Source organism: Streptomyces afghaniensis, assembly GCF_044327915.1.
Taxonomy (GTDB): domain Bacteria; phylum Actinomycetota; class Actinomycetes; order Streptomycetales; family Streptomycetaceae; genus Streptomyces; species Streptomyces afghaniensis.
In genome coordinates this window covers 1,031,060-1,088,472 of record NZ_JBIRGJ010000001.1, presented here as the reverse complement: position 1 = coordinate 1,088,472, position 57,413 = coordinate 1,031,060, and the positions used below count along the sequence as shown (strand labels likewise).

Genomic DNA, 57,413 nt, shown 5'->3' with positions numbered 1-57,413 from the left:
CTGTCGACGACGGCCCAGCCGATGGAGGCGGTGTCGACCGAGAAGACCTGCTCCGCCGCGTCGGCTTTGATCGTACGGCGGGATCGTACGACCGCTCCGGTCGCGGGCCGGTTCGTCGTCACGGAGACGACCGGGTACTTCTGTCTCCGGTCGACCACCCGTCCGACGGGTGCGTGCGGCCGGCGCACGGGGCCGGTGTCCACGACGACGGCGTCCAGCATGTCCACGAGTACGCCAGTCACGGCCCGTTCCCGCGTCTCGTCCCGGGCCAGGTCCGGCCGCGCGTTGCACACGATGCGGTGCAGCAGCCTCAACAGCCAGGTGACGTGGCGGCCGCGCTCCTGGCGGCGTTCCATGCTGTCGTGGATCTCGCTGGTGGCCGGGGTCCTGACGTGTCCGGCGAGGGCCGCTTCGATGCCTTCGGTCCCGCCGCTGCGGGCGAGTTCGTGGGCGACACGCACCGCACCCGCCAGACTGGTCAGGGGCAGGATGTCGCTGACGAGTTCCTTCAGGGTCAGCTGCGCCGCCACGAAGCTGCCGGCGGCGATCGGACGGCACTTCTCCATCAGCCCGCGGCTCCGGAATCGCTCCAGCACCTGCTCGACGCCGTACTCCTCGCGGATCGCGAGAATCAGGTCCTGCCGTCCCCGCTCTTCCGTCCGGGCCACCGCTGCCGGTCCGGCGCCGGCCCCCGGGCCGCCGGCGTCCCCCCGCGAGGACGGCGGCTGGGCGAACGCCAGCCACACGTCGAAGTGCACGGGGCAGTACGTGGCCCACAGGACAGGTACGGGACCCTCCCCGTAGAACACCGCTGAGAGGTCGGCTCGGTCCATGTGGACTCCCGGTGCGCGTGCGTGCGGCCCTGCGCAGGGCGGTGGGGGACGGCGGCAGCGGCCGAGGACCTGATTCCATCCTCAGCCCTGGTCATGGGCGCTGCAACCGCACGGGCCGCCACGCCGGCACCGTCGTTCGGACCTCGGCCACGACGCTCGCGAAGCCCGCCGGAACCGGCCGGGCAAGCCCAGCCGGCTCCGGACCTGCGGGATCCGTGGGCGTGCGGCGGTCCGCCGACACGGCAGGGCGCTGACGCCGTATCAGGCACGGCGCGGTGATGTCGCCCCTAAGCCGTCGCGGGCGGCCCGCCCTCGTACGCCGCCCGCAGCACCGACCGGATCCCCTCCGCCGTCACCTCGCGCGGGTTGGCGTACGGCTCGCCCGCGACCCGGTCGGCCGCGGGTGCCACATCGCTTGCGCGGAGGCCGAGTTCGGCGAGGGAGCGCGGTGCGCCGAGGCGCCCGGCCAGCTCCCACAGGGTGCGGGGCACGTCGTCCGCGCCGAGGGCCCGGCGCAGTACGGCCAGCGCCTGCGGGACGGCCGGGGCGTTGTAGGCGAGGGCGTGGGGCAGCACCACGGTGTGCGTCTCGGCGTGCGGCAGTCCGAAGGTGCCGCCCAGCACGTGGCACACCTTGTGGTGCAGCCCCATCGTGGTCGAACCGAGGCACGAGCCGCACAGCCATGCCGCGTACAGCGCCCGGCTGCGCGCGTCCAGGTCCTTCGGGTCGGCGGCCAGCCGCGGCAGTGCCTCCGCCATGGCGCGGACGCCCTCCTCGGCCATGACCGTGACCAGTGGCGAGGTGTCCGGGGCGTACAGCGCCTCGACGGCGTGCGCGAGGGCGTTGACGCCGCTGGTCACGGTCAGCGGTACGGGCAGGGAGAGGGTGAGCCGGGGGTCGTAGACGACGCTGCGGGGCTGGACGACCGGGTCGCGGCCGGTGCGCTTGGTGCCGTGCTCGGTCAGGCCCCACACGGGGGTCATCTCGGAGCCCGAGTAGGTCGAGGGCACGGCGATCAGCGGCAGTCCGGTGCGCAGGGCGATCGCCTTGCCGAGCCCGATCGCCGAGCCGCCGCCGACCGCGACGCAGCCGTCCGCCCCGGCCGCCCGTACCGCCGCCACGGCCCGGTCGGCGTCCTCGACGGGGACGTGCATCCGGGCCTCGGCGTGCACGCCCGCGCAGGTGTCGCCGAGCGCGTCCGCGACCGCCCGGGCGACGGCTTCGCCCCGGCTGCCGCAGACCACGAGCAGCCGCCGCAGGCCCAGGCGGGCGGCCTCGCCCGGGGTCGCGGTGACGGCCGCGCCGGGCCGGAAGACGACCCGCACGGGCCGGGTCTCGTACGAGAAGTCGTTTCGGAAGCTCTGCAACGTCATGCGGCACGCTCCAGGACGAGGTCGAAGCGGGCGTGCCGGAAGGGGTTCGGCACGCCGAACTCCCGGGCCAGGGACGGGTCGTCGGTCTCCGCGAAGTCCTCGACCAGGCTCTCCTTCACGGCGAACACCGCGTCGGAGTCGAGGTAGTCGCCGCCGGCCACGAAGATGTGCGTGGTGACGGGCGTGTGTCCCTCGGCCGTGGCGATGAAGTGGATGTGCGCGGGACGGTACGGGTGCCGCCCGGTCGCGCGCAGCAGCCCGCCGACCGGGCCGTCGGTGGGGATCGGGTACGGCGCCGGGACGCAGGTGCGGAACCAGAAGCGGCCCTCGGTGCCGGCGGTGAACAGTCCGCGCCCGTTGCCGGCGGGCTGGACGCCGGGCTGCTGGACGTCGTAGAAGCCCTTGTCGTCGGCCTGCCAGACGTCGACGACGGCGCCGGGCAGCGGGGTGCCGTCCTCGGACAGCACCCGGCCGCTGACGACGCACGGTTCGCCGCCGCCCACGAGGTCGATGTCGTCGCCGAGGGCGCGGACCGGCGACTCCGTCATGTGGAAGGGGCCGAGCACGGTCGACTCGGTGGCGCCGGGCGCGCGGTGGCCGTTGACGGTCTCCACGAGCATGGACAGTCCGAGCACGTCCGACAGCAGGATGAACTCCTGCCGGGTGTCGGTGCAGGCCTGCCCGGTCGCCGTCAGGAAGGCGATCGCCCGCTCCCACTCCTCCTGGGTCAGCCGGGTCTCGCGCGCGAAGTCGTGCAGATGGCGGACGAGGCCGGTGAGCAGCTCGCGCAGCCGCGGGTCGGCGGTCCCACGGAGGCTGGCGATGGCCTGCTCGGTGACGCCGGCCCCGGTCGCTTCGGTGGTCATCCCGGCTCCTCGTCGTCGACGTCCGTTGGCTCCGTTGCTTCCATGATTGCGCGCTCAGGCGTGTCCGAGGACAGTCCGCAGCGCGCCCGTGAGCAGTTCGCCGGCGTCCGGTGCCGCGGACGCGTGCCGGAAGGCGACGAAACCGTCGGGGCGCACGAGCAGGGCGCCCGCGTCGGAGATCTCGCTCAGCCGCGCCCAGTCCCCGTACGGATCCTCGTACTCCTGCCCGGGCCCGATCACCACGGTGGCGATCTCCACGTCCTGGGCCGCGGCCGCCCGCACCCAGCCCTCTCCCCCGATGCCGGTCAGCAGGGTGAAGCGGCCGCGGCCGACCGTGTCGAGGGTGGAGAGCGTGCGGGAGCCGGAGGTGATCCAGGCGTGCGGGAGCCGGGCGCCCGGGCGCGAGGACGGCTGGTGGTGCAGCTCGGGGTCGCGGGCGAAGCCGGGGTCGGGCGTGCCGTCCGGGACGATCGCGCCGGAGCGGTAGCGCTGGTTGAGGTCGACGCCGTGCGCGTTGAACTCGTACGCCTTGAAGGCGATCGCCTCACGCAGCTCGGCGCGCTGTTTCCCGGCGGCCTCGGTGCTGTCCTTGCGGGCGGCGATGTTGGCCCAGAGCTGCTCGGGGGTCTGCGGGGAGAGCCCGTCGAGGGCTTCGAAGACCGGGGCGGTCTCGCGGATGGACTGGTTGGCGCGGGTGACGATCTGCCGGCCGATGGGCGCGCGTTCGGCGGTGTAGCTGTCGAGCAGCCTCGGGTGGGCCGTGCCGTCGAGGACGAGCTTGAGCTTCCAGGCCAGGTTGTAGGCGTCCTGGATGGAGGTGTTGGAGCCGAGGCCGTTGGACGGGGGGTGCCGGTGCACGGCGTCGCCGGCGCAGAAGACGCGGCCGTTCGCGTAGCTCTCCGCGTACATCTCGTTGACGGTCCAGGCGGAGGACGATTTGACGGTCACGGGGATGTCGTCGTCGCCGACGAGCCCCCGCACGACGGATTCGGCGTACTCGGTGGTCAGGTCCGGGGCGCCCGCGGTGACGTCGTAGCCCCACACGATCAGCCACTCGGTCCAGGGGCGGACGCAGCGCACCAGGCCGGCCCCGATGCCGCCGACCGTCGCGCCGGGCGCGAGGACCCAGTACAGCGTGGACGGGCGGTGGGCGGTGTACCGGGTGAGGTCGGCCTCGAAGACGATGTTGATGCTGCCGGCGACACCCATCTGGCCGCCCATCGGCAGCCCCGCGTCCGCGGCGACCCGGGACCGTCCGCCGTCGGCGCCGATCAGGTACTTGGCACGGATCTCGTAGGTGTCCCCGCGCAGCCGGTCGCGGACGGTGGCCGTGACGCCGTCTGCGTCCTGGGTGTGGGAGAGGTACTCGGTCTCGAAGCGCAGCCGGGTGCCGCGGGCGACGGCCGCGTTCACGAGGACCGGCTCCATGAGGTGCTGCGGCATGTCGCACATGCGGGTGGGGCTGGCGAGTTCGTGTTCCGCCTGCACGAGCGGGTCGTTGCCCCAGGAGCGCACCCGCCCCAGTTCCTCGCCCGCCAGGCTGGTGCAGAACGTCGTGTTGCCCATCAGGTGCTGCGGGGTGGCCTGGGCGACGACGTCCTGTTCCACGCCGAGGTCACGCAGCACCTCCATGGTGCGCTGGTTGGTGATGTGCGCGCGGGGCGTGTCGGCGAGGCTCGCGTAGCGGGTCACCACGATGTTGGGCACGCCGTAGGTGCTCAGGGCGAGCGCGGCCGAGGCACCGGCGGGGCCGCTGCCCACGATCAGGACGTCGGTCTCGACGACGGTGGACACGGGGCGCTCCTGCGGGAATGACGGGGCGGACATCGAGCGTCCATGATCATGGAGGGGTCCGGCCGGTCGCGGGTGTCTCATTACGAGACACCCGGTGGGTCGGGGTGGGTGAGGGTCCGTGAGGGCGGGGGCTCACGGGACGGCAGTTGTTGCCCGTTCAACCGAACCCGCTACGGTGTTGCATGCCGTGACCACGACCGAGCCTTCTCCCGCAGCCACCGCCCGGCCCTCGCTGCGTCTCGCCCGCGAGCGGTTCCTGTCGGGGTGCCCGCTGCCCGGCGGCGTTCCGGAGGAGGTCGTCGCCGCGTGGCGGCGGGCCCGGTTCTTCGGTGTGCCGCACGACTTGAAGGAACCGGCCGTCGCTCCCTCCCGGCCGGTGGAGTCAGCACTGCTCGGTGCCGCCCGGCCGGTGCTCGACCGGATCGTCCCGGCCCTGGACACGGACCGGTCCCTCCTCGTCCTGACCGACGAGCGGCTGCGCGTGCTGTGGAGCGCGGGGAGGGTACCCGGGCTCGACCCGTGCCCCGTCCTGTCGGAGCAGGAGGTCGGCAACAACAGCGCGGCTCTCGCCCTGCGCACCCGGCGCCGGGCGGAGGTGCACGGACCCGAGCACTTCCTCGACCGGTGGCAGGACGTGTCCGCGGTGAGCGTCCCGGTGCTCGGCCCGGAGGGCGGCCGGGTCGTCGGCACGCTGACCGTCGCGTCGCTCATGCCGGGGCCGGGTGTCGCGCGCTCGCCCCATCCACAGGCGGCACTCGCCGAGGCCGCCGCCTCGGCAGTGGAGACGGAACTGCGTGCGCGGGCGGGGCGGGCTGAGCGGGTGCTGCTGGACGCCTATGTGCGGGCGGCGGGCGGACCGGACCGTGCCGTGGCCGCGCTTGACGGTCGTAACCGCCTGATCAGCGACTCCGCACAGCAGTTGCTGACGCCCGAGGTGCTCGGGGCGCTGGAGCGTACGGCGCTGAGCGCACGGCACGCGGATGCCGTGGGTGAGGTCGGACGGTCCGGGGACACGGGCCCGGCCGAGCCGGCCGAAGTGCGCGACCTGCCAGAACGGGCGGAGCCGGCCGAGCTGCCGGAGGGCGCCGGATGCGTCGCGTGGATCGACCGCGTACGGCTGGACGGCGTGGTCATCGGGATCGTCGCCGTCCTGGAGCCCCTCGCCGGTCCCGCGCCCTCGATGCCGGTGCCGGTGCCGGCTGTGCCGCGCCCGCCCTGCTCGCTCACCGGCTCGTCGGTCCCGTGGCGGCACGCCGCCGGGCGTGCCGTCGAACTGGCCCGCTCGCCGGAGCCGTTGCTGCTGACCGGTGAGCGCGGAACCGGCAAGTCCGCGCTGGCTCTGGACCTGCTCGGCACGGAGGCACGGGCTGCCGTCGAGATCGCCGACGCGGCGCTGGACGCCGGGCTCGACAGGGCCCTGGCCACCTGGCCGGCCGGTCGCCCGCTGCTGCTCCGGCACGCCGAGCGCCTCGCACAGCCCGGCGTGGCCGCGCTCAACTCCCTGCTCGACACCCACCCGGACACCCGGCTGCTGGTCACCTACACGCCCGGCGCGCCGGCCGGCCCCTGCCTCCAGCGCCTGCTGGACAAACTGTCCGCCCGCTCGGTGACCCTGCCCCCGCTGCGGGAACGCACCGAGGACATACGAGAGCTGCTGCCGGCCCTGGCACCACGGCCGGCACCCGGGCAACCGCCGCTGACCTGGACACTGGACGCCCTGCGCGCGCTCGAACGGTACCCGTGGCCCGGGAACGTCACCGAGCTGGCCCATGTCGTCCGGGCCCTCGCGGAGGACCGCCGGATGTCGGGGCCGGTCCGCCGGGCGGAGCTGCCGGACGCCGTGCGGGAAGGCCCGGCCGCGCGGCCCCTCAGCCCGATGGAACACGCCGAGCGCGCCGCGATCCTCGAGGCGCTGCGCCGCCACGGCGGCAACAAGGCCCGCACGGCGGCCGCACTGGGGATCGGCCGGGCGACGCTGTACCGCAAACTGCGGGGCTACCGGGTCTGAGGGGCCGCGCCACGCAGCGCCCGCGGAGAGTCGCGGCACCCCTGGAACACAGAAAAGGTGCCGACCAGAACTGGCCGGCACCTCTCGTGTACCGAAGTCGTGCACGACGTCGTGCACCGAAGCAAGTGTCCGAGGGGGGACTTGAACCCCCACGCCCGATAAAGGGCACTAGCACCTCAAGCTAGCGCGTCTGCCATTCCGCCACCCGGACCAGGTGTCTGCCGCCTTGCCAGGGCTCTGCCCCGCGGCGACATGGACAACCATACCAAGGTTTCGCAGTGCCTTTCACCTGCGTTTCCTTCCTCAGGGCGGGGGTCCGGGACCTCGCGCCCCGATGCACCTAGGGTCACACCATGAGTGACTGGATGGTTACGCAGAGCTCTACCACGGGGCGTCGCCCCCGTGCGCTGTCGCCGCTCAGGGAGCATCTGCGGGACACGTTCTGGTTCGCCCCCACCGCGGCGATGGTGAGCGTCTTCGTGGTCTGGGCGGGGGCCCAGGCACTGGACACGGCCATCGTCGAAGCGCTCCAGGACGAGCGCGACTACGACACGCTCGACGAGCTGCTGCGGTTCGCGGACGACGCCAAGGCCGTGGTGAGCGCGGTCGGGTCGGCGATGATGACCTTCATCGGCGTGGTCTTCAGCATCTCGCTGGTGGCCGTGCAGATGGCGAGCGGGCAGTTCACGCCGCGCGTGGTGCGACTCTTCGTCCGGAGCCGGATCACCAAGGCGACGTTCGCGGTCTTCCTGGCGACCTTCGTGCTGACCCTGCTGGTTCTGACCTCCTTCGACAGTGTCGACGACCCGCGCGCCGTCACCACGGTGCCGCTCGTGCAGTCGGTCCTCACCCTCTGCATGGTCGCGCTGAGCCTGTTGCTCTTCGTGCTGTACGTGAACACCACCCTGCGGCTGATGCGGATCAGCCATGTGATCGCGCGGATCGCCACGGAGTCGTTCCGGGTGGCCGCTTCGATGCCCGTGCCGACGGGCGGACCGGACGCCGCCCGCCTCGGTTCCGCGACGGCGTGGGTCCCGCACGAGGGCCGGGCGGGGGTGCTGCGGGACGTGCACATCGCGCGGCTGGTGCGGGTGGCGCGCAAACACGGGGTCGTGCTGCGGCTGATCCCGCGGATCGGCGACTTCGTGGTCCCTGGCACCCCTGTGCTGGCGGTGCACGGCGGGCCGGCCCCGGCGCGCCGGGCCCTGCGCTACACGATCTCGGTGGGTGTGGAGCGGACTTACCACCAGGATCTCGGCTTCGGACTGCGCCAGTTGTCCGACATCGCGCTGCGTGCCCTGTCGCCCGCGATCAACGATCCGACGACCGCCGTCCAGGCCCTGGACCGTATCGTCCAGTTCCTGGCCGCGCTCAGCCGGCGACCGCTCGACGCCGCCCTGCACCGGGACCGGGGCGGTGCGGTGCGGCTGGTGCAGCCCGTGCCGGGGTGGACCGAGCTGGTGGATCTCGGGTTCACCGAGGTACGGGGGTGCGCCATCGGGAGCCCGCAGGTTTCGCGGCGCATGCTGGCCGGGCTGGATGATCTGCTCCTGCTCGTGCCGCCGGAACGGCGGGAGCCGCTGCTCCGCCATCGCGAGCTGCTCCGGCAGGCGGTCGACCGGTCCGGGCCGGCCCCTGCGGACCGCGCGTTCGCCCTGCGCCCGGACCGGCAGGGCATCGGCTGACCGGTGCCGATACGGATTCCAGGACGCGCCGGTTTTACAACGCGCCGGCGACCGACGCCGGAGACCCCCGCGCGGGAACCGCGTGGTGGACAACCGGCGTCGGTCGCGGCGGCCTGCCCTTACGGCAGCAACCGGTACTCCGGGAAGTTGCCCGGCAGCCGCTCCCCCGCCGGTCCCTGTGTCACCGCGCGCACCAGCAGCTCGCCGCCGACGAACGCGCCGTGCCAGGACGCGCCGAGCCCGCCGAACAGCTCGTCACGGTCGCCGCGGGACCGGGGCCGGCCGTGGCCGGTCTTGAACGCGCGGATCTGCGGTGCGAGTCGCTCGTAGGTCGCCCGGTCGTCCGTGGACAGGGTGGCCACCAGCGCTCCGTTCGAGGCGTTCATCGCGGCCAGCAGCTCCGCCTCCGTGTCGACCAGGACGATCGTGTCGACCGGGCCGAACGGCTCCGCGTGGTGCAGCGGAGAGGACGGGGGCGGGTTGAGGAGCGTGACCGGCTGGACGTAGGCCGAGGTGTCCTGGCCGGGCAGGAAACGGGCGTCGGACGGACTGCCGCGGTGCAGCGGTACCGCGCCGCGCTCGATCGCCTCGGCGACCTGGTCCTGGAGCTCCTTCGCCTTGGCCGCGTTGATGACCGGCCCGATGTCCAGCTCGGGGTACGGGTCGTCCGGCTGCTCCACGGCGAGCGGGTGTCCGACCCCGAGCGTGCGGACCGCCGGGAGGTAGGCCGCCAGGAAGGCGTCGAACAGGTGCCGCTGGACGACGAAGCGCGGGTACGCCGTGCAACGCTGCTTTCCGTAGTCGAAGAGCCTCGGGATCACCGCGGTGAGCGCGTCCCAGTCCGAGTAGTTCCAGATGCCCCAGGTGTTGAGCCCCTCCTGTTCGAGTACGTGTCGTTTGCCGAGGTCGGCGACGGCCGTGGCCACCGCGGCGCCGGTGTCGCGGCCGCCGACGAAGGAGACGCAGCCGATCTCGGGCGCCCGCACCAGCGCCTGGGACAGCTCACCTCCGCTGCCGCTGACGAGGGTCACGGGGATCCCCTCACGAGCGGCGAGGGCGCAGGCCAGGGTCAGGCAGGCGACACCGCCGTCGGTCGGGGTCTTGGCGATGACCGCGTTGCCTGCCAGTGCCTGCACCAGCACTGCGTGAACGAGCACGCTCATCGGGTAGTTCCAGCTGGCGATGTTGGACACCGGGCCGTCCAGCGGGGCCCGGCCGGAGACCATCTCCTCGATGCCGTCGACGTACCAGCGGACCCCGTCGATGGCCCGGTCGACGTCCGCCAGGGCGAGCCGCCAGGGCTTGCCGATCTCCCAGACCAGCAGGAGGGCGAGCAGCCGGCGGTGTTCGGCGAGGGCGTCGAGGGTGGCCGCGACGCGGGCCCGGCGCTCCGGCAGGGGGACGTGACGCCAGGCGCGGTGCTGGTCGAGGGCGGCGCGCACGGCCTGGCGGGCGGTGGCCCCGTCCAGGCGCGGCGGGCCGGTGATCGGGCTGCCGTCGACGGGGCTGACGGCGGGCAGGACCCGGCCGTCCGCCTGCCAGGCGGCGTTCCAGAGGTTGAGGACCCGCTCGTCGCGGAAGGCCTCGGGCGCGGCGGCGAGGCAGCGCTGCCACGCTTCGGGCCAGCTCGTGCCGGATTTGAGGGTGAGGGTGGGTGCCATCGGGTTGCTCCGCTCTCGCTGCACGGTCGGGGGCGGGACCTGGCTCACCGGCGTTGTTCTCCGAGACGCGCGAGCACGAGATCGGCGGTCTCGGTCGGGGTGCCGCCCACGCTCACCCCGGCCGCCTCCAGCGCGTCCTTCTTCGCCTGAGCGGTGCCGGAGGAGCCGGAGACGATGGCGCCCGCGTGCCCCATGGTCTTGCCCTCGGGTGCGGTGAACCCGGCGATGTAGCCGACGACCGGCTTCGTGACGTGCTCGCGGACGTACGCCGCGGCCCGTTCCTCGGCGTCACCGCCGATCTCGCCGATGAGGACGATCAGGTCGGTGTCGGGGTCGTCCTGGAAGGCCGCGAGGCAGTCGATGTGCGTGGTGCCGACGACCGGGTCGCCGCCGATGCCGACACATGTCGAGAAGCCGATGTCGCGGAGCTCGTACATGAGCTGGTACGTCAGCGTGCCCGACTTGGAGACCAGACCGATGCGGCCCGGTTTGGTGATGTCGGCCGGGATGATGCCCGCGTTGGACTGGCCGGGGGTGATGAGGCCCGGGCAGTTGGGGCCGACGACCCGTGTGCCCTTCCGGCCGGCGTAGGTGGTGAAGGCGACGGAGTCGTGGACGGGGATGCCCTCGGTGATGACGACCGCGAGGCCGATGCCGGCGTCGGCGGCTTCGAGGACGGCCGCCTTGGCGAAGGCGGGCGGTACGAAGACGACGGTGACGTCCGCCCCGGTCGCGCGCATCCCGTCGGCGACGGTGCCGAAGACGGGGACGGCCATGGGGGCACCTCCCAGGCCCTGAAGGCACTGGGGGACATCGAAGTCGACGGTGCGGCCCGCCTTGCGCGGGTTGACGCCGCCGACGACGTTCGTGCCGGCCGCCAGCATGCGCCGGGTGTGCTTCATGCCCTCGCTGCCGGTCATGCCCTGGACGAGGACCTTGCTCTCCTTGGTGAGATAGATGGCCATGACGTCCCCTCAGGCTGTGACGGCGAGTTCGGCGGCACGGCGGGCGGCGCCGTCCATGGTGGTGACCTGCTGGACCAGCGGATGCGCGTGCTCGTCGAGGATGGCGCGGCCCCGGGGCGCGTTGTTGCCGTCGAGGCGCACCACGAGGGGCTTGGTGAGGCGGACGGTGTTCAGGGCCTGCACGATGCCGTCGGCGACCGCGTCGCACGCGGTGATCCCGCCGAAGACGTTGACGAAGACGGACTTCACGGCCGGGTCGGAGAGGATGACCGACAATCCGTCCGCCATGATCCGGGCGCTCGCTCCGCCGCCGATGTCGAGGAAGTTGGCGGGACGCGCGCCGCAGCCCGCGACCACGTCCAGGGTCGACATGACGAGTCCTGCTCCGTTGCCGATGATGCCGACCTCGCCGTCGAGCTTGACGTAGTTGAGGCCCTTGGCGGCGGCCGCCGCCTCCAGCGCGTCGTCGTGTTCGGTGTCGTCCGCGCCCCAGCGCGCCTGCCGGAAGCGGGCGTTGTCGTCGAGGGTGACCTTGCCGTCGAGGGCGAGGATCTGTCCCTGCCGGGTGCGGACGAGCGGATTCACCTCGACGAGGAGGGCGTCCTCGCGGACCAGGACCTCCCAGAGCCGTACGAGGACGTCGACGGTCTGCGGCGGCAGTCCGGCCGCCTCGGCGATCTCGCCCGCCTTCGCGGAGGTGACTCCCTCGGCGGGGTCGACTGGGACGCGGGCCACGGCGCCGGGACGGGTGGCGGCGACCTCCTCGATCTCCATTCCGCCTTCGGCCGAGGCGATGGCGAGGAAGCGGCCCGCCGCGCGGTCGAGTACATAGGACACGTAGAACTCGGTATCGATGTCCACGGGCTGGGCCAGCATCACCTTGCCGACGCGGTGCCCCTTGATGTCCATACCGATGATCTGACGGGCGGTGAGCTCGGCGGCGGCCGGGTCGGCGGCGAGCTTCACCCCGCCTGCCTTGCCTCGCCCACCGGTCTTCACCTGAGCCTTGACCACCACACGGCCACCGAGCCGGCGTGCGATCTCACGGGCCTCCTTGGGTGAGTCCGTCACCTCGGCCCGCGGCACCAAGATGCCGTGTTCTTCGAAGAGTTCCCTTGCCTGGTGTTCGTACAGGTCCATTTTCGGCTCCTGACTGAAAGTGCCGCACGCCCCCTGGACACCACCCCATCGGATGCGGGATAACAAGCTTCATACAGTATTCGTCGACTGTATGCAATGTACCGCGAGCCGTTCCAACCCCCTACGAAGGGACAGGACTTCGCCATGCCCGACGACACCCAGGACGTGATCTCCGGTGGTCATCTCGTAGCCAAGGCGCTGAAGGCCGAGGGGGTCGAGCGCATCTACACACTGTGCGGCGGCCACATCATCGACATCTACGACGGCTGCGTCGACGAGGGCATCGAAGTCGTCGACGTACGCCACGAACAGGTCGCCGCCCATGCCGCCGACGGTTACGCACGCATCACCGGCAAGCCCGGCTGTGCCGTGGTCACCGCCGGTCCGGGGACGACCGACGCCGTCACCGGCGTCGCCAACGCCTTCCGTGCGGAATCCCCGATGCTGCTGATCGGCGGTCAGGGCGCCCTCACCCAGCACAAGATGGGGTCCCTGCAGGACCTGCCGCACGTCGACATGATGACGCCGATCACCAAGTTCGCGGCGGCCGTGCCGGACACGGCCCGGGCGGCGGACATGGTGTCCATGGCGTTCCGCGAGTGCTTCCACGGCGCGCCCGGCCCCTCCTTCCTGGAGATCCCGCGCGACGTGCTGGACGCCAAGGTGCCCGCGTCCAAGGCCCGTGTACCGCAGCCCGGCGCCTACCGGGCCTCGACCCGCTCGGCCGGCGACCCGGAGGCGATCGAGCGGCTCGCCGACCTGCTGGTGCACGCCGAGAAACCGGCCATCCTGCTCGGCAGCCAGGTGTGGACCACCCGGGGCACCGCATCGGCCATCGAGCTGGTGCGCACGCTGAACATCCCGGCGTACATGAACGGCGCCGGCCGTGGCACCCTCCCGCCCGGCGACCCGCACCACTTCCAGCTCTCCCGCCGGTACGCATTCTCCAACGCCGACGTCATCGTCATCGTCGGCACGCCCTTCGACTTCCGCATGGGCTACGGCAAGCGGCTGTCACCGGACGCGACCGTCGTGCAGATCGACCTCGACTACCGCACGGTCGGCAAGAACCGCGACATCGACCTCGGCATCGTGGGCGACGCGGGACTGGTGCTGAAGTCGGTCACCGAGGCCGCCTCCGGACGCGTCAACGGCGGGGCGTCGAAGCGCAAGGAGTGGCTGGACGAGCTGCGGGCGGCCGAGCAGACCGCGCTGGAGAAGCGGCTGCCCAGCCTGCGGTCGGACGCCTCACCCATCCACCCGTACCGGCTGGTCAGCGAGATCAACGACTTCCTCACCGAGGACTCCATCTACATCGGCGACGGCGGCGACATCGTCACCTTCTCCGGGCAGGTCGTGCAGCCCAAATCACCCGGGCACTGGATGGACCCAGGTCCCCTCGGCACGCTCGGCGTCGGCGTCCCCTTCGTGCTCGCGGCCAAGCAGGCGCGGCCCGACAAGGAGGTCGTCGCGCTCTTCGGCGACGGCGCGTTCTCCCTCACCGGCTGGGACTTCGAGACTCTCGTCCGCTACGACCTCCCCTTCGTCGGCATCGTCGGCAACAACTCCTCCATGAACCAGATCCGCTACGGCCAGGCCGCCAAGTACGGCAAGGACCGCGAGCGGGTCGGCAACACCCTCGGCGACGTCCACTACGACAAGTTCGCCCAGATGCTCGGCGGTTACGGCGAGGAGGTCCGCGACCCCGCCGACATCGGCCCCGCCCTCCGGCGCGCCCGCGAGTCCGGCAAGCCCTCCCTGATCAACGTCTGGGTCGACCCCGACGCGTACGCCCCCGGAACCATGAACCAGACCATGTACAAGTGAGGTGCCCCCGATGACCGCTACGTCCACCAAGGCGCTCGAAGGCATCCGCGTCCTGGACATGACCCACGTCCAGTCCGGGCCCTCCGCGACCCAGCTGCTCGCCTGGCTCGGCGCGGACGTCGTCAAACTGGAGGCGCCGACCGGCGACATCACGCGCAAGCAGCTGCGTGATCTGCCGGACGTCGACTCCCTCTACTTCACGATGCTCAACTGCAACAAGCGGAGCATCACCCTCAACACCAAGACCGAGCGCGGCAAGGAGATCCTCACCGAGCTGATCCGGCGCTCCGACGTCATGGTCGAGAACTTCGGACCGGGCGCGGTCGACCGGATGGGCTTCACCTGGGACCGCATCCAGGAGATCAATCCACGGATCGTCTTTGCCTCCATCAAGGGGTTCGGCGAGGGCCCGTACACCAACTTCAAGGCGTACGAGGTCGTCGCGCAGGCCATGGGCGGGTCGATGTCGACCACCGGTTTCGAGGACGGGCCGCCGCTGGCGACGGGGGCCCAGATCGGGGACTCGGGGACGGGTGTGCACGCCGTGGCGGGCATACTCGCCGCGCTCTACCAACGGGAGCGCACCGGGCGCGGGCAGCGGGTCAACGTGGCCATGCAGCACGCCGTACTGAACCTGTGCCGGGTGAAGCTGCGGGACCAGCAACGCCTGGCACACGGGCCGCTCGCTGAATATCCCAACGAGGACTTCGGCGACGAGGTTCCCAGGTCCGGGAACGCGTCCGGCGGCGGTCAGCCCGGCTGGGCGGTCAAGTGCGCGCCGGGCGGCCCGAACGACTACGTGTACGTCATCGTGCAGCCCGTGGGCTGGCAGCCGATCAGCGAACTCATCGGCCGGCCCGAGCTGGCCGACGACCCGGAGTGGTCGACGCCCGAGGCGCGGCTGCCCAAGCTCAACAAGATGTTCCAGCTGATCGAGGAGTGGTCCTCGACGCTGCCCAAGTGGGAGGTGCTGGAGCGGCTCAACGCGCACAACATCCCGTGCGGGCCGATCCTGTCCACCAGGGAGATCATCGAGGACCGGTCGCTGGCCGCCAACGAGATGGTCGTCACCGTCCCGCACCCCGAGCGGGGCGAGTTCGTCACCGTCGGCAGCCCGCTGAAGCTGTCGGACTCCCCCGTCGAGGTGACCAGCTCACCTCTCCTCGGCGAGCACAACGAAGAGGTCTACGTCGGCGAACTCGGCCTCGGTGACGAGGAAGTGCGCCTGCTCAAGTCGAACGGAGTGATCTGACGTGATGGCCGAAGACCGGGTCCGGCGGGTGCGCGGCCTCCTCGACTCCGTGCGGGCCGAGGGGCGGACCGCGCTGACCGCGCCGGAGGGCAAGGTGATCGCCGACGCGTACGGGATCGCCGTGCCGGGCGAGGAACTGGCGACCGACGTCGACGAGGCCGTGGCGTACGCGGCGCGCTTCGGCGGGCCCGTCGTGATGAAGATCGTCTCGCCGGACATCCTGCACAAGACCGACGCCGGCGGGGTGATCGTCGGGGTCGAGGGCGCGGCGGACGTACGGGCCGCGTTCCACACCATCATCGACAACGCCCGTGCGTACGACCCGAAGGCCCGCATCTCGGGCGTGCAGGTGCAGGAGCTGCTGCCCAAGGGGCAGGAGGTCATCGTCGGCGCGGTCACGGACCCGACGTTCGGGAAGGTGGTGGCGTTCGGGCTCGGCGGGGTGCTCGTCGAGGTCCTGAAGGACGTGACGTTCCGGCTCGCGCCGGTGGACGCCGACGAGGCGCTGTCGATGCTGGACTCGATCCGGTCGGCGGAGATCCTGCGGGGGGTGCGCGGCCAGGCGGGCGTGGACCGCTGGGCCGTCGCCGAGCAGATCCGCAGGGTGTCGGAACTCGTGGCGGACTTCCCGGAGATCGCGGAGGTCGACCTCAACCCGGTGATCGCCACCGCGGAGGGGGCGGTGGCGGCCGACATCCGGGTGATCCTCGCCGAGTCGCAGCCCGCGCCGCGCCGCAAGTACTCGAGGGACGAGATCCTCACGTCGATGCGCCGGCTGATGCAGCCGCGCGCGGTCGCCGTCATCGGCGCCTCCAACGAGCAGGGCAAGATCGGCAACTCCGTGATGCGCAACCTCGTCGACGGAGGGTTCGCGGGCGACATCCATCCGGTGAATCCCAAGGCCGATGACATTCTGGGCCGCAAGGCGTACAAGAGTGTCACCGACGTTCCCGGTGAGGTGGATGTGGCGGTCTTCGCGATCCCCGCCAAGTTCGTGGCCTCGGCCTTGGAGGAGGTGGGACGCAAGGGCATCCCGAACGCCGTACTGATTCCCTCCGGGTTCGCGGAGACCGGTGAACACGAACTCCAGGCGGAGATCGTGGCGATCGCCGAGCGGCACGGAGTGCGGCTGCTGGGGCCGAATATCTACGGCTACTACTCGACCTGGCACGATCTGTGCGCCACGTTCTGCACGCCGTACGACGTCAAGGGCGGGGTGGCGCTGACCTCGCAGTCGGGCGGCATCGGGATGGCCATCCTGGGCTTCGCCCGCACCACCAGGACGGGGGTGTCGGCGATCGTCGGGCTCGGCAACAAGTCGGACCTGGACGAGGACGACCTGCTGACCTGGTTCGGGGAGGACCCGCACACCGAGTGCATCGCGATGCACCTGGAGGACTTGAAGGACGGGCGCGCCTTCGTGGAGGCCGCGCGGGCGACCGTGCCGAAGAAGCCCGTGGTCGTGCTGAAGGCGGGGCGTACGGCGGCGGGCGCGAAGGCGGCCGGCTCGCACACCGGCGCCCTGGCGGGCGACGACGCCGTGTACGACGACATCCTGCGGCAGGCCGGGGTGATCAGGGCGCCGGGGCTGCACGACATGCTGGAGTACGCGCGCGCGTTGCCCGTGCTGCCCGCCCCCGAGGGGGACAATGTCGTGATCATCACGGGGGCCGGCGGCAGCGGTGTGCTGCTCTCGGACGCGGTGACCGACAACGGCCTGTCGCTGATGGAGATCCCGCCCGACCTGGACGAGGCGTTCCGGAAGTTCATCCCGCCCTTCGGGGCCGCGGGCAACCCGGTCGACATCACCGGGGGCGAGCCGCCGTCGACGTACGAGGCGACGATCCGGCTGGGTCTTGAGGATCCGCGCATCCACGCGCTCGTCCTCGGCTACTGGCACACCATCGTCACTCCTCCCATGGTCTTCGCGGAGCTCACCGCACGCGTGGTGGCCGAGTTCCGGGAGCGGGGGATCGAGAAGCCGGTCGTGGCGTCGCTCGCCGGGGACGTGGAGGTCGAGGAGGCCTGCCAGTACCTCTTCGAGCGCGGGGTCGTGGCGTACCCGTACACGACCGAGAAGCCGGTGGCCGTGCTCGGCGCGAAGTACCGCTGGGCGCGGGCGGCGGGGCTGCTGGGGGGCGGTACATGAGGTGAGCAAGCGGGGGGCCGGCCGACGGTGCGCGTCGGCCGGCCCCGGGACCCGCACGCGCACGAAAGGCATGGGACAGGGGGCGCTGGCCAGATCTTTCGACGCAAGGGGTGCGACACGACATGACAACGACCGATCTGCCCACCACGGTTCCCTACCGGGAGGTCACCGACGCGAACGGTCGCGTCTACCGCCTCGGTGAGACCGATATCGACATCATGGGGCGCAAGCGCAAGTGGATGGTGATCCTGCCCTGGATCGGCATGATGGGCATCTCCTCAGCCGAGTACGCGTTCGCGTCCGCCGAGGAGACCCTGCACACGGCACACGCGTGGGACAGCATGCACATCTTCTGGATGATGACCGTCTGGGTCTTCTTCCAGGCCGCGGTGGCCTTCCCCGCGGGCAAGCTGCGTGAGAGCGGAAGGCTTCCGGCCCGCTGGGCGATGATGTGCGGCGCGGCGGGCACGCTCATGGGCTACCTCTCCCTGGCCTTCGCGCCGCACGTCGTCTTCGCCTACATCGGCTTCAGCATGTTCAGCGGCATGGGCGCGGGCATGGTGTACGCCACCTGCGTCAACATGGTCGGCAAGTGGTACCCGGAGCGGAAGGGCGGGAAGACCGGCTTCGTCAACGGCGGTTTCGCCTACGGCTCGGTGCCCTTCGTCTTCCTCTTCAACGGCTACATGGACCTCACCAACTTCCGCTGGGTGCTGGTCTCGGTGGGCGTGTTCCTGGCCGGGATCGTGGCGTGCTCCGGCTACTTCTTCAAGGACCCGCCGAAGAACTGGTGGCCCGCCGACATCGACCCGCTCAACCCGCCGAAGGACCCGCGCGCGGCCCGCTCGCTGCGCATGAACCCGCCGGCGGTGCGCCAGTACTCACCCAAGGAGGCGTGGAAGACCGGCCGGGTGGCCCTGATGTGGTTCTGTCTGGCCTGCACGTCCGGCGTGAACATCTTCGGCATCGCCTTCCAGGTGGAGATCGGCGAGGAGGCCGGATTCGCGGGCGGGATCGTCGCCACGGCCATGTCCCTGAAGGCCATCGTCAACGGCACCGGCCGCGGCGTCATCGGCTGGCTCTCCGACCTCTACGGCCGCAAGCGGTGCCTGCTCGTGGTGTGCGTCATCCTGGGCCTGTCCCAGTACGGCATCCTCTGGTCGGCGAACGCCGAGAACCTCCCGCTGTTCCTCGTCTTCTCCTCCATCTCCGGCTTCGGCGGCGGCGCCATCTTCCCGATGTTCGCGGCTCTCACCGCCGACTACTTCGGCGAGAACAACAACGCGTCCAACTACGGCATGGTCTACAGCGCCAAGCTCGTCTCCGGTCTGGGCGCGGGCATGGGCGCCGTGGTCGTCGGCGCCTGGGGACACTCCGGTGCGTTCATCCTGGCCGGCTCCATCTCCCTCTTCGCCGGCTGCGTGGCGCTGTTCCTGACCCCGCCGGGACGCGACAAGGAAAGGCGCCGCATCGATCCCAACCCGCAACCGCTCGGCGAGGACACGGCCTGACATGACGGCGGATCCGTACGCAGCAGACAGTTCGTCCACAACCTCCGAGGCCGCACACCGTCCCTACCGCGAGGTCACCGACTCCCACGGCCGCGTCTACCGCGTCGGCGAGACCGACCGGGACATCCTGGGCCACTCGCGCAAGCTCATGGTGTATCTGCCGTGGATCGCCATGATGGCCATCAGCGTTTTCGAGTACGCGTACGGCTCCGCGGAGGACACCCTGTCCCACGCGCACGGCTGGACGCAGAGCAACACCTTCTGGATCCTCAGCGTCTGGGTGTTCTTCCAGGCCGGCATCGCCTTCCCCGCGGGCTGGCTGCGGGAGAAGGGCCGTCTGACGGCGCGCACGGCCATGTACCTCGGGTCGGGCATGTGCCTGCTGGGGTTCCTCGCCCTGTCGCACCTGAGCAACGTGCTGCTGGCGATCCTCGGTTTCGGCGTGGTCGGCGGGATCGGCGCCGGGCTCGTCTACGCCACCTGCATCAACATGGTCGGCAAGTGGTTCCCGGAGCGGCGTGGCGCCCGCACGGGCTTCGTCAACGGCGGGTTCGCGTACGGGTCGCTGCCGTTCATCTTCATCTTCAACTACGGCTTCGACACGGCGAACTACCACCGCGTCCTGGACCTCATCGGCTGCTACGTCATGATCGTGGTGCTGGCCTGCGCGTTCTTCTTCAAGGACCCGCCGAAGAACTGGTGGCCGGCCGACATCGATCCGCTGACCCGCCCCGGCGACCGGAAGAACGCCGAGAGCCTCGCCAAGAACCCTCCGGCGGTACGCCAGTACACCCCGAAGGAGGCCATCAGGACGGGCATGCTGCCTCTGATGTGGCTCTCCGTGGTGATGACCGCCGGCGTGTCCATCTTCGGGATCTCGTTCCATGTCGACTTCGCCAAGGAGGTGGGCTTCGGCCCGCTGGTGGCGGCGTCGTCCATGGGCCTGATGGCGGTCGTCAACGGCGTCGGCCGCGGCGTGGTGGGCTGGCTGTCCGACCGGTGGGGCCGCAAGTCCACCCTGGTGGTCGTCATCGTCGTCCTGGGGCTCGCCCAGTTCGGCGTCATCTGGGCGGGCGACCTGAAGAGCGAGTGGCTGTTCCTGTTCTTCGCGTTCCTCTCCGGCTTCGGCGGCGGCGCGTTCTATCCGCTGTTCGCGGCGCTCACGCCGGACTACTTCGGGGAGAACTACAACGCCACCAACTACGGGCTGGTCTACAGCGGCAAGCTGATCAGCGGCCTGTTCGGCGGCGGGCTGGGCTCCATGGTGGTCGCGGCCTGGGGTTACGACGGCGCGTACGCGCTCGCCGGGGGCGTGTCGATGCTCGCGGCAGCGGTCGCGCTGCTCCTGCGACAGCCGGGACGTGCCCAGGCACAGCCGGTGTGCTGACCGTCCCCCCACGTGAGGAGGCCCCTCCCCGTCAGGGAGGGGCCTCCTCACGCCGGTACGGTCCTCAGCACTTCTCCCGCAGCGAGTGCAGGTGCGCGCTGGAGCGGCGCGCGAACGTGAAGGACTCGGCCGGGTTGTCGTGCTCGGCCTGCCAGTGGTGGGCCATGCGGTGGCCCCGCAGCCGGGTCACGGCGGAGATGAACCGCTGGTAGTCGATGTCGCCGTCGCCGACGTCGGTCATGCGGTAGCCGTACGGGTTCGACGGGTCGCTCTCGCCGTCCTTCACGTGGAACAGCGGGTAGCGGTCGGGCTGTCGCAGGACGTACTTCAGCGGCTCAAAGGGCGCGGGCGTGCCGTCGGGGCGCTTGGAGAAGCGGAACTGGCCGACGTACGCCCAGTAGATGTCCATCTCCAGGTACACGAGGTCGGGGTCGGTCTCCTTGAGCAGGACGTCGTAGAGGCGGACCTTCGGGTTGTCGGTGGCGAAGCTGAACTCCTCGGAGTGGTTGTGCTGGTAGAACTTCATGCCCCTGGCCTTCGCCGCAGCGCCGTAGGTGTTGAAGTCCTCGGCGGCGCGCTTCCAGGCGTCGACGGTCGAGCCGTAGCGGAACGGGCCGGCGGCCGTGCCGATGTGCTTGAGGCCGAGGGCCTGGGCGTCGTCGAGGACCTTGGTGAGGTTCTGGGCGAAGGTGTAGGCGTTCGGGTCGTCGGAGTAGTAGCCGACGTGGCTGCCGATCGGGTTCAGGCCGTGGTTCCGGGCCAGTCGCTTGAGCTGGGCGAGGGTGATGGGACCGGCTGAGCCCTGGGTGTAGCCGGCGAACTCGACCTCGTCGTAGCCGTACTTCTCCAGTTCGGCGAAGACGGGGCCGAAGCCGAGGGTGGAGACCTTGTCGCGGAGGCTGTAGAGCTGGATGCCGAGGCGGCCGGGCGGCAGGACGGGGCGGCCGCGGCCCTTGGCGCCGGAGGCCGTGCCGGTGGCCCCCGACGTGTTGCCGGTGGCGGCTGTCGCGGGGGCGGCGGCACCGAGCAGGGCAGCGGCGGTGGCGCCTGCGGCCACGCCGAGCATGCCTCGTCTGCTGAGGCGGTGGGTGAGCTCGGGGTCGGGCTGGGAGAAGCGGCTCATGCGTGGAACTCCTCGTGATCGCGGGGCGTTGTCAGTGGTGAGTGCTTCACTTGTGACCAGTCGGGACTGAGCGTTAGGGCCTCAGTCGAGACCGGCGAGTCGGAGCAGCAGTGACTTCACATCGGTGGCCGCGACGCGGTCGCCGACAGCGCGGGGGGTGGAGCAGATGAGGAGCGGACCGTCGTCGTCGCTCGCCGGAAGGCGGCCGTGGCTGCCGCGAATAGGTGAGGGGTCCAGGGGCACGACCGCCATGCGGTAGCGCATGCCGAGTTTCTTGCGCGCCAGCGCGGTGGCCGCCTTGACCTTGACGTACGGGTCGAGGGGATCCATGAAGAGCTCGACCGGGTCGTAGCCGGGTTTGCGGTGGATCTCGACGAGCTGCGCGAAGTCGGGTGCGCGGGCGTCGTCGAGCCAGTAGTAGTACGTGAACCAGGCGTCGGGTTCCGCCACGGCGACGAGTTCGCCGGCGCGCGGATGGTCGAGCTGGTGGGCCTTCTTGCCCTCGTCGTCGAGGAGTTGCTCGATGCCGGGCAGGTCGTCGAGGGCGGCCCGGGTGGCGTCGAGGTCCTCGGGGCGGCGCACGTAGACGTGGGCGATCTGGTGGTCGGCGACCGCGAAGGCACGGGACGCCATCGGGTCGAGGTATTCCATGCCGTCCTGGGTGTGCACCTCCAGCAGGCCGGCGCGGCGCAGGGCGCGGTTGATGTCGACGGGCCGGTTCACCCGGGTGATGCCGTACTCGGACAGCGCGACGACCGTGCGGCCCTCGGCGCGGGCGTCGTCCAGGAGCGGTGCCATGGCGGCGTCCAGGTCGGCGGCCGCCTTCAGGGAGCGCGGGTCCTCGGGGCCGAAGCGCTGGAGGTCGTAGTCGAGGTGAGGGAGGTAGCAGAGGGTCAGGTCGGGGTGGCGGGTGCGGATGATGTGGCGGGTCGCGTCGATGATCCACCGGCTGGACACGAGGTCCGCTCCGGGGCCCCAGAAGTGGAAGAGGGGGAACGTGCCGAGTTCTTCGGTGAGTTCGTCGTGCAGCGCGGCCGGCCTGGTGTAGCAGTCGGGTTCCTTGCGGCCGTCGGCGTAGTAGACCGGACGGGGGGTGACGGTGATGTCGGTGTCGGCTCCCATGGCGTACCACCAGCAGATGTTCGCGACGGTGTAGCCGGGGTGGGCGCGGCGGGCGGCGTCCCAGAGTTTGTCCCCGGCCACGAGGCCGTTGTGCTGGCGCCACAGCAGGACGTCGCCGAGTTCGCGGAAGTACCAGCCGTTGCCGACGATGCCGTGCTCCGCGGGCATGGTGCCGGTGAGGAACGTGGACTGGGCGGCGCAGGTGACGGCGGGCAGGACGGTGCCCAGCGGGGCGCGGGAGCCGGATTGGCCGAGCGCCTTGAGGTGGGGCATGTGGTCGAGGAGGCGGGGGGTGAGGCCGACGACGTCGAGGACGAGGAGCGGGGTGGGGCCTGTACGGGCCGGGTGGGCGCCCGGGGCGGACGGGTGGGTGCTCATGGCAGCTCCTTCAGTCCGAGGTCCGTCAGCAGGTCGCGGGCGAGGGTGAGTTCGGCGGCGATGCCCTCGGCGAGCTGGCTGCGGCCGCGGGGGCGCAGCTCGGGCGGGAGGGCCTGCCAGGTGTAGGTCTCGACCTCCAGGTGGCGGGTGAGCGGGGCCGGGCCGCCGACGAGCCGGGTGAGTGCGGTCTTCAGGACCGGGAGTGTGGAGGTGAGGGGCGCGGCGGGGGCCGCGTGCAGCGGGACGTGGAAGTGGGCGCGCCAGGGTGCGCCGTCGGGCAGGGCGTGGCCCGCGACGGCCTCGTCGAGGTCGTCGGTGGCGCGCAGACCGGCGGCGGTGGCCGTGCGGGTCTGGTGCAGGAAGCGGGGTTCCGCGAAGGCTGCGAGGGCCTCGCGGACCTCGGGCAGATGGGGGTGCTCGGCGTGCAGGGCGGCGGAGAGCTGGGATTTGACGACGGGGACGCGGGCCTCGGCGAGGGCGTCCAGGGCTGTGTGCGGGTCTTCGAAGGAGGTGGCGAGGTGGCAGGTGTCGACGCAGATGCCGATGCGGTCGTGGGCGATCGCGGTGAGCGGGGCGATGGCGTCGCGGGTGGTCTCGACGACGCAGCCGGGTTCCGGTTCCAGCCCGACGCGGATGGAGCGGCCGGTCAGTTCCTCGATGGCGTCGAGGCGTTCGGCGAGGGTGCGCAGGGCGGTGCGGGCGGTCTGTGCGCGTTCGTCGTCGTACGCGGTGCGCCAGGCGAGGGGCAGGGTGGAGATGGTGCCGTCGCCGACGTCGTCGGGGAGGAGCCCGGCGAGGACACGGGCCAGGGCGGTGGTGTGGTCGAGGCGTTCCTGGTCGGCCCAGTCCGGCTTGTACACGCGGTACTTGACCTCTTCGGCGCCGAAGCCCTCGTACGGGAAGCCGTTGAGGGTGACGACCTCGAGGCCGCGCCGGTCGAGCTCGGTGCGCAGGCCGCGCAGGGCGGACGGGTCGGTGTCGAGGGCGTGGGCGGCGTGCCTGGCGAGCCACAGCCCGATGCCGAGCCGGTCGCGGCCCAGGCGGCGGCGGACGGGTTCGCAGTGGTCGCGCAGCTGCGCGAGGACGCCGTCGAGAGTTTCGGCGGGGTGGACGTTGGTGCAGTAGGCGAGGTGGACGGTGGAGCCGTCGGGGTGGCGGAAGCGCATGGTTCACGCCCCCGCGGCGGGGACGCGGGCCTGCTCCCCGCCGTCTGCCGGGCCGCGGTCCGGCTCGTGCGGGTCCTTCGGGACGCCGCGCAGGATGGAGTTGCCCTCGTGGGTGGCCTCCGTGCCGGTGACGTCGAGGTTCAGGCGGCCGCTGAGCCCGTAGAAGGCGACGGGGTTGCGCCACAGCACCTGGTCGACGTCGTCCTCGCTGAAGCCCTCGGCCAGCATCAGGTCGCCGACCTTGCGGGTCTTGAGGGGGTCGCTCTTTCCCCAGTCGGCGGCGGAGTTGACCAGGACCTGCTCGGTGCCGTGGGCGCGCAGGATGGCGATCATCCGCTCCTCGTCCATCTTGGTGTCCGGATAGACGGAGAAGCCCAGCCAGCAGCCGCTGTCCTTGGCCTCCTTGACGGTGGTCTCGTTGAGGTGGTCGACCAGGACGCGTTCCGGGGGCAGTGCGGACTCCCGGACGACGTCGAAGGTGCGGCGCAGTCCGGCGAGCTTGTCGCGGTGCGGGGTGTGCACGAGGGCGGGCAGCCCGTGGTCGGCGGCGAGCTGGAGCTGGGCGGCGAGGGCGGTGTCCTCGGCGGGGGTCATGGAGTCGTAGCCGATCTCGCCGACGGCCACGACGTTGTCCTTGACGAGATACCGGGGCAGTGCGTCGAGGACGGGCACACAGCGCGGGTCGTTGGCCTCCTTGGGATTGAGCGCCAGCGTGCAGTGGTGGGCGATGCCGTACTGGGCGGCGCGGAAGGGCTCCCAGCCGAGGAGGGAGTCGAAGTAGTCGAGGAAGGAGGCGGGCGAGGTGCGGGGCTGGCCGAGCCAGAAGGAGGGCTCGACGACGGCGCGGACACCGGCGGCGTGCATGGCCTCGTAGTCGTCCGTGGTGCGGGACGTCATGTGGATGTGGGGGTCGAAGATGCGCATCAGGACTCCTTGCCGTGGGGGTGGTCCGTGCCGGGGGCGGGGGGCAGGGACTCGGTCAGGTCCAGGACGCGGTACAGGTCCTCGGGGACGGTGCGGCCGGCGGCGGTGCGTTCGGCTGCGTAGTCGCCCAGCATGCGTGCGAGCTCATCGTCGCCCCGGGCGCGCCGGGGCAGGTCCGCCACGTGGTCGACGGGGACACCGGTGAACAGGCACTTCAGCACGGCGTGGCGCCAGTCGTGCGGGGCCAGGTGCCGGGCGGCGTACGGGCCGACGGCGGCGGTGAGAAGCCGGGTGTCGTTGGTGCGCAGGGCGTCCTCGACGAGCGGGAGGGCGCCGGGGCCGGACACGAGGTGGGGCAGGGCGTGCAGGACGGCGCGGCGCTCGTCGGCGGTGCCCTGGAAGTACACCCGGGTCAGGGCGTCGGTGCCGGCCCGGGCCGCGTCGAGGATGAGGACGCGTGCGGCGTCGGCGTAGGCGGCACCGCAGCGGCGGCCGGCCTCGGCGAGGCGCAGTTCCCACGCGGAGATGGGCCCGTGGATGCCGGGGTGGGCGGCGGCCTCGTCGAGGGCGTGTTCTAGCCAGTCGCGGGCCGCGGGGTCGAGGTGGGTGGTGAGGTGGCGGCGGAGGTCGTCCAGGGAGGAGGTGAGGGCGGTGTCGGGGGTGGGGTGGGCGGTGTGGGTGCTGTGGGCCTGGGCGTCCTGGGAGCCGTCGCTTCTTGCCGCTGGTGTGGTGCGGGGACGGGTCATGGGGTGCTGCTCCCTTCAGGGGCGGTGGAGGGAGCGCCGTGGGGTGGCGCGGCCTGCTGGAGGGCCGGAGCGGGGTGCGGCGAGGCGGTGGCCGCGGTCTGCTCGGCGTGGCGGAGGAACGGGAGGGACTGTCCGGCGTAGTGCGGGCCGGCGTGGGAGTGGCGGGGCAGTTCGACGACGGTCAGGCCCTGGTAGCCGGTGGCGACGAGGGCCGCCAGGACCGGCGGGAAGTCGATCTCCCCGTCTCCGAAGGGGAGGTGCTCGTGGACGCCGCGCCGCATGTCCTCGATCTGGACGTGCCGCAGCCAGGGTGCGGCGGCGCGCACGCAGTCGGCGGGAGAGAGGGGTTCGAGGCACTGGCAGTGGCCGATGTCGAGGGTGAGGCCGAGGGGTTCGGGGTCGCCGAGGATGCGGCGGAGGTGATGGAAGTCGTCCAGGGTGGCGAGGAGGTGCCCCGGCTCGGGCTCGACGGCGAGCGGAACGCCGGCGGACGCGGCGGCGTCCAGGACGGGCGTGAGGGTCTCGGCGAGGCGCTTCCACGCGCTGTCGGGGTCGGTGCCCTCCGGGACGATCCCGCTGAAGCAGTGGACCGCGTGGGCACCGAGGTCGGCCGCGACCCGCACGGCCCGCAGCAGGAGGTCGGCACGACGAGCCCGGTCGCCGGGGTCCGGGTCCAGCAGGGAGGGACCGTGTTTGCGGCGCGGGTCGAGCACATAGCGGGCGCCCGTCTCCACGGTGACACCCAGCCCGAGCGCGTCCAGCCGGTGCCCGATCCGGCGGGTGCGGGCGGCGAGGTCCGGGGCGAGCGGGTCGAGGTGCATGTGGTCGAGGGTCAGCCCGACTCCGTCGTAGCCGAGGTCGGCGAGCAGGCGGAGCGCGTCGTCCAGCCGGAGATCGGCGAGGCCGTTGGTGCCGTAGCCGAAGCGGAGGGGCCGGCGGGCGTCGAGGGGAGAGGTCCCTGGATTCACGTCACACTCACCTTCTTCGCGAACCGCGCTCCCAGCGGGGCCAGGGCCGCGATGAGGAGGGCCGTGGCCGTGCCCTTGGAGCGGGCGGTCAGGGTGGCCTGGAGGGGGATCGTGGCGCGGATGCCGGCACCGACGGCTCGTTGGGTGAGCGGAGGTGAGGGGTTGAGCGTGGCGTGGAAGTAGGGGCGGGCGGTTGCCGCGGCGTAAGCGGCCGCCAGGGCGGTGGTGAGGTGTGCCGTGGGTTTCCGGCCGGGCGCAGTTCCTGGGGGCGGAGTCGCTCGTGGCCCGAGAAGGCCATGAGCGGCTGCCCCTCGGTGGTCCGGCGGGCGGTGCGTCACCACACGGGTCAGCAGGGCGGTCGTCGCGAGGGCCGCCAGGGGGGCCAGGGGTGAGCCGCCCTGGGCCTCCTGTCGGGAGACCGTCGTGACGGCCAGGGTGTGGGTGCCGAGGAGGGCTGCCGACGGCAGTGCCTGGCGGGTGCGGCCGGTGGTGGCCGCCGCGCCCAGGAGCAGGTCCAGTCCGCGGGCCGCGCCCATGGCCACGGGTCCGGCGGGTGTGTGCTTCAGACCGAGGTCGTACGCCCAGACGGTCGCCGCCAGGGGTGCGGCGACGGCCAGGGCCGGGCGGCCGGCTCGGGCTGCCAGGGCCAGTCCGGCTCCGGTGAGGGCACAGGCCGCGGTGAGCGCTGCGGCGGGGCGGATACGGCCGGAGGGCAGGGGGCGGTGAGGGCGTTCGACGGCGTCGACGTCGCGGTCCGCCCAGTCGTTGAGGGCCATACCGGCCTCGTACAGGCAGAGGGAGGAAGCAATGGCGAGCAAGGTTCGGGCGTTGGGCTGTGCGCCGGTCGCAGCCGTGCCGGCGAGGGCGTCGCCCGGCACACTGAACAGGGCGGGCAGGCGCAGGAGTTCGGCCCAGGCGCGTCGTCGGTGTGCACGGCCGGCAGCTCCGCGGGACGCCGTGCGACAGGGGTTCTTTTCCTTGACGGCGTCCCCCGCACCGTCCCGGATTGCCGGAGGCTGCTCGCGACGTCCCGTCACGGCCGGTCCCCCGTCCCGCGCGCCTCCCGCGCCGGATGGGCGGCCCCGTCCGCGGCGTCCTCCCGTTCGGCTGCTCCCTCCCCCGCCTCGCCCTCCCGGAGCCTCCCCGCGAACCGGATCAGCGCCTCGTACTGCTCGGCCAGGCCCGAGGGCGCGTCCCCGACCGGGTCCTTGAAGTAGAAGGCGAGGGCGTCGAGCGGGCCGGACAGGCCCGACTCGTGGGCACGGGCGGTCAGCCGGGCGAGGTCGAGGACGAGGGGTGCCGCCAGGGCCGAGTCGCAGCCCTGCCAGGTGGTCTGGAGGATCATGCGGGTGCCGAGGAAGCCGTCGAAGGCGATGTGGTCCCAGGCGGTCTTCCAGTCGCCGAGGGCGGGGACGTCGTCGATGTGGGTCTCGCCCTGGGGGGTGGTGCCGAGGGTGTCGGTGAGGACCCGTTCCTTGCCCGCGTTCTTGGCCGCCGCGGCGGCCGGGTCGGCCAGTGCGGCGCCGTCGCCGCCGCCGAGCAGGTTCGTGCCGGACCAGGCGCGGACGGTCAACGCCCGCTGGGCGAACATCGGGCCGAGCACCGAGCGCAGCAGGGTCTGGCCGGTCTTGCCGTCGCGGCCGGCGTACGGCAGGCCGCTCCGTCGGGCCTCGCGGGCGGCGACGGGGTGGTGCATGCCCTCGGAGGGGGTGAAGTTGACGTAGGGGCAGCCCGCGCGCAGGGCTGCCAGCGCGTACAGGGTGCTGGCCGGCAGCGGGGAGCCGGGCCCCTGGGAGGCGGGCTCGGTGGAGGCGACGTTCACCACCACGGCCCGGTCCAGCTCATGGCGGTGGCGGAAGTCGCGGATGTCGTCGGCGAAGGCCGTGATCAGTCCGGCCTCGCTCCGGGTGTCCCCGGGAGTGGGACCACCGAACCTGATCTCCCGGTCGGCGGCGGTGAGTTCGGCGGCGACTGCCGTGGCGACGCCGGTCGGGAGGACGCCGCCGGCGGTCAGGGTCTCGGCGCGTTTGGGCAGGGGGCAGTCGACGGTGTCGTGGCCGCCGAAGACGAGGTCGGACAGGGCGGGCAGGCCGCTGTCGGTGAACGCCGGTGTCTCGGTCACCATGCCGGTGGGCGGGTGCAGTCCGGCGGCGACGGCGGCGCACCCGGTGACGACGGTGGTGGCGACGGAGCCGCGGGCTCCGATCAGCCACACCCCCACACGCGGTCGGGAGAGGGACGCGGACATGTGCAGCCTCCTGATCGTGCGCGAACCGGGGGGAGGGACGGGAGACGGCGGGCGGGGGTCCGGCGTCCCCCGCCCGCCGCCGCTCTCAGCCACCCGTGACGGGCAGTTCCTTCAACTGGATGTTGCGGAAGGAGACCTGGTCGTCGGCGCCATGGTTCTGGAGGCCGATGTAGCCGTCGGTCAGGCTCCGCTGGGGGTCCTTGTTGGTGAAGTCGTTGATCTTGACTCCGTTGAGGAACACCTGGAGGCGTTCGCCCTGGACCTTGATCACGTAGGAGTTCCACTGGCCGGGCGGCCGCAGGACCTGGTCACGGGCCTTGATGTTCGCCGACTTGAACGAGTAGACGGAGCCCGTGGTGCGGTCGGCCGCGTCCGTGGCGTCGATCTGGATCTCGTAGCCCTTGTTCACGGCGGACCAGGGGTCGTCGGAGGCCGGGAAGCCCACGAAGATCCCGGAGTTGTCGTCGCCCCGCATCTTCCAGTCGAGCTTGAGGGAGTACGACTTCAGCTCCTTGGCCTGGTACCAGAGCAGGCCCATGCCGCCCTCGGACTCCAGGGTGCCGTCCTTGACGTTGAACTTGCCGGGACCGGCCTGCTTCCAGCCGTCCAAGGTCTGGCCGTTGAAGATCTTCCGGTAGTCCTTGCCCGGCTTGCAGTCCGCCTTCACCTGGCCGGTGGCGTACTGCAGGCCGCCGAGCAGATGGGCGCGGAAGGCCTCGTCGGCGTAGGACTCCTTGGTGTGGCCGCCGCCGGTGTAGAAGGACCGGCCGCCGCCGTAGCTCTGGCACCAGGCGATCGGGTGGTCGCCCTTCATGTTCCCGCCCTGGTAGGTGGTCTCGTCCAGGGTGGCGAGGACCTTGGCCTGCTCGCGCGGGTTGGTGCGGTAGTTGTACCACTCGTCCGTGCGCTCCCAGGCGTCGCCCAGGTGCGCGGTCGAGGGGTGGTCGTGGTCCTCGACACGGACGGTGGCCTTCTGGATGGCCGGGTGCGAGTCGAAGTACGCGCCGACGAGGCCGCCGTAGAACTCCCAGTCGTACTCGGTGTCGGCGGCGGCGTGGATGCCCATGTAGCCGCCGCCGTTCTTCACGTAGTTCTCGAACGCCTTCTGCTGCTCGGCGTTGAGCACGTCACCGGTGGTGGACAGGAAGGCGACCGCGTCGTACTTGGCGAGGTTGGCGGTGGTGAACTGCTTCGCCTCCTCGGTCGCGTCGACCGTGATGCCGGCCGGGCCGGCGACCTCCTTCAACGCGGCGATGCCGGCCGGGATGGAGTCGTGGCGGAAGCCCGCGGTCCTGGAGAAGACCAGGACCTTCTTGCCGCCCTTGAACGGCTCCTTGGAGAACTCGAAGTCGTCCACGTCGTACAGCGCGCCCGCGCCTCCCTTGAAGACCAGGTAGATGTCCGTGGTCTTCTTGGGCAGCGACCGCAGCGGCACGTCGACGTTCTGGAAGGTCTCCCAGCCGCCGGTCGGCGGGATGTACGCCGAGCCGTGCAGCGGTCCGTCGGGCGAGCCGGTGCGCAGCTCGATGAAGCCGCCCTCGCCGCCGGAGGAGGCCCGCACGGTCATCTTCTTCTGCCCGTCGAACCGGTAGGGGCTGAAGGAGATCCAGTCGCCGTCGTCGATGTTGCCGACGGTCTTGCCGCCGTTGGCGCCGGTCTTCTCGATCACCGACACGCCCGACTGGGTGGTGAAGTGCTCGCCCTGGCGGTGCAGCGGCTGGAGCACGGTGCGGGCGGTGCCGGTCAGGGCCTCCTGGCCGTTGGCTCCGCCGTCGGTGTAACTGGCGCCGACGACGCCGTAGATGTCGGCGTTGGGGTCGTGGCCGCCGTCACCGGCGGGCGGCTTCAGGGTGCCCTCGCAGCCCATCTCGCTGGTCAGCTCGTGGGCGTGGGAGTCGTGGCCGAGGCTGTACACGACCTTGACCTTGGAGCAGTCGACCGTCTCCTCGGGGTCGGTCACGGTCACCTTGAACGGGACCGGCTTGCCGAACTCGGCGAGCGTGCCGTTGCCCGGGATGTCGATCCTCACCTTGGGCTCGGTGTTGCCGACCACGATCCGGACACTGGCGTTGCCGGTGTTGCCCTCGGGGTCCTTGGCGGTGAAGGTGGCGCTGTAGGTGCCGGCCTTCTTGTACCTGTGGGTGGGGTTGAGGCCCTCGCCCTTGGTGCCGTCGCCGAAGTCCCAGCTGTAGGTGAGGTTCGGGGAGTCGGCGTCCTTGGCCGAACCGGTGAACGTGACCTTCAGGCCGGCCGCCCCGGACGTCTTGTCGGCGCTCACCTCGGCGATCGGCGAGAAGCCGTCCTCGGCGTTCTCGATCCGGTACAGCGCGGAGTTCTCGTCGCCCTGGAACCAGGAGACGCCGTAGTCGAGGACGTAGAGCGCGCCGTCGGGGCCGAACTCCATGTCCATGATCTGGGTGCCGGTCCACGGGAAGTCGTTGATCTTCGCCACCGAGCCGTCGTCGTTCTGCTCGATCCGCTTGATCCAGCGGCGGCCGAACTCGCCGGCGAAGAAGTCGCCGTCATAGGCCTCGGGGAACTTCACGCTGGAGTCGAGCTCGGGGTCGTAGCGGTAGACCGGGCCGGCCATCGGGGACTCGGAGCCGTCGCCGAACTCGGGCACGGAGCCGCCGTCGTACGGAATCCAGGCGGCCTGCGCGGGCGGCAGGTCGACCAGGCCCGTGTTGTACGGCGAGGTGTTCTTCGGAGCGTCGCAGTCGAACTTCCCGCCGGACTCCTTGGTGGCGAAGTCGTAGTCGACGTAGGCGTCGTTGGCGCCGGTGCAGAAGGGCCAGCCGAAGTTGGCAGCCTTGGTCACCTTGGCGAACTCGACCTGCCCGGCCGGGCCGCGCTTGGGGTCGGCTGCGCCCGCGTCGGGACCGTAGTCGCCGACGTACACGATGCCGGTCTTGTCGTCGACGCTCATCCGGAACGGGTTGCGGAAGCCCATCGCGTAGATCTCGGGACGGGTCTTGTCCGTGCCCGGGGCGAAGAGGTTGCCCTCCGGGATCGTGTACGTGCCGTCCTCGGCGACCTTGATGCGCAGGATCTTGCCGCGCAGGTCGTTGGTGTTGGCGGAGCTGCGGCGGGCGTCGAAGGCCGGGTTGCGGTTCGGCCGGTCGTCGATCGGCGTGTAGCCCTCGGAGGCGAAGGGGTTGGTGTCGTCGCCGGTCGACAGGTAGAGGTTGCCGTCCGCGTCGAAGTCGATGTCGCCGCCGACGTGGCAGCAGGTGCCGCGGGAGGCCGCGACGTCGAGGACCTTCTTCTCGCTGGCCATGTCCAGCGTGCCGTTGGCCTTGAGGACGAAGCGGGAGAGGCGGTTGACCCCGTCGAACTTCTTGAAGTCCTCGGCGGTGCCGGTCTCCGGGGCGTCGCCCGCCGGGGTGTCGAGCGGCGGGGCGTAGTAGAGGTAGATCGCCCGGTTGTTCTTGAAGTCCGGGTCGATGCCGACGCCCTGGAGGCCTTCCTCGTCGTGGCTGTAGACGGGGATCTTGCCGGCGACCTTGGTGACGCCGCCCTGGTCGGTGAGGCGCAGCGTGCCGTCGCGCGAGGTGTGCAGGACGCTGCGGTCCGGGAGCACGGCGAGCGACATCGGCTCGCCCGTCTCGGGTTCGCCCTTGGCGAGCGGCACCTGCTGGAACTGGCCCTCAGCGGCAGCCGGTTCAGCCTGCTCCGCTTGGCCGGGATGGGCTCCGGCGACGGTGGCCGGGGTGCCCACGGCCAGGAGCAGGCCGGTGAACAAGGCGACGGTGGTGCGCAGCCTGGGGGTGCGGGTGCTTCTGGGTCTGGTTCTGTGCACGAAGTCCCTCCGGGAACGGGGTGGGCCGTACGGAATGGGTGCGAAGCGTGCGGTGCGGGCGCCGGGGTGCGCCGTCACCCCGGAGGTACGTGTGTCCTGAACGCTTCAAGGAAGGTAACCGTGTCCGTCCGGGGCCAACACCCCTTGGATCAGGATCGGCTGACTCTCTCCGAGCCCAGGACAAAGCAGGATCCGGGCAGGTCGGAGGGGGGACCGGCCGGTGGAACCGGTCCCCGTCCCCGACCAGCGCCGGGTGTCTGGTTCAGCTGTTGAACGCGGCGTCGAAGGACGCGCTGGGCGGCTCGAAGTCGAACGCCTTGAGGCGGGTCAGGGCCTCGGGAGCGCCCTGCAGCCGGTCCATGCCGGCGTCCTCCCACTCGACCGAGATCGGGCCTTGGTAGCCGATGGAGCGCAGCATCCGGAAGACGTCCTCCCAGGGGACGTCGCCGTGCCCGGCGGAGACGAAGTCCCAGCCGCGCCTGGGGTCGCCCCAGGGCAGGTGGGAGCCGAGCCGGCCGTTGCGTCCGTCGAGGCGCTTGCGGGCCTCCTTGCAGTCGACGTGGTAGATGCGGTCCCGGAAGTCCCAGAGGAAGCCGACCGGGTCGAGGTCCTGCCACACGAAGTGCGAAGGGTCGAAGTTCAGGCCGAACGCGGGGCGGTTCCCGACGGCCTCCAGGGCCCTCTGCGTGGTCCAGTAGTCGTAGGCGATCTCGCTGGGGTGGACCTCGTGCGCGAACCGCACGCCCTCCGCGTCGAAGACGTCCAGGATCGGGTTCCAGCGGTCGGCGAAGTCCTGGTAGCCGCGCTCGATCATCGCGTCGGGGGCCGGCGGGAACATGGCGACCAGGTGCCAGATGGCGGAGCCGGTGAAGCCGATGACGGTGTCGACGCCGAAGGCGGCCGCGGCGCGGGCGGTGTCCCTCATGCGGTCCGCGGCCCGCTGCCGGACCCCTTCCGGGTCGCCGTCGCCCCAGATCTCCCCCGGCAGGATCGCCTGGTGGCGTTCGTCGATGATGGCGTCGCAGACGGCCTGTCCGACCAGGTGGTTGGAGATGGCCCAGCACTTGAGGCCGTACTTGTCGAGGAGCGCCCGGCGGCCGTCCAGGTAGGACGGATCGGCGAGGGCCTTGTCGACTTCGAAGTGGTCGCCCCAGCAGGCGAGTTCGAGGCCGTCGTAGCCGAAGTCGCGGGCGAGCCGGCAGACCTCTTCCAGCGGCAGGTCGGCCCACTGGCCGGTGAACAGCGTGAACGTACGCGGCATGCGCGTCAGCCTCCTCAGACCGCGATCGGCGTGTAGACGGAGTTCTTCTCGGCGCTCTCCTCCACGGCCGCGAGCACGCGCTGCACCTGGAGCCCGTCGGCGAAGGAGGGTTCGGGGCGGCGGCCCTCGGCGATGGCGTGGACGAGGTCGCGGGCCTGGTGGACGAAGGTGTGCTCGTAGCCGAGGCCGTGGCCCGGCGGCCACCAGGCGTCCAGGTAGGGGTGCTCGGGTTCGGTGACGAGGATGCGGCGGAAGCCGGCCTCCGCACCGGGTTCGGTGCCGTCGTGGAAGGACAGCTCGTTGAGCCGCTCCAGGTCGAAGGCGAGCGAGCCGCGCTCCCCGTTGAGTTCGATGCGCAGGGCGTTCTTGCGGCCCGTGGCGTAGCGGGTGGCCTCGAAGGAGGCGAGGGCGCCGGAGGGGAAGCGGGCCGTGAACAAGGCGGCGTCGTCCACGGTGACCTCCCCCGTGCCGGCGGCCGAGACGGCGGACAGGCCGCTGGTGGCGCCGGTGGGCAGGGGCCGCTGACGTACGAAGGTCTCCGTCAGCGCGGAGACGCCCGCCAGCCGCTCCCCCACCAGGTACTGCGCGAGGTCGATGATGTGCGCGCCCAGGTCGCCGAGCGAGCCCGAGCCGGCCTGCTCCTTGCGCAGCCGCCAGGTCAGCGGGAACTGCGGGTCGACGAGCCAGTCCTGGAGGTACGTCACGCGCACGTGCCGCAGGGCGCCGAGGCGGCCCTCGGCGACCATGCGGCGGGCCAGGGCGGTGGCCGGGACCCGGCGGTAGTTGAAGCCGACCATCGCGACCTGACCGCGCCGGTGGGCCTCTTCGGCGGCCCGCACCATCGAGGTGGCTTCCTCGACGGTGTTGGCGAGGGGCTTCTCGCACAGGACGTGCTTGCCGGCCGCGAGGGCGGCCAGCGCGATCTCGGCGTGGCTGTCGCCGGGGGTGCAGATGTCGACGAGGTCGATGTCGTCGCGTTCGACGAGGGCACGCCAGTCGGTCTCGGTGGACGCCCAGCCGTGGCGGTCGGCCGCCGCCCGTACGGCGGTGGCGTCCCGGCCGCAGATCGCGGCCTGCACGGGGTTCAGCGGCAGGTCGAAGACGCGGCCCGCGGTGCGCCAGCCCTGGGAGTGGGCGGCGCCCATGAAGGCGTAGCCCACCATCCCCACGCGCAGGGGTGGCTTGCCTGCCTCGGTCCCATCTGACTGCGCTTGCGGCTGTCCCATACGGGTGTCCTCCTCGTCCTGGTCGGGGTGGCGCACGTGGGGGGTGCGGGCGGAACCGGTCACCGGAAGCCGGTGGGCATGTACTGGTCGACGTTGGTCTTGTCGACGACGGCCGAGTAGAGCGTGAGGGACGCCGGGATCTCGAACTCGGCCAGGCCGCCGATGCCCTTGCCCTGGCCGAGGGCGCGGGCGAGGTCGATCGCGGAGGCGGCCATGGTCGGCGGGTAGAGGACGGTCGCCTTCAGCACGCCGTCGTCCTGCTTGATGGCCTGGAAGGCGGACAGGGCGCCGGCGCCGCCGACCATCAGGAAGTCGTCGCGCCCGGCCTGCTCGATGGCGCGCAGCGCGCCCACGCCCTGGTCGTCGTCGTGGTTCCACAGGGCGTCGAACTTGGACTGGGCCTGGAGCAGCTGGGCCATCTTGGCCTGCCCGGACTCGACGGTGAACTCGGCGGCCTGGCGGGCGACCTTCTTGATGTTGGGGTAGTTCTTGAGGGCGTCGTCGAAGCCCTGGGTGCGCTGCTTGGTCAGCTCCAGGTTGTCCAGGCCGGCCAGTTCGATGACGCGGGCGTCGGACTTGCCCTTGAGCTTCTCGCCGATGTAGTGGCCGGCGTTGAGGCCCATGCCGTAGTTGTCGCCGCCGATCCAGCAGCGGTAGGCCTGCGGGGTGTTGAAGATCCGGTCGAGGTTGACGACCGGGATGCCCGCGCGCATCGCCTTCAGCCCGACCTGGGTGAGGGCCTTGCCGTCGGCGGGCAGCACCACCAGGACGTCGACCTTCTTGTTGATGAGGGTCTCGATCTGGCCGATCTGCTGGGCGGTGTCGTTGGAGCCCTCGGTGATCTCCAGGGTGACGTCGGAGTACTTCTCGGCCCGCTTCTCGGCGTTGTCGTTGATGGCGTTGAGCCAGCCGTGGTCGGCCTGCGGTCCGGCGAAGCCGATGGTGACCTGCTTGCCGGGCTTGTCGTCGGCGGCGGGCTGGTTGTTCCCGGCCGGCTCGTCCTTGGAGTCGGAGGGCTCGTTGCTCGTGCACCCCGTGAGGAGGGCACCGGCGGAGACGGCGGCGGCTCCGAAGAGCAGTCCTCTGCGGCTCGTGATCTCGGTCATGGCGGTGAACCCTTTCCTCAGGTCGTGCTCGCGGTACGGCGCTGGACCAGCACGGCGGCGACGATGATCGCGCCCTTGGCGATCTGCTGGACGTCGCTCTGCAGGTTGTTCAGGGCGAAGATGTTGGTGATCGTGGTGAAGATCAGGACGCCGAGCACGGAGCCGGTGATGGTGCCGCGGCCGCCGGTGAGCAGGGTGCCGCCGATGATCGCGGCGGCGATGGCGTCGAGTTCGTAGAGGTTGCCGTTGGTGTTCTGGCCGGAGCCGGACAGGACGATCAGCAGGAAGGCGGCGATGCCGCAGCACAGTCCGGACAGCAGGTAGAGGTAGAGCCGCTGGCGGCGGACGTCGATGCCGGCGAGCCGGGCGGCCTCCGGGTTGCCGCCGACGGCGACCGTGCGGCGGCCGAAGGTGGTGCGGTTGAGCACCAGCCAGCCGATCACCGTGACGACGGCGAAGACCAGCACCAGGGGCGGGACGCCGAGGACGTAGGCGTCGCGTTCGCCCAGGTCGAGGACGGACGGCACCGTCACGATCTGCGTCTTGCCGTCGGTGATCTGCAGGGCGAGGCCGCGGGCGGAGGCCAGCATGGCGAGGGTGGCGATGAACGGCACCATCGCGCCGTAGGCGATGAGCACCCCGTTGACCAGGCCGCAGCCGACTCCGACAACGACCGCCGTGAAGAGGATGCCGGCGAAGCCGTACTCCTGGGTGGCCACCGTGGTCGCCCATACGGAGGCGAGGGCGACGATCGCGCCGACCGACAGGTCGATGCCGCCGGAGACGATGACGAAGGTCATGCCGACGGTGACGACGCCGATCACGGACGCCTGGGTGAGGACGAGTTGCAGGTTGCGGGTGTCGAGGAACTCGTCGGGCTTGGTGATGCCGCCGATGAGGATCAGCGCGGCGAGCACTCCGAGCAGGGAGAGGGTGCGGACGTCGGCGCGGGCCAGCAGGCCGCGCCAGGCCGGGGGCTGGGCCTCGGGCACCTTGTCGGTGCTGTCCCGCGGCGGGGAGACGGGCTGCGTCATGACGCCGGAGTTCCTTCCATGACCAGGTCGAGTACGCGGTGTTCGTCGAGTTCGCGCGCGGGTGCCGTGTGGACGACACGGCCCTCCCGCAGCACCAGGACGCGGTCGGCGAGGCCGAGCACCTCGGGCACCTCGCTGGAGACCAGCAGCACGGCCAGGCCTTCGTCGGCCAGCCGGCGGACGACCGCGTAGAGCTCCGCGCGGGCGCCGACGTCGACGCCGCGGGTGGGTTCGTCGAGCAGCAGCACCCGGCAGCCCCGCAGCAGCCAGCGGGCCAGGACGGCTTTTTGCTGGTTGCCGCCGGACAGGGTGCGCACGGGCACCGACGGGTTGTCGGGCCTGAGCGACAGCTCGCGGGTCGCGGCCCGGGCGGCACCGAGTTCGGCACCCCGGTCGATCCAGCCGCCGCGCGAGAAGCGGGACATGGAGGAGACCGACACGTTGCGGGTGACGGACTCCAGCATCAGCAGGGCCTGCGCCTTGCGTTCCTCGGGGGCGAGCCCCAGTCCGGCCCGGACGGCGGCCCGGACGCTGCCCGGCTTCAACGGCTTGCCGTCGACGAGCACCTGACCGGACGTCGGTTTCCTGGCGCCGTAGACGGTCTCCAGGATCTCGGAGCGGCCCGAGCCGACGAGTCCGGCCAGGCCGACGATCTCGCCCGGCCGTACCTCCAGGTCGAGAGGCTCGAACTCCCCGGCGCGCGACAGGCCCCGGACGGTGAGCACCGGCCGGCCGGGCGGCGGGGAGACGGGCCGGTCGGGAAAGACGTACTCGACGTTGCGGCCCGTCATCAGCGCGACGACCTCACGGGTGGGGGTCGTCTTCGCCGGCAGTCCGTTCGCCACGGCCCGCCCGTCCTTCAGCACGGTCACCCGGTCGCCGATGCGCCGGATCTCTTCCAGGCGGTGCGAGATGTAGACGACGGCGACACCGGCGGCGGTGAGGTCGCCGACGATGCGGAAGAGGTTGTCGACCTCGTCCGGGTCGAGCGCGGCGGACGGCTCGTCCATCACGATGAGCCGCACGTCGTGGGAGAGCGCCCGGGCCATGGACACGATCTGCTGCTGTGCCGCCGACAGCTCCCCGACGAGCCGGGCCGGATCGATCTCCGGGTGGCCGAGTCGCTTGAGGAGGGCGGCCGTCGACTCCTTGGCGGCCTTCCCGCGGACGACGAACCCGGCGGTGGTGGGCTCGTGGCCCAGGTGCACGTTCTCGGCGACCGACAGGTGCTCCACCAGGTCGAGTTCCTGGTAGATGGTGGCGATGCCGAGGCGCATGGCGGCGATCGGCGAGCGGAGCGTGACCGCCTCGCCGCGCCAGCGGATCTCGCCGGTGTCGGGCTGGTGGGCGCCGGCCAGGACCTTGATGAGGGTCGACTTGCCTGCGCCGTTCTGGCCGAGCAGGCAGTGCACCTCACCGGCCAGGACGTCGAGGTCGACGCCGTCGAGGGCCCGGACTCCGGGGAACGACTTGGTGATGCCGGACATACTGAGCAGCGGTGGTTCTGGTGCCATGAGGTCCCCTTGGCGGGCGTGCGGGCCGGTTTCAGGGCAGGGCGAAGCAGTGCGCGGTGCTGGTACGCCGTACTGAGCTGAGTGCTTACGCGGGTGAGAACAGGTGGTCGCTGATGAGCCGGGCCGCGCCGGTGACTCCGGCGGCGGGGCCCAACTCGCCCAGGACGATGGGCAGATTGCCGGTCGCGAGGGGCAGTGACTGGCGGTAGACCTGGGTGCGGATCGCGGCGAGCAGAGTGTGGCCGAGGCCGGTCACCCCGCCGCCGATCACCACCAGGCCCGGGTTGAAGAAGCTGACCAGGCCGGCGATGACCTGGCCGGTGCGGTTGCCGCCCTCGCGGATCAGGTCGAGTGCGGTGGCGTCGCCGGCGGCGGCCGCGGCGGCGACGTCGACGGCGGTGAGGCCGCCGTTGGTCTCCAGCCGCGAGGCCAGTTCGGCGGAGAGCCCCTGCTGGGCGGCCTCCGTGGCGTCGCGGGCGAGGGCCGCCCCGCTGAAGTGGGCCTCCAGGCAGCCCCGGTTGCCGCAGGCACAGGGACGGCCGTCGGGCACGGCCTGGATGTGCCCGATGTCGCCGGCGCTGCCCGTCGTACCGCGGTAGACCTCACCGCCGACGACGATGCCGCAGCCGATGCCCGTGCCGATCTTGACGCAGAGGAAGTCGGCGACGGTGCGGGCGACGCCCGCGTGCTGCTCTCCCATCGCCATGAGGTTCACGTCGTTGTCGACCATGACGGGGCAGCCGAGTTCCTGGCTGAGCGCCTCCCGCACGGGGAAGCCGTCCCAGCCCGGCATGATCGGCGGGGCCACCGGGATGCCCTCGGGGAAGCGGACCGGGCCCGGGACGCCGATGCCGGCGCCGTCGAACCCCTCCGCGAGCCCCGAGGCCTTCAGCTTGGCGGCCATGGCCAGGACCTGCTCGAAGACCGCGACCGGGCCCTCGCGCACGTCCATGGGGTGGTTGATGTGCCCGAGGGTCTCCAGTTCGGCGTTGGTGACGGCGACGTCGACCGAGGTCGCGCCGATGTCGACGCCGAGGAAGCGCAGTCCGGGGTTGAGCCGGATGTTGTGGGAGCGGCGGCCGCCGCGCGAGGCGGCGAGTCCGTCGGCCACCACCAGCCCCGTCTCCAGCAGCCGGTCCACCTCCACGGCGAGCTTGGACCGCGAGAGGTCGACCTGGTCGCCCAGCTGGGCACGGGAGTTGGGGCCGCCGTCGCGCAACAGCTTGAGCAGTCGGGCCTGGTGGGCGTTCCCGGGTCGTGCGGTCATACGTCTCACGAGCCCCTCCCCGCCTCAATCGGCCTGTGCGCGCCGGTTTTCCGCCACATCAGTGGCTTGCTTTCGGAGGGAACGTAGCAGCGGCTGCCGAAGGTGGGAAGAAGTCGCGCAGGAATTGCCCTCCACTTTTTCCACTCACAGGACAAAGAGGAGGGACGCGGGCCTTACCTCACAGGTAATCGACCGTGGACGCTGGCCCGGGACAGGCTGGCATCAGTCCTGGTCGCCCCGTCGGGAGGTCCCTGTGTCCGACACCCCTGCCCTCGAAGCGCTGTTGAAGGCGGTGCCCTTCGCCGGTGCGCTGGGCATCGCCTTGGAGGAGGCCGCCCCCGCCCGGGTCGGGGCCGCGCTCGCCTGGGCTCCGAAGTTGTGCACGGTGGGTGGCACCCTGCACGGCGGCGTGCTGATGGCACTCGCCGACACGGCCGGCGCGGTGTGCGCGTTCCTGAACCTGCCGCCGGGTGCGAGCACCTCGACAGTCGAGTCGAAGACGAACTTCTTCCGCGCCGTGCGGTCGGGCACCGTCCACGCCGAGGCACGCCCCGTGCACGTGGGGCGCTCCTTCATCGCCGTCCGGACGGACCTGCGCGACGAGGACGGCGCCCTGGTGGGTCAGACGACGCAGACCCAGGCGGTGCTGACCGCCGGCTGAGGCCCGGGCGGGGCGCCGCCTCCCGCGTCGCGGCCTACGAACGCGCTCGCGCGTGGTACGACCGCCGCGTGTGCTCGGTGTGTTCGCGCATGAGGTGGGTGGCCCGCTGTTCGTCGCGGTCGGTGATCGCGGCGATGAGCGCGCGGTGTTCGATCCAGGACTGGTGGCCCCGCTGGCGGGCGATCGGCGTGTAGTACCAGCGGACGCGGCGGTCGACCTGGGCGGCCAGTTCGGCGAGGACTGCGTTGCCGGCGAGCTCCATGATCTTCGCGTGGAAGCGGGCGTTCATGGCGACGGCCCCGTCCACGTCGTCGGCCTCGACGGCCTTCTCGCCCTCCGCGCACAGCGCCTCCAGCGCGGCGATGCCGGCCTTGTCCGCGCCCGCCGCGGCGAGCCGGGCCGCCTCGGCCTCCAGGAGCGTACGGACCGTGAGGAGCTGGTCGGCCTCCTCCTCCGTCGGCTCGTGCACGAACGCGCCCTGGGCGGGCCGCAGATCGACCCATCCCTCGGTGTTGAGCCGCTGCAGCGCCTCGCGCACCGGCTGCCGGGAGACCCCCAGATGCCCGGCGAGTTCGCTCTCCACGAGGTGCTGGCCGGGCTGAAGGGCACGGGTGGTGATGAGTTCGAGCAGTGCCTCGTAGACACGGTCGCGCAGTGGACCCGGGCGTTCCAGCTTGGGTACCGCCCCTTGGGGCAGGCCTGTCGACAGCATCGCGGTCCCCCTCCTCGGCAGGGCCGTGCTCAGCGCGGCGGAAGCCGGTGTCGCCGTAGCGTCAGTATTGATTGTCTTTCGTCTACAGTCTACGGCGCACAGGAGCCAGGGTTACGGGCAGTTGACCGCGTCACATCGCGACGCACACTCACGGGCAGCGGACGACCTGCCCGGCGTACGACAGGTTCCCGCCGAAGCCGAACAGCAGGACCGGGTCGCCCGTGGCGACCGCACCCTGTTCGACCAGCTTGGACAGGGCGAGCGGGATGCTCGCGGCCGACGTGTTGCCGGACTCCGTGACATCGCGCGCGACGACGGCGTTCACGGCGCCGATCTTCTCCGCGAGGGGTTCGATGATGCGGAGATTGGCCTGATGCAGTACGACCGCGGCGAGGTCCGCCGGCGCCAGCCCGGCCCGCTCGCACGCCCGCCGCGCGATGGGCGGCAGCTGCGTCGTCGCCCAGCGGTAGACGCTCTGCCCCTCCTGGGCGAACCGCGGCGGCGTGCCCTCGATCCGCACCGCGTTGCCCATCTCGGGCACCGAACCCCACAGCACCGGCCCGATGGCGGGCTCGGCGGCGGCCTCCACGACCGCGGCCCCGGCCCCGTCACCGACGAGCACGCAGGTGGAACGGTCGCTCCAGTCGGTCACGTCGGACATCTTGTCGGCGCCGATGACCAGGGCCCGGCTCGAGCCCCCCGCGCGGACGGCGTGGTCGGCGGTGGCCAGGGCGTGGGTGAAGCCGGCGCACACCACGTTGAGGTCCATGGTGGCGGCCTGCGGGACGCCGAGGCGGGCCGCCACCCGGGCGGCGGTGTTGGGCGAGCGGTCGACGGCGGTGGAGGTGGCGACCAGCACCAGGTCGATGTCGGCGGGGGTCAGCCCGGCCGCCGCGAGTGCCTTGGCGGCGGCGTGGGCTGCCAGCTCGTCGACGGGTTCGTCGGGGCCGGCGATGTGGCGCGTACTGATGCCCACCCGGCTCCTGATCCACTCGTCACTGGTGTCGACCATGCCCGCCAGGTCCTCGTTGGTGAGCACCTTGGCGGGCTGGTAGTGGCCGACGGCGGCGATGCGCGAGCCGTTCATGTGGGCGGTCCCCCTCGTTGGAACTTGGGTAGCGGGACCCACCAGTCTGATCAGTGACTCACGGGTACGACGGCAGGCAAGGCGACAGGAAACAGGTGCCCGCGTTGTCAGCTTCGGTCAGGACCTCGGACGACCGAGCACCTGACGCCTGGCCCGGTGCCTAACCGGTGAACAGCTGGGTCGCCTTGCGGACCAGCTCGTACAGCCCGTAGGCGAGCGGGACGCCCACCCACACCCAGGCGAAGGCGATCAGCCACCGCCGGTCCGGGCTAGGCGGACTCTGACTGCTGTCGCTGGACATGCGCGGCCTCCTTCGGTGCCGGGACGTGATGACGGGGATGGACGGGCCGGACGAGTTCGTTGGCGACGAAGCCGACGACGAGCAGCCCGATCATGATGACGAACGACAGCCCGTACAGGGACGCGCCGTGCCGGCCCGCCTCCTCCTGCCGGTCGGCGATCCAGTTCACGATGAGCGGCCCGAGCACGCCCGCCGTGGACCAGGCGGTGAGCAGCCGCCCGTGGATGGCGCCGACCTGGTACGTGCCGAACAGGTCCTTCAGGTACGCCGGTACGGTCGCGAAGCCGCCGCCGTAGAAGGACAGGATCACCAGTGCGCACAGGACGAACAGGGGCTTGGAGGAGTCGCCGAACAGGGCGATGAGCGCGTACATCAGCGCGCCGGCTCCCAGGTAGACGCGGTAGATGTTCTTGCGGCCGATCAGGTCGGACGTCGACGACCAGCCGATGCGGCCCGCCATGTTCGCCGCGGACAGCAGCGCGACGAAGCCGGCTGCGGCGGTCACCGAGACCGGTGTGGAGGTGTCCGCGAAGAAGTCCGTGATCATCGGCGCGGCCTTCTCCAGGATGCCGATGCCCGCGGTGACGTTCATGCAGAGCACGATCCACAGGCACCAGAACTGCGGGGTGCGGATGGCCTGGTTCGCGGAGACCTGCGGGCCGGTGTGGGCTTGTGGCGCAGTTCCCCGCGCGCCTGGGGCATGACGCGGAACCCGGACCAGCAGTACACCCAGCAGCATGAAGACCGCGTACGTCAGCCCGTGCACCAGGAAGGCCAGCGCGATGCCGGAGCTGTCGCTGCCGAACGACTCCAGCATCTGCGCGGACCACGGCGAGGCGATGAGCGCGCCGCCGCCGAAGCCCATGATGGCGATGCCGGTGGCCATGCCGGGCCGGTCCGGGAACCACTTGATCAGGGTGGAGACGGGTGAGATGTAGCCGATGCCGAGGCCGATGCCGCCGACGAAGCCGTAGCCGAGGACGATCAGCCAGTACTGCTCCAGGGACGCGCCCAGCGCGGAGAGCAGGAAGCCGGACGAGAAGCAGACCAGGGCGACGGTCATCGCCCAGCGCGGGCCGTTGCGCTCGACGAGCGTGCCGCCGAACGCGGCGGACAGGCCCAGCATGACGATGCCCAGCTGGAAGGGCAGCGCGCTCTGCGTGCCGCTGAGACCGAGCGCGGACTCCAGGGGCGGCTTGAACACGCTCCAGGCGTAGGCCTGGCCGATGGAGAGATGTACGGAGAGAGCGGCGGGCGGGACGAGCCAGCGGCTCCAGCCCGGGGGCGCGACTGGGGGACTCATGAATCCGGAACCGTAGGCATTCGCAGGGGAGTTGAGAAGGCGGCGCGTCGACCGTATGCGGTGAGCGGTATCCAGCATGCGCCGAACGGTCATTGCACGGCCCCTTGCTGACCCACCGTCCATACTGTAGACAATATTCCGTCGACACAAACTGACGCCGTCCGTGAGCCGGCCACTCGGCAGTCACCTCCGCGGTATCCCTCAAACCGAACGGAGTGTTCCCGTGAAAGTCGCAGTTCTCGGCGCCGGTGCCATCGGCGCCTATGTCGGCGCAGCGCTCCACCGCGCGGGCGCCGATGTGCATCTCATCGCCCGTGGACCGCATCTGGCGGCCATGAGGCAGCACGGAGTCCGGGTGCGCAGCCCGCGCGGCGACTTCACCGCGCACCCCCATGCGACCGACGACCCGGCCGAGGTCGGCCCGGCCGACTTCGTCTTCCTGGGCCTGAAGGCCAACGCGTACGCGGCGTGCGGGCCGCTGATCACGCCGTTGCTGAGCGACACGACGGCGGTCGTGGCCGCCCAGAACGGCATCCCCTGGTGGTACTTCCACCGGCACGGCGGCCCGTACGACGGCCACCGCGTCGAGAGCGTGGACCCGGGCGGCGCGGTCAGTGCGGTGCTCGCGCCCGAACGGGCCGTCGGATGCGTCGTCTACGCGGCGACCGAGCTGGAAGGGCCCGGCGTCGTCCGGCACTTGGAAGGCACCCGGTTCTCGATCGGGGAGCCCGACCGCAGTGTGTCCACGCGGTGCGTGGCGCTCAGCGAGGCCATGCAGGCGGGCGGCCTGAAGTGCCCGGTCGAGGCGGACCTGCGCAATGACATCTGGCTCAAGCTGCTCGGCAACATCTCCTTCAACCCGATCAGCGCGCTGGCCCGCGCGACCATGCGGCAGATGTGCCTGCACGGCGGCACCCGCAGGGTCATCGAGATCATGATGACCGAGACGCTCGCGGTCGCGAACGCCCTCGGCTGCGAGGTCGGCGTCTCCATCGAGCGCCGGCTGGCGGGCGCCGAGCGGGTCGGCGACCACCGGACCTCCACGCTCCAGGACCTGGAGCGCGGCAAACCGCTCGAACTCGACGTACTCCTCGCTGCGGTCGTCGAGTTGGCGGACATCACCGGCGTGGAGGTGCCCACCCTGCGCACCGTGCACGCCATCTCGGACCTGCTCGCGCTGAGGAGCGCCGCATGAGCAAACGCGATCGAACCCCGAAGACCTACACACGGCTCACCCACCCGCTGGTGCGGGACTCGCGCGACGAGCCGTTCCGCCGGGCGAGCTGGGAGGAGGCCCTGGACCGTGCGGCCCGGGGCCTGGCACGCAACCGCGGCGCGTTCGGCATGTTCTCCTGCGCCCGGGCCACGAACGAGATGAACTACGTCGCCCAGAAGTTCGCCCGGGTCGTCATGGGCACCAACAACGTCGACTCCTGCAACCGCACCTGTCACGCCCCGAGCGTGGCGGGCCTGTCGGCGGCGTTCGGCTCGGGCGGCGGGACCTCGTCGTACGAGGAGATCGAGCACACCGACGTCATCGTGATGTGGGGCTCCAACGCCCGCTTCGCGCACCCGATCTTCTTTCAGCACGTGCTGAAGGGGATCAGGAACGGCGCCCGGATGTACGCGGTCGATCCGCGCCGGACGTCGACCGCCGAGTGGGCTGAGAGCTGGCTGGGCCTCAACGTCGGCACCGACATCCCGATGGCGCACGCGATCGGCCGCGAGATCATCCACGCGGGCCTCGCCAACGAGGCGTTCATCGAGCGGGCGACCACCGGCTTCCAGGAGTACAAGGCGCTGGTAGAGCCGTGGACTCTGTCGCTCGCCGAGAAGGTGACGGGCGTCCCGGCGGCGGCCATAAGGGAGCTGGCGCACGCCTACGCCCGGGCCGAGCGTGCCCAGTTGTGCTGGACGCTCGGCATCACCGAGCACCACAACGGCACCGACAACGTCCGCGCCCTGATCAACCTGTCCCTGCTCACCGGGCATGTCGGCCGCTACGGTTCCGGCCTGCAACCCCTGCGCGGGCAGAACAACGTGCAGGGCGGCGGCGACATGGGCGCGATCCCCAACCGCCTGCCCGGCTTCCAGGACATCCTCGACCCGGAGGTGCGGCTGAAGTTCGAGTCGGCCTGGGACACCGTCATCCAGCCGCACTATGGCCTGAACCTCACGGAGATGTTCGAGGCGATGGAGGACGGCACGCTCAAGGCCGTCTACTGCGTCGGCGAGAACCCTGCCCAGTCGGAGGCGGACAGCGAACAGGCCGTACGACGGCTGAAGGCCCTCGACTTCCTGGTCGTCCAGGACATCTTCCTCACGAAGACGGCCGAACTCGCGGACGTCGTCCTGCCCGCCACGGCCGGCTGGGCGGAGACCGACGGCACGACCACCAACAGCGAGCGGCGTGTGCAACGCGTCCGCAAGGCCGTCACCCCGCCCGGCGAGGCCCGCGAGGACATCGACATCATCTGCGATCTCGCGGCCCGTCTCGGCCACGACTGGAAGTACGCCGACGCCGAGACCGTGTGGAACGAGCTCAGGTCCGTCTCCCCCGACCACTACGGCATGACGTACGAGCGCCTGGAGGAGCACCAGGGGATCCAGTGGCCGTGCCCGAGCACCGACGGGCTCGAACCGACCTATCTGCACGGCCGGTTGTGGGCGCCCGACCCCGCCGAGCGCGGTCCGCTCGCGCCCTTCGGGATCGTGCAGCACGACCCGCCCGTGGACCTCACCGACGAGGAGTACCCGATCCGGCTCACCACCGGGCGGCGCCTGGACTCGTACAACACCGGTGTGCAGAGCGGCGGTTACGCCTCGCCACTCAGGCGCGGCGAGTACATCGAGCTGTGCCCGGAGGACGCCGAGCGCTACGGGGTCGTGGTCGGTGAGCAGGTCCAGGTCACCTCGCGGCGCGGGTCGGTGACCGCGCCCGTGTGGGTGGACACCGCGCTGCGGCCCGGGCTCGCCTTCATGACCATGCACTTCCCCGACGAGGTGGACACCAACGCGCTGACGATCGAGGCGAACTGCCCGATCGCGGGGACGGCGGAGTTCAAGGCGTCGGCGATCCGGATCGAGAAGCTGCCCATCGCGACCATCGTGGGGTGACGCACTGTGGACCTGCACTTCGGTGACAGCAAGCCGACGGACGAGGAACGGGCGGCCGTCGACGCCCTGCTCGGGCCGCCCGAGTCCTCGTGGGAGGGCGCCGACCGTTCCGATGCCGATCTCCGGTGGGCCCGCGGCGGACGTGAGGCCCGGGACCGCCGTGACCTGCTGTTGCCGGGGCTGCACGCGATCAACGACCGGGTCGGCTGGATCAGCGACGGCGCCCTCGACTATCTGTGCCGGCGGTTGACGGTGCCGCCGGCGGAGGCCTACGGGGTCGCCACCTTCTACGCCATGTTCTCGGTCAAGCCGCGTCCGGCGACCGTGCTCCACGTGTGCACGGACCTGGCGTGCGCGGCGGCCGGGGCGCCGGAGCTGTGCGCGGGGATCGAGGAGCGGCTGGGCCTCGGCAGCGGGGTCGCGGTCGAGCGCAGCCCCTGCCTGGGCCTGTGCGAACGCGCCCCGGCCGCGCTGGCGATCAAGGCCGGGGACCCGGTCCGTACGGCGGCCTCGGCGCCGGCGACCGTGCACGACGCCGTCCTCGCCGCGAGCGCTCCCGACTCGGCGCCCGAGGAGCCGCCGGCGGCGCTGGCGGTGCCCCAGGCCGGGCAGGACGGCCTGATGCTGCTGCACCGCGTCGGCGTGGTCGACCCGGCGTCCCTCGACGACTACCGCGCCCACGGCGGCTACGCGGCCCTGCGCCGGGCCTTCGAGCTGGGCCCCGCCGGCGTCATCCGCGAGGTCACCGACTCGGGCCTGGTCGGGCGCGGCGGCGCCGCCTTCCCGACCGGCCGCAAGTGGCAGGCCACGGCGTCCCAGCCGGACCGTCCGCACTACCTCGTCTGCAACGCCGACGAGTCGGAGCCGGGCACCTTCAAGGACCGGGTGCTGATGGAGGGCGACCCGTACGCGCTCGTCGAGGCGATGACGATCGCCGGGTACGCGACCGGCGCCCACCGGGGCTACCTGTACCTGCGCGGCGAGTACCCGCGCGCCCTGCACCGGCTGGAGCACGCGATCGCGCAGGCACGCGCCCGGGGCCTGCTCGGCGACGACGTCCTCGGCCAGGGGTACGCCTTCGACATCGAGATCCGGCGCGGGGCGGGCGCCTACATCTGCGGTGAGGAGACGGCCCTGTTCAACTCCATCGAGGGCTACCGGGGCGAGCCCCGTTCGAAACCGCCGTTCCCCGTGGAGAAGGGCCTGTTCGGCAAGCCGACGGTCGAGAACAACGTCGAGACGCTGGTCAACGTCCTGCCGATCCTCACCATGGGCGCACCGGCCTACGCGACGATCGGCACGCCGCGGTCCACCGGGCCGAAGCTGTTCTGCGTGTCCGGGACCGTGGAGCGGCCGGGGGTCTACGAGCTGCCGTTCGGCGCGACACTGGGCGACCTGCTCACCCTCGCCGGGGTGCGGGACGGGCTGCGGGCGGTACTGCTCGGCGGGGCGGCGGGCGGTTTCGTACGGGCCGACGAGCTGGACATCCCGCTCACCTTCGAAGGGACGCGGGAGGCGGGTACGACGCTCGGCTCGGGGGTCGTGATGGCCTTCGACGACAGCGTGCCCATCCCCCGGCTGCTGCTGCGCATCGCCGAGTTCTTCCGCGACGAGTCGTGCGGCCAGTGCGTGCCGTGCCGGGTCGGGACCGTGCGGCAGGAGGAGGCGCTGCACCGGATCGCGGAGCGCACCGGCGCCGCCGCCGCGGACGACATCGCCCTGCTCAGGGAGGTCGGCCGCGCGATGCGGGACGCCTCGATCTGCGGTCTCGGGCAGACCGCGTGGAACGCCGTGGAATCCGCCATCGACCGTCTGGGGGCGTACGAATGACCGTCACACCGCTGGGGATCCCGCGCCGCATGCTGGAGTTCACGATCGACGGCGAGGAGGCCCGGGTCCCCGAGGGCTCGACGATCCTCGACGCCTGCCGGGCGGCCGGGAAGGACATCCCGACCCTGTGCGAGGGCGACACCCTGCGCCCGAAGAACGCCTGCCGGGTCTGCGTCGTCGAGGTCGAGGGGGCCCGCACCCTCGTCCCGGCCTGCTCCCGCAAGGCCGAGCCGGGCATGGAGGTGCGCACCGGCACCGAGCGGGCCCGGCACAGCCGCAAGGTCGTCCTCGAACTGCTCGCGTCCTCCGTCGACCTGTCGACCACGCCCAAGGTCGCCGAGTGGCTCAAGGAGTACGAGGCGAAGCCGGACCGCTTCGGCCCGGACGCGGCCCGGCTGAACGAGGAACCGAAGATCGACAACGATCTGTACGTACGCGACTACGACAAGTGCATCCTCTGCTACAAGTGCGTGGACGCCTGCGGCGACCAGTGGCAGAACACCTTCGCGATCTCGGTCGCCGGGCGCGGTTTCGACGCCCGGATCGCCGTGGAGCACGATGCCCCGCTGACCGACTCGGCGTGCGTGTACTGCGGGAACTGCATCGAGGTGTGCCCGACGGGCGCGCTGTCCTTCAAGTCCGAGTTCGACATGCGCGCGGCGGGCACGTGGGACGAGTCGCGGCAGACGGAGACGACCACGGTGTGCGCGTACTGCGGAGTGGGCTGCAACCTGACGCTGCACGTGCAGGACAATGAGATCGTGAAGGTCACCTCACCGCACGACAACCCGGTGACCCACGGCAACCTCTGCATCAAGGGCCGCTTCGGCTACCAGCACGTACAGAACCGGGGCTGATCAGGACATGGGACGAGTCACGGAACGACGCAAGGTGCTCCGCATCCGGGACGGGGCGGTCTCCAGCCGTCCCGACACACTCGTCGCCGAGGAGCCCCTGGAGATCCGGCTGAACGGCAAGCCTCTGGCGATCACCATGCGCACCCCGGGCGACGACTTCGCGCTGGCGGCGGGCTTCCTGGTGAGCGAGGGGGTGCTGGGCGGGCAGCAGGACCTCCGGAACATCGTCTACTGCGCGGGGGCGACGGCCGACGGCTCGAACACGTACAACGTGGTCGACGTGCAGACCGCCCCCGGGGTGGTGATCCCGGACATCACCCTCGAACGCAACGTCTACACCACCTCCTCCTGCGGGCTGTGCGGCAAGGCGTCGCTGGACGCCGTGCGCACCACGGCCCGCTGGCCGATCGCCGACACTCCCCCTATCCGGGTCACCCCCGAGCTGCTGGCGAGCCTGCCCGACCGGCTGCGTGCCGCACAGCGGGTCTTCGACCGGACCGGTGGCCTGCACGCGGCGGCCCTCTTCTCGGAGGACGGCGAGCTGCTGGACGTCCGGGAGGACGTGGGCCGGCACAACGCGGTCGACAAGCTGGTCGGCCGCGCCCTGCAGAACGGGGAGCTGCCGCTGTCGCGGACGCTCCTGCTCGTGTCGGGCCGGGCCTCCTTCGAGCTGGCGCAGAAGGCCGTGATGGCCGGTATGCCGGTCCTGGCGGCGGTGTCGGCGCCGTCCTCGCTTGCGGTGGACCTGGCCGCCGAGACGGGCTTGACACTGGTGGGCTTCCTGCGGGGCAGCTCCATGAACGTGTACGCGGGTGAGGACCGCATCGCCCTGCGGACCGCGGCCGCCCAGGGCTGAGCAGGTTCCCCCCGCGACACGGCGGCGGGGCCCCGACCGGCGGGGAGCGCCCCCTGCGCCGCAGGGGCCCCGTCTCGGGCTGCCCGGGGCTCGGCGCCCCTACTCCGCCGTGCCGGATATCCGGCGCAGCATCCCCGTGAACTGCTCACGTTCGGCCTCCGACAGCGGGGCGAGCAGCTCGTCGTTGGCCGCTCGGGCCGCCTTCTCGCAGCGCGTCAGCAGCCGGGCTCCCCGGGCGGTGAGGGACACCGCGTTCTTCCGCCGGTCCTTGGGGTCCGGCTCGCGTACCAGCAGGCCCGCCGCCTGGAGGTCGTTCAGGATGCCGACCAGGTCCTTGGGGTCCAGCCGGACCCCGCGGCCGAGGTCGGCCTGGGCGACGGGGCCGAGGTCGCGGACGGCGGACAGCACCACGTGGTGCCACATCCGCATGTCCTGCCCGGCCAGCGCCTCGGCCACCAGGGCCCGGCCACGGGCGGCGGCACGGCCGAGCAGCCAGCTGGGCAGGGAGCGGATCGCGAGGAGGGGAGCTTCCGACATGGCCGCAGCCTAACCAAGAAATCGTTGGTTCTCCCTATGATCCTCCTATACCGTTGGGGATCCCAACGAACTCGTGGGGATCACCGACGACATCCGGAGGTGCGATGCGCCGCGTCCGCTACGAATCCCGAGGCGGCCCGCTGTTCATGGAGGAGGCACCGGTGCCCGAGCCGGGCCCCGGAGAGCTGCTCGTGCGCGCGGAGGCGATCGGCGTCACGCTCCCGGTCGTACGCAAGGTCAGCGAGGCGGCGGAGCCGGTCCCGCTCGGCGGTGAGGTCGCCGGGGAGGTCACGGCCGTCGGCGAGGGCGTCACCCGCTTCGGCACCGGTGACCGCGTGACGGGGCTCTGCTTCGGCCACGGCTACGCCGACTTCGCGCTCCTGCACGAGGCCATGGCCTCCCCCGTCCCGGCGGACGCCGACGCCGTCGACGCGGTCGCCCTGGTCCGCAGCGGCCTGGTCGCCCTCGGCGCCCTGGAGGCGGCACGACCCGAGCCGGGCGAAGCGGCCCTGGTCACGGCGGCGGCGAGCGGTGTCGGTCACCTGGCCGTGCAGCTGGCCAGGGCACGGGGTGCCGGACGGGTCGTGGGGGCCGTCTCCGACCCGGCCAAGGCGGAATTCGTCCGTGGCCTCGGCGCCGACCACGTCGCCATCTACGGCGACGACAGCTGGGGCACCCCGGTCGACTACGCCCTGGACGCGGTCGGCGGGGAGCTGCTCACCCCGGCCCTCGCCGCACTCGCCCCGGAGGGACGGCTGGTGGCGTACAGCTCGGGCGGCGGCACCGTCCAGGCGTACGACCTGCTCGTGGGCGCCAAGTCGGTGATCGGGTTCCAGATGGCCCGCATCGCGCGCGGGAAACCGGAGCTGTACGAGCAGTGGCGTGAGGAGCTGTGGCAGTTGTTCGCCGCCGGAGAGCTGAGGCCCGTCGTCCACGGGGAGTTCGCCCTGCAGGACGCGGCGAAGGCGCACGGGGAGATCGAGGCGAGGGCCAACCTCGGCAAGGTCGTCCTGATCCCCTGACGCACGCTCCTTGTGGGGGGTCTGTGAAGCCAAGTACCGTCTGTGGCCCACACATGGGACGTGGGATGTCCGTTTGTTCGCATGTAAGCCTGAATGCCGGCTCCCCGGACGTCCGTTCCCATGCCTCGGTGGTCCAGCCGACAGACGCATGAAGGGCAGGTCGCACCATGCCGTCAAGTCTTCGCGCACGTCTGAGATCCACCCTGACAGCCGTTCTCACCGCCGCGGCGCTGCTCGCGCCCGCGGGCCCGGCCCACGCCCGACCCGCCACGGACTTACCGGAGTTCGACCAACAGGTCCTCTTCAAGGCCTCCCAGGACCCCGGTTACGCGTGCTTCCGGATCCCGGCGATCGTGCGGACCACGGCCGGCACGCTGCTCGCATTCGCCGAGGGCCGCGTCCTCAACTGCGGTGACGCGGCCGACATCGACATCGTCCTCAAACGCTCCACCGACGGCGGCCGCACCTGGGGACCGCTCCAGGTCGTCAACGAGGGCGCGGGCGACACGCACGGCAACCCGGCGCCCCTCGTGGACCGCAGGACCGGCCGGATCCTGCTCGCCGAGACGTACAACACCGGCCGCACGGACGCCGGCAACTGCACCGTCCCCTGCGACCGCACCCCGCACCTGCAGTACAGCGACGACGACGGCCGGACCTGGTCCGAGCCGCGCGACCTGAGCGACCAGATCCTGCCCGGGCACTGGAACTCCTGGTACGCCACCGGGCCCGTGCACGGCATCCAGCTCACCCGCGGGAAGCACGCCGGGCGGCTGGTGTTCGGCGTCAACACCGAGACGTGGGACGGCAGCCGGGTCACCGCCAACCACGCCGCGCTCATCGTCAGCGACGACGGCGGCGACGAGTGGCGGATCGGCGCCACGGACTCCTGGCCGATAGCACAGGACGGCACGTTCCGGCAGAAGCCGTCGGAGGTGACGCTCACCGAACGGGCCGACGGGGCCGTCCTCGTCAGCGGCCGGGAACAGGACGGAACCGATCTCGGCCACCGCTCCCAGACCCTCAGCCTGGACGGCGGCGCCAGCTTCGCCACGCCGTTCCGCGCCCTCCCGGACCTCTACACCCCGCAGGTCCAGGGCGCGACCCTGCGCCTCGGCCACCGGATGCTGCTGTCCGCCCCGGCCGATCCCGACCGCCGCCGGACGATGATGGTCCGCTCCTCCTACGACGGCGGGCGCACCTGGGACAGCGTGGACCGGGGCACGGTCGTCACCACGGACTGGTCCGGCTACTCCGACATGGCGGCGGTCGACTCCTCGACCGTGGGCCTGCTGTACGAGGGCGGCGCGGTCGACGCCCGGGACGAGATCCGCTTCGCCCGCTTCACCGAGGACTGGCTGACACCGCGTCGTGGCGCCGACCCGACCACCCTCGACGCCGCGCCGGGCGCGCGTCCCGCGGCCGTGCTCGGCGGTGCCGGGCGGACGGCCGGCGTGCGCGGAGGTGCGCTGTCCTTCGACGGCACCGACGACGCCGTACGCCTGCCGTTCCGGTCCCGGTTGCCGCTCGGCGAGGGTGACTTCACGGCCTCGCTGTTCTTCCGCTACACGGCCACGACCGGCGAACAGCCCTTCCTGTGGATGGGTGGCATCGGCAACAGCCAGCCGCAGGTCTGGCTGCGCGGGGAGCCGGCGAGCGACCGGGTCCGGGCGCTCGTCACCACCCGCTCGGGCGCGACGACGGTCAGGACGGCCTCGGTGTGGACCGACGGCGCCCACAACGACGGCCGCTGGCACCACCTGGTCCTGCGCCGTGGCGGCGGGAACCTGACCCTCTTCCTCGACGGCACGCCGATCAGCACCCCGGACGTGCCGGGCTCGGTCAGCCGCAACTCCCCGTTCGGCGTGCACATCGGCCAGCGCATGGACAGCCGGGCGTTCCTGACGGGGGCCGTCGACGACGTCCGGGTCTGGAACCGGGCCCTCACCGAAAGGGAGTTGGGCGCCGGCACCAAGGGCGCGGCCGCCAGGGGCACGGTGCTGTGGCTCCCCATGGACCGGGTGAGCGGCAGCAACTAACGTCACGGGACGTGCCCGACGACGCAGAGGCAGCACGAGCACGACAGCGCACGGGAACCGGGATCGGCCTGCTGCTGGTCCTGGTTCTCGGGGCCGCGCTGCTCATCGCCCTCCCCGAGGACGAGAGCCCGGACGACGAGGCCGCCTGCCGGGCGCGCACGGTCCGCTCCTGGCAGGCGAACGACGGCCTCACCGCCGAGTTCGCCCGCTACGGCGACGACGCCGCCCGCACCGACGACTGGACCGGCGGCGACGGCACCCACTCGGTGCGGCTGCCGGACGGCCGGGTGCTGTGGCTGTTCTCGGACACCTACCTGGGCCGGGTGTACGGCCCGCCCAACCCGCACGGCGAGTCCTACGCCTGGCGCGACACCACCGCGCCGCTGGTGCGCAACTCGGCCGTGCTGATGCGCGACGGCCGGCTGGAGACCACCCTCCCCGCCCCGCTCTTCGCCGACCCGGCGCCGAACCAGTGGCGCTGGCCGGTCGCCGCCCGTGTCGAACCGCGCTCCCCCGGCTCCTCGGAGCAGGTCGTCCGGGTGCTGCTGTGGGTGCGCACGGCCGGCCAGGCCCCGTGGATCTACGGCGTGCCCACCGCGACCGAGGTGGCCACGCTGTCGCTGCCCGATCTGCGCCTGGAGTCGGTCGTCAAGGTGCTCGACCAGCAACTGGTCCCCGACCCGTCCCGGCGGGTGCTGTTCGGCACGACCCTGGTCGAGGAGGACGGCTGGACGTACGTCTTCGGCGGGGACGACGGCCGGGCTGCCTCCCGCCCGGCCTCGCACGCGTACGTGGCGCGGGTGCCGGAGGGCAGCCTCGGGGATCCGGCGGCCTGGCGGTACTGGACCGGCTCGGCGTGGGCGGCCGGCGCCCGACCCCGGGCGGTGCTCGGGGACGGGCAGCGCAGGGGCGTGGGCAGCGCGTTCTCGGTGGTCCGGGACGGCGGGACGTACGTGCTGTTCACGATGGCCGCGGGCCCTAAGGGCCTGACCACCGTCGCCTCGTACTGGGCGTGCTCCCCGGCCGGGCCGTGGCACGGGCCGGCGAAGGAGTTCAGCCCGTCGCTGCCGCAGGGCCAGGTGGCCGCCTACAACCCGCAGGCGCACCCGGTGCTGAGCGGCGACGGGCGTCTCGTGCTGAGCTACGACGTCAACTGGCTGGAGACGACGGGCGCCGCCGCCCAGCTCAGCCGGAACGTGTCCCTGTACCGACCGCGGTTCGTGACGCTGCGGCTGGCTCCGGCGCGCTGACCTCGCCCGCGCCGGGGTCGTGCGAGCGGCGCTTGGCGATCACCGCGCAGACCATCAACTGCATCTGGTGGAACAGCATCAGCGGCAGCACGGCCAGCGAGGCGTGCGCGCCGAACAGGACGCTCGCCATGGGCAGTCCGGCGGCCAGGGACTTCTTCGAACCGGCGAACTGCAGGGTGATCCGGTCCTCCCGGCGGAAGCCCAGCGCCTTGCCGCCGTACCAGGTCAGCAGCAGCATCACGGCGAGGAGCACGGCCTCGACGACGAGCAGCCCGCCCAGCCGGAGGGGGCTGACCTGGTGCCAGATGCCCTGGACCATGCCCTGGCTGAACGCGGTGTAGACGACGAGCAGGATCGAGCCGCGGTCCACCAGTGCGAGGACCTTCTTGTGGCGGGTGACGAAGCCCCCGATCCAGCGGCGCAGCAACTGCCCGGCGAGGAACGGCACGAGCAGTTGCAGCACGATCTTCAGCAGCGAGTCGGCGGAGAACCCGCCGCCGCTGCCGCCGAGCAGCGAGGCCGCGAGCAGCGGAGTGGCGACGATGCCGACGAGGGAGGAGAACGAGCCCGCGCAGATCGCGGCGGGCACGTTGCCGCGGGCCATCGAGGTGAAGGCGATCGAGGACTGCACCGTCGACGGGACGAGCGTGAGGAAGAGCAGGCCCTGGTAGAGCGGGTGCGTCAGGATCACCGGCACCAGCCCGCGGGCCGCCAGGCCGAGCAGCGGGAAGACGGCGAAGGTGCAGGCCAGGACGGTGACGTGGAGCCGCCAGTGGCGCAGGCCGTCCAGCGCCTCACGGGTGGACAGCCGGGCGCCGTAGAGGAAGAACAGCAGGGCGATCGCCGCCGTGGAGGCACCGGACGCGACATCGGCGACCGTCCCGCGCGCCGGGAACAGCGCGGCGACGCCCACCGTCGCGAGGAGGAGAAGGATGTACGGGTCGATCGGCATCCGACGCGGTCGGCGCAGGCGTTTCACGGTGCTCCACTTGCTCAGTGCTTACGGGCGGTACTTACGTGCGGTACGGGGCCGGTACGGCCCCCTTCCATCCTGCTCCCCGCCCCGGCGATCGGGAATCCCGCACACCGCTCTCACTGTCATCATGTTCCGCGATAGCCTGGCGGCATGTACGACCCCGCCCATCTGCGCACCTTCCTGTCGGTGGCGCAGACGCTGAGCTTCACGCAGGCCGCCCGCCGGCTCGGGCTGCGGCAGTCCACCGTCAGCCAGCACGTGCGGCGGCTGGAGGACGCCACCGGGCGGACGCTGTTCACCCGGGACACGCACTCGGTGGAGCTCACGGAGGACGGCGAGGCCATGCTCGGGTTCGCGCGCCGGATCCTGGAGGTGCACGAGCAGGCGACGGCGTTCTTCACGGGCACCCGGCTGCGTGGCCGGCTGCGCTTCGGCGCGTCGGAGGACTTCGTGCTGACCCGGCTGCCGGAGATCCTGGAGGGCTTCCGGCACGACCACCCGGAGGTCGATCTGGAGCTCACGGTCGAGCTGT

The 57,413-nt window shown here is 71.6% G+C and carries 45 protein-coding genes and 1 tRNA gene (2 of these 46 running past the window's edge); 17 read left to right on the top strand and 29 right to left on the bottom strand.

What is annotated here, in order from left to right; all coding sequences use genetic code 11:
• The 4 genes from ACH4G3_RS04475 to ACH4G3_RS04460 form a co-directional block, all read right to left on the bottom strand.
• A protein-coding gene (locus ACH4G3_RS04475) for a S8 family serine peptidase (protein WP_397623034.1) crosses the window boundary here: on the bottom strand, positions 1–833 show its 5' end (the start). 979 nt of this gene lie to the left of the window's left edge; only the first 833 of its 1,812 coding nucleotides appear in the window; its start codon is at positions 831–833; its stop codon lies off the left edge, out of view.
• A 287-nt stretch (positions 834–1,120) separates the two neighbouring features.
• Positions 1,121–2,206 (bottom strand): maleylacetate reductase, encoded by a 1,086-nt coding sequence (locus ACH4G3_RS04470; protein ID WP_397623033.1) that lies wholly within the window; start codon positions 2,204–2,206, stop codon positions 1,121–1,123.
• A complete protein-coding gene (locus ACH4G3_RS04465; RefSeq protein ID WP_397623032.1) occupies positions 2,203–3,072 on the bottom strand; it encodes an intradiol ring-cleavage dioxygenase in 870 nt (289 codons plus the stop codon). The genes ACH4G3_RS04470 and ACH4G3_RS04465 overlap by 4 nt, the downstream gene beginning before the upstream one ends.
• Before the next feature lie 54 nt (positions 3,073–3,126).
• The gene (locus ACH4G3_RS04460) at positions 3,127–4,899 is read right to left on the bottom strand and encodes an FAD-dependent oxidoreductase (RefSeq protein ID WP_397623031.1); all 1,773 of its coding nucleotides are present in this window, start codon (positions 4,897–4,899) and stop codon (positions 3,127–3,129) included.
• Between the two features lie 154 nt (positions 4,900–5,053).
• On the opposite strand from ACH4G3_RS04460, the gene ACH4G3_RS04455 reads away from it, so the two are divergent.
• Positions 5,054–6,874, top strand: a complete 1,821-nt coding sequence (locus ACH4G3_RS04455; protein ID WP_397623030.1) for a sigma-54-dependent Fis family transcriptional regulator — start codon at positions 5,054–5,056, stop codon at positions 6,872–6,874.
• 126 nt (positions 6,875–7,000) lie between these two features.
• On the opposite strand, the gene ACH4G3_RS04450 is transcribed toward ACH4G3_RS04455, so the two are convergent.
• Positions 7,001–7,085: transfer RNA gene (locus ACH4G3_RS04450), tRNA-Leu, on the bottom strand.
• Positions 7,086–7,227: 142 nt separating this feature from the next.
• Here ACH4G3_RS04450 and ACH4G3_RS04445 point away from each other — a divergent pair.
• Positions 7,228–8,559, top strand: a complete 1,332-nt coding sequence (locus ACH4G3_RS04445) for a DUF2254 domain-containing protein (RefSeq protein WP_397623029.1) — start codon at positions 7,228–7,230, stop codon at positions 8,557–8,559.
• Positions 8,560–8,678: 119 nt separating this feature from the next.
• Here the strand turns inward: ACH4G3_RS04445 and ACH4G3_RS04440 are convergent, their stop codons facing one another.
• Genes ACH4G3_RS04440 through sucC form a run of 3 tightly spaced genes read right to left on the bottom strand, consistent with a single transcriptional unit; the run spans position 8,679 to position 12,325 of the window.
• Positions 8,679–10,220, bottom strand: a complete 1,542-nt coding sequence (locus ACH4G3_RS04440; protein ID WP_397623028.1) for an aldehyde dehydrogenase family protein — start codon at positions 10,218–10,220, stop codon at positions 8,679–8,681.
• A gap of 44 nt (positions 10,221–10,264) precedes the next feature.
• Complete coding sequence (gene sucD / locus ACH4G3_RS04435) at positions 10,265–11,185, bottom strand: succinate--CoA ligase subunit alpha (RefSeq protein WP_397623027.1); 921 nt, start codon at positions 11,183–11,185, stop codon at positions 10,265–10,267.
• A gap of 9 nt (positions 11,186–11,194) precedes the next feature.
• Positions 11,195–12,325 carry an ADP-forming succinate--CoA ligase subunit beta gene (gene sucC, locus ACH4G3_RS04430; protein WP_397623026.1) on the bottom strand — a complete coding sequence of 377 codons (1,131 nt, stop codon included), beginning with the start codon at positions 12,323–12,325 and terminating at the stop codon, positions 11,195–11,197.
• A 144-nt stretch (positions 12,326–12,469) separates the two neighbouring features.
• Here sucC and ACH4G3_RS04425 point away from each other — a divergent pair, with 144 nt between their 5' ends.
• The 5 genes from ACH4G3_RS04425 to ACH4G3_RS04405 all read left to right on the top strand — a co-directional run bounded on the left by ACH4G3_RS04425 (position 12,470) and on the right by ACH4G3_RS04405 (position 20,451).
• Complete coding sequence (locus ACH4G3_RS04425) at positions 12,470–14,152, top strand: thiamine pyrophosphate-binding protein (RefSeq protein ID WP_397623025.1); 1,683 nt, start codon at positions 12,470–12,472, stop codon at positions 14,150–14,152.
• Positions 14,153–14,162: 10 nt separating this feature from the next.
• Complete coding sequence (gene frc / locus ACH4G3_RS04420) at positions 14,163–15,404, top strand: formyl-CoA transferase (RefSeq protein ID WP_397623024.1); 1,242 nt, start codon at positions 14,163–14,165, stop codon at positions 15,402–15,404.
• A gap of 4 nt (positions 15,405–15,408) precedes the next feature.
• On the top strand, positions 15,409–17,553 hold the full coding sequence (locus ACH4G3_RS04415; protein ID WP_397623380.1) for an acetate--CoA ligase family protein: 2,145 nt from the start codon (positions 15,409–15,411) through the stop codon (positions 17,551–17,553).
• A gap of 122 nt (positions 17,554–17,675) precedes the next feature.
• Positions 17,676–19,064 (top strand): OFA family MFS transporter, encoded by a 1,389-nt coding sequence (locus tag ACH4G3_RS04410; protein ID WP_397623023.1) that lies wholly within the window; start codon positions 17,676–17,678, stop codon positions 19,062–19,064.
• A gap of 1 nt (position 19,065) precedes the next feature.
• A complete protein-coding gene (locus ACH4G3_RS04405) occupies positions 19,066–20,451 on the top strand; it encodes an OFA family MFS transporter (RefSeq protein ID WP_397623022.1) in 1,386 nt (461 codons plus the stop codon).
• 64 nt (positions 20,452–20,515) lie between these two features.
• Here ACH4G3_RS04405 and ACH4G3_RS04400 read toward each other — a convergent pair whose 3' ends face one another.
• From ACH4G3_RS04400 to ACH4G3_RS04330, 15 genes are all read right to left on the bottom strand, one after another.
• Positions 20,516–21,574, bottom strand: a complete 1,059-nt coding sequence (locus tag ACH4G3_RS04400; RefSeq protein ID WP_397623021.1) for a sugar phosphate isomerase/epimerase family protein — start codon at positions 21,572–21,574, stop codon at positions 20,516–20,518.
• 81 nt (positions 21,575–21,655) lie between these two features.
• Positions 21,656–23,074 carry an alkaline phosphatase family protein gene (locus ACH4G3_RS04395; RefSeq protein ID WP_397623020.1) on the bottom strand — a complete coding sequence of 473 codons (1,419 nt, stop codon included), beginning with the start codon at positions 23,072–23,074 and terminating at the stop codon, positions 21,656–21,658.
• On the bottom strand, positions 23,071–24,240 hold the full coding sequence (gene eboE, locus ACH4G3_RS04390; protein ID WP_397623019.1) for a metabolite traffic protein EboE: 1,170 nt from the start codon (positions 24,238–24,240) through the stop codon (positions 23,071–23,073). Before eboE ends, ACH4G3_RS04395 begins: the two co-directional genes overlap by 4 nt.
• Positions 24,241–24,243: 3 nt before the next feature.
• A complete protein-coding gene (locus ACH4G3_RS04385; RefSeq protein WP_397623018.1) occupies positions 24,244–25,164 on the bottom strand; it encodes a TatD family hydrolase in 921 nt (306 codons plus the stop codon).
• The gene (locus ACH4G3_RS04380; RefSeq protein ID WP_397623017.1) at positions 25,164–25,910 is read right to left on the bottom strand and encodes an EboA domain-containing protein; all 747 of its coding nucleotides are present in this window, start codon (positions 25,908–25,910) and stop codon (positions 25,164–25,166) included. The genes ACH4G3_RS04385 and ACH4G3_RS04380 overlap by 1 nt, the downstream gene beginning before the upstream one ends.
• Positions 25,907–26,878, bottom strand: coding sequence for a sugar phosphate isomerase/epimerase family protein (locus ACH4G3_RS04375; RefSeq protein ID WP_397623016.1), 972 nt, complete (start codon positions 26,876–26,878; stop codon positions 25,907–25,909). The genes ACH4G3_RS04380 and ACH4G3_RS04375 overlap by 4 nt, the downstream gene beginning before the upstream one ends.
• On the bottom strand, positions 26,875–27,885 hold the full coding sequence (locus ACH4G3_RS04370; RefSeq protein WP_397623379.1) for an SCO3242 family prenyltransferase: 1,011 nt from the start codon (positions 27,883–27,885) through the stop codon (positions 26,875–26,877). The genes ACH4G3_RS04375 and ACH4G3_RS04370 overlap by 4 nt, the downstream gene beginning before the upstream one ends.
• A gap of 26 nt (positions 27,886–27,911) precedes the next feature.
• A complete protein-coding gene (locus tag ACH4G3_RS04365; protein WP_397623015.1) occupies positions 27,912–29,126 on the bottom strand; it encodes an inositol-3-phosphate synthase in 1,215 nt (404 codons plus the stop codon).
• A gap of 85 nt (positions 29,127–29,211) precedes the next feature.
• Positions 29,212–32,925, bottom strand: a complete 3,714-nt coding sequence (locus tag ACH4G3_RS04360) for a ThuA domain-containing protein (RefSeq protein WP_397623014.1) — start codon at positions 32,923–32,925, stop codon at positions 29,212–29,214.
• Positions 32,926–33,187: 262 nt separating this feature from the next.
• The gene (locus ACH4G3_RS04355) at positions 33,188–34,186 is read right to left on the bottom strand and encodes a sugar phosphate isomerase/epimerase family protein (RefSeq protein ID WP_397623013.1); all 999 of its coding nucleotides are present in this window, start codon (positions 34,184–34,186) and stop codon (positions 33,188–33,190) included.
• A 14-nt stretch (positions 34,187–34,200) separates the two neighbouring features.
• Positions 34,201–35,412, bottom strand: a complete 1,212-nt coding sequence (locus ACH4G3_RS04350) for a Gfo/Idh/MocA family protein (protein ID WP_397623012.1) — start codon at positions 35,410–35,412, stop codon at positions 34,201–34,203.
• A 59-nt stretch (positions 35,413–35,471) separates the two neighbouring features.
• Entirely contained in the window at positions 35,472–36,518 is a 1,047-nt protein-coding gene (locus tag ACH4G3_RS04345) for a substrate-binding domain-containing protein (RefSeq protein WP_397623011.1), read from the bottom strand.
• 17 nt (positions 36,519–36,535) lie between these two features.
• Complete coding sequence (locus tag ACH4G3_RS04340; RefSeq protein WP_397623010.1) at positions 36,536–37,552, bottom strand: ABC transporter permease; 1,017 nt, start codon at positions 37,550–37,552, stop codon at positions 36,536–36,538.
• Entirely contained in the window at positions 37,549–39,066 is a 1,518-nt protein-coding gene (locus ACH4G3_RS04335) for a sugar ABC transporter ATP-binding protein (protein WP_397623009.1), read from the bottom strand. The genes ACH4G3_RS04340 and ACH4G3_RS04335 overlap by 4 nt, the downstream gene beginning before the upstream one ends.
• An 85-nt stretch (positions 39,067–39,151) precedes the next feature.
• Positions 39,152–40,333, bottom strand: coding sequence for an ROK family transcriptional regulator (locus ACH4G3_RS04330; RefSeq protein ID WP_354749646.1), 1,182 nt, complete (start codon positions 40,331–40,333; stop codon positions 39,152–39,154).
• Positions 40,334–40,586: 253 nt separating this feature from the next.
• Here ACH4G3_RS04330 and ACH4G3_RS04325 point away from each other — a divergent pair, with 253 nt between their 5' ends.
• Complete coding sequence (locus ACH4G3_RS04325) at positions 40,587–40,994, top strand: PaaI family thioesterase (RefSeq protein ID WP_397623008.1); 408 nt, start codon at positions 40,587–40,589, stop codon at positions 40,992–40,994.
• Positions 40,995–41,028: 34 nt separating this feature from the next.
• Here the strand turns inward: ACH4G3_RS04325 and ACH4G3_RS04320 are convergent, their stop codons facing one another.
• The 4 genes from ACH4G3_RS04320 to ACH4G3_RS04305 form a co-directional block, all read right to left on the bottom strand.
• Positions 41,029–41,706, bottom strand: coding sequence for a GntR family transcriptional regulator (locus ACH4G3_RS04320; protein ID WP_354749648.1), 678 nt, complete (start codon positions 41,704–41,706; stop codon positions 41,029–41,031).
• Between the two features lie 148 nt (positions 41,707–41,854).
• Positions 41,855–42,793 carry a beta-ketoacyl-ACP synthase III gene (locus ACH4G3_RS04315; RefSeq protein ID WP_397623007.1) on the bottom strand — a complete coding sequence of 313 codons (939 nt, stop codon included), beginning with the start codon at positions 42,791–42,793 and terminating at the stop codon, positions 41,855–41,857.
• Positions 42,794–42,953: 160 nt separating this feature from the next.
• Entirely contained in the window at positions 42,954–43,094 is a 141-nt protein-coding gene (locus tag ACH4G3_RS04310; RefSeq protein ID WP_010045941.1) for an MFS transporter small subunit, read from the bottom strand.
• A complete protein-coding gene (locus tag ACH4G3_RS04305) occupies positions 43,063–44,397 on the bottom strand; it encodes an OFA family MFS transporter (RefSeq protein WP_397623006.1) in 1,335 nt (444 codons plus the stop codon). The genes ACH4G3_RS04310 and ACH4G3_RS04305 overlap by 32 nt, the downstream gene beginning before the upstream one ends.
• 223 nt (positions 44,398–44,620) lie before the next feature.
• Between ACH4G3_RS04305 and ACH4G3_RS04300 the strand changes: the two genes are divergently transcribed.
• Genes ACH4G3_RS04300 through fdhD form a run of 5 tightly spaced genes read left to right on the top strand, consistent with a single transcriptional unit; the run spans position 44,621 to position 51,057 of the window.
• Positions 44,621–45,592, top strand: coding sequence for a 2-dehydropantoate 2-reductase (locus ACH4G3_RS04300; protein ID WP_397623005.1), 972 nt, complete (start codon positions 44,621–44,623; stop codon positions 45,590–45,592).
• Positions 45,589–47,514 (top strand): molybdopterin oxidoreductase family protein, encoded by a 1,926-nt coding sequence (locus ACH4G3_RS04295; protein ID WP_397623004.1) that lies wholly within the window; start codon positions 45,589–45,591, stop codon positions 47,512–47,514. The genes ACH4G3_RS04300 and ACH4G3_RS04295 overlap by 4 nt, the downstream gene beginning before the upstream one ends.
• Positions 47,515–47,520: 6 nt before the next feature.
• Positions 47,521–49,344 carry an NAD(P)H-dependent oxidoreductase subunit E gene (locus tag ACH4G3_RS04290; protein ID WP_397623003.1) on the top strand — a complete coding sequence of 608 codons (1,824 nt, stop codon included), beginning with the start codon at positions 47,521–47,523 and terminating at the stop codon, positions 49,342–49,344.
• Complete coding sequence (locus ACH4G3_RS04285; RefSeq protein WP_397623002.1) at positions 49,341–50,201, top strand: 2Fe-2S iron-sulfur cluster-binding protein; 861 nt, start codon at positions 49,341–49,343, stop codon at positions 50,199–50,201. The genes ACH4G3_RS04290 and ACH4G3_RS04285 overlap by 4 nt, the downstream gene beginning before the upstream one ends.
• 7 nt (positions 50,202–50,208) lie before the next feature.
• A complete protein-coding gene (gene fdhD, locus ACH4G3_RS04280; protein WP_397623001.1) occupies positions 50,209–51,057 on the top strand; it encodes a formate dehydrogenase accessory sulfurtransferase FdhD in 849 nt (282 codons plus the stop codon).
• Positions 51,058–51,156: 99 nt separating this feature from the next.
• Here the strand turns inward: fdhD and ACH4G3_RS04275 are convergent, their stop codons facing one another.
• Positions 51,157–51,594: a MarR family winged helix-turn-helix transcriptional regulator gene (locus ACH4G3_RS04275; RefSeq protein ID WP_397623000.1), complete on the bottom strand. Its 438-nt coding sequence runs from the start codon at positions 51,592–51,594 to the stop codon at positions 51,157–51,159.
• Between the two features lie 104 nt (positions 51,595–51,698).
• On the opposite strand from ACH4G3_RS04275, the gene ACH4G3_RS04270 reads away from it, so the two are divergent.
• The 3 genes from ACH4G3_RS04270 (at position 51,699) to ACH4G3_RS04260 (ending at position 55,905) form a co-directional block, all read left to right on the top strand.
• Positions 51,699–52,616, top strand: a complete 918-nt coding sequence (locus ACH4G3_RS04270) for a quinone oxidoreductase family protein (RefSeq protein WP_397622999.1) — start codon at positions 51,699–51,701, stop codon at positions 52,614–52,616.
• A 167-nt stretch (positions 52,617–52,783) separates the two neighbouring features.
• A complete protein-coding gene (locus ACH4G3_RS04265; protein ID WP_397622998.1) occupies positions 52,784–54,655 on the top strand; it encodes an exo-alpha-sialidase in 1,872 nt (623 codons plus the stop codon).
• Between the two features lie 11 nt (positions 54,656–54,666).
• Positions 54,667–55,905: a DUF4185 domain-containing protein gene (locus ACH4G3_RS04260; protein ID WP_397622997.1), complete on the top strand. Its 1,239-nt coding sequence runs from the start codon at positions 54,667–54,669 to the stop codon at positions 55,903–55,905.
• Here ACH4G3_RS04260 and ACH4G3_RS04255 read toward each other — a convergent pair.
• Positions 55,841–56,857 carry a bile acid:sodium symporter family protein gene (locus ACH4G3_RS04255; protein ID WP_397623378.1) on the bottom strand — a complete coding sequence of 339 codons (1,017 nt, stop codon included), beginning with the start codon at positions 56,855–56,857 and terminating at the stop codon, positions 55,841–55,843. The two genes, ACH4G3_RS04260 and ACH4G3_RS04255, sit on opposite strands and share 65 nt — an antisense overlap.
• 174 nt (positions 56,858–57,031) lie before the next feature.
• Between ACH4G3_RS04255 and ACH4G3_RS04250 the strand changes: the two genes are divergently transcribed.
• Positions 57,032–57,413 carry the beginning of a LysR substrate-binding domain-containing protein gene (locus ACH4G3_RS04250; protein ID WP_397622996.1) on the top strand. It continues 551 nt past the right edge of the window, so 382 of the gene's 933 nt are visible here — the first part of the coding sequence; it begins with the start codon at positions 57,032–57,034; its stop codon lies beyond the right edge, outside the window.

Coding starts and splice junctions, on each gene's coding strand:
- ACH4G3_RS04315 (WP_397623007.1), bottom strand. CDS start 42,793: ATGAACGGCTCGCGCATCGCCGCCGTCGGCCACTACCAGCCCGCCAAG.
- ACH4G3_RS04295 (WP_397623004.1), top strand. CDS start 45,589: ATGAGCAAACGCGATCGAACCCCGAAGACCTACACACGGCTCACCCAC.
- ACH4G3_RS04305 (WP_397623006.1), bottom strand. CDS start 44,397: ATGAGTCCCCCAGTCGCGCCCCCGGGCTGGAGCCGCTGGCTCGTCCCG.
- ACH4G3_RS04425 (WP_397623025.1), top strand. CDS start 12,470: ATGCCCGACGACACCCAGGACGTGATCTCCGGTGGTCATCTCGTAGCC.
- ACH4G3_RS04265 (WP_397622998.1), top strand. CDS start 52,784: ATGCCGTCAAGTCTTCGCGCACGTCTGAGATCCACCCTGACAGCCGTT.
- ACH4G3_RS04415 (WP_397623380.1), top strand. CDS start 15,409: ATGGCCGAAGACCGGGTCCGGCGGGTGCGCGGCCTCCTCGACTCCGTG.
- ACH4G3_RS04380 (WP_397623017.1), bottom strand. CDS start 25,910: ATGACCCGTCCCCGCACCACACCAGCGGCAAGAAGCGACGGCTCCCAG.
- ACH4G3_RS04405 (WP_397623022.1), top strand. CDS start 19,066: ATGACGGCGGATCCGTACGCAGCAGACAGTTCGTCCACAACCTCCGAG.
- ACH4G3_RS04385 (WP_397623018.1), bottom strand. CDS start 25,164: ATGCGCATCTTCGACCCCCACATCCACATGACGTCCCGCACCACGGAC.
- sucC (WP_397623026.1), bottom strand. CDS start 12,325: ATGGACCTGTACGAACACCAGGCAAGGGAACTCTTCGAAGAACACGGC.
- ACH4G3_RS04345 (WP_397623011.1), bottom strand. CDS start 36,518: ATGACCGAGATCACGAGCCGCAGAGGACTGCTCTTCGGAGCCGCCGCC.
- frc (WP_397623024.1), top strand. CDS start 14,163: ATGACCGCTACGTCCACCAAGGCGCTCGAAGGCATCCGCGTCCTGGAC.
- ACH4G3_RS04460 (WP_397623031.1), bottom strand. CDS start 4,899: ATGTCCGCCCCGTCATTCCCGCAGGAGCGCCCCGTGTCCACCGTCGTC.
- ACH4G3_RS04255 (WP_397623378.1), bottom strand. CDS start 56,857: ATGCCGATCGACCCGTACATCCTTCTCCTCCTCGCGACGGTGGGCGTC.
- ACH4G3_RS04365 (WP_397623015.1), bottom strand. CDS start 29,126: ATGTCCGCGTCCCTCTCCCGACCGCGTGTGGGGGTGTGGCTGATCGGA.
- eboE (WP_397623019.1), bottom strand. CDS start 24,240: ATGCGCTTCCGCCACCCCGACGGCTCCACCGTCCACCTCGCCTACTGC.
- fdhD (WP_397623001.1), top strand. CDS start 50,209: ATGGGACGAGTCACGGAACGACGCAAGGTGCTCCGCATCCGGGACGGG.
- ACH4G3_RS04470 (WP_397623033.1), bottom strand. CDS start 2,206: ATGACGTTGCAGAGCTTCCGAAACGACTTCTCGTACGAGACCCGGCCC.
- ACH4G3_RS04340 (WP_397623010.1), bottom strand. CDS start 37,552: ATGACGCAGCCCGTCTCCCCGCCGCGGGACAGCACCGACAAGGTGCCC.
- ACH4G3_RS04310 (WP_010045941.1), bottom strand. CDS start 43,094: ATGTCCAGCGACAGCAGTCAGAGTCCGCCTAGCCCGGACCGGCGGTGG.
- ACH4G3_RS04355 (WP_397623013.1), bottom strand. CDS start 34,186: ATGCCGCGTACGTTCACGCTGTTCACCGGCCAGTGGGCCGACCTGCCG.
- ACH4G3_RS04330 (WP_354749646.1), bottom strand. CDS start 40,333: ATGACCGCACGACCCGGGAACGCCCACCAGGCCCGACTGCTCAAGCTG.
- ACH4G3_RS04395 (WP_397623020.1), bottom strand. CDS start 23,074: ATGAGCACCCACCCGTCCGCCCCGGGCGCCCACCCGGCCCGTACAGGC.
- ACH4G3_RS04350 (WP_397623012.1), bottom strand. CDS start 35,412: ATGGGACAGCCGCAAGCGCAGTCAGATGGGACCGAGGCAGGCAAGCCA.
- ACH4G3_RS04270 (WP_397622999.1), top strand. CDS start 51,699: ATGCGCCGCGTCCGCTACGAATCCCGAGGCGGCCCGCTGTTCATGGAG.
- ACH4G3_RS04440 (WP_397623028.1), bottom strand. CDS start 10,220: ATGGCACCCACCCTCACCCTCAAATCCGGCACGAGCTGGCCCGAAGCG.
- ACH4G3_RS04410 (WP_397623023.1), top strand. CDS start 17,676: ATGACAACGACCGATCTGCCCACCACGGTTCCCTACCGGGAGGTCACC.
- ACH4G3_RS04445 (WP_397623029.1), top strand. CDS start 7,228: ATGAGTGACTGGATGGTTACGCAGAGCTCTACCACGGGGCGTCGCCCC.
- ACH4G3_RS04400 (WP_397623021.1), bottom strand. CDS start 21,574: ATGAGCCGCTTCTCCCAGCCCGACCCCGAGCTCACCCACCGCCTCAGC.
- ACH4G3_RS04285 (WP_397623002.1), top strand. CDS start 49,341: ATGACCGTCACACCGCTGGGGATCCCGCGCCGCATGCTGGAGTTCACG.
- ACH4G3_RS04335 (WP_397623009.1), bottom strand. CDS start 39,066: ATGGCACCAGAACCACCGCTGCTCAGTATGTCCGGCATCACCAAGTCG.
- ACH4G3_RS04320 (WP_354749648.1), bottom strand. CDS start 41,706: ATGCTGTCGACAGGCCTGCCCCAAGGGGCGGTACCCAAGCTGGAACGC.
- ACH4G3_RS04465 (WP_397623032.1), bottom strand. CDS start 3,072: ATGACCACCGAAGCGACCGGGGCCGGCGTCACCGAGCAGGCCATCGCC.
- ACH4G3_RS04275 (WP_397623000.1), bottom strand. CDS start 51,594: ATGTCGGAAGCTCCCCTCCTCGCGATCCGCTCCCTGCCCAGCTGGCTG.
- sucD (WP_397623027.1), bottom strand. CDS start 11,185: ATGGCCATCTATCTCACCAAGGAGAGCAAGGTCCTCGTCCAGGGCATG.